This window comes from Deinococcus indicus, assembly GCF_002198095.1.
Classification (GTDB): Bacteria; Deinococcota; Deinococci; order Deinococcales; family Deinococcaceae; genus Deinococcus; species Deinococcus caeni.
In genome coordinates, this window is record NZ_NHMK01000007.1 from 1 (window position 1) to 43,073 (window position 43,073).

Consider the following 43,073-nt stretch of genomic DNA (forward strand, 5'->3'; position numbering starts at 1 on the left):
CACGCAGGTGGGGGCGCAGGGGGTGATCCCTGGGCAGCTGGGTGTACAGGTGCCCTTCAAGGTGCAGGGCGCGCGCACCGGGCAGATCGGCGGGTGTCAGGGCAGGGTCGGCTTGGACGAGGGACAGGGGGGAGCCGGGCACCGGCACAGCATACGGGGCGCCCGTTTATCCTTCGTGGATGACTGGAGTCCTTCTGAACGTCCTGGGTGTGGAGGTCCATGCTCAGGCGCCCGCCTCCCTGCTCGCCCCGCTGGCCCTGTACGGCCCTCACGCGGCCCTGATCCGGCCGGTGACGCATCGGGTGCAGGTGCAGGTGCGGCCCGGTCGACGGGCGCCGGGACCAGAGGCCTTTACGGTCCGGACGCACAGCGCCCAGGTACAGGTCACGCCGGTCGGCTCTACTGAGGTCTGGATTCATGGGGCGACGCAGGACGCGCACCTGAGCGTGGGGCGCGAGGGGAGTGTCATCACGGTGCACACCGACTCGGCCGGGCCGGACGAGGCGTTGATGGTGGCGTTCACGGAGGTGCTGCGCACCCAGGGGTTCTTACCGCTGCATGCGGCGGTGCTGGATCAGGAGGGGTGGGTGACGGCGCTGCTCGGTCCGAGCGGGACGGGCAAGAGCACGGCGCTGCTGGGTGCGTTGCTGTCGGGGGCGCGGCCTGTCACGGAAGATTACGGTCTGTTCGAACCGGCGACCGGGCTGCTACACGGGCTGGACGCGGGTCTGCGCTGCCTGCCGGACACGCTGGCGCGCGTACGGGCGGCCGTGCCGGACCTGCCGGAACCGCCAGTCGTTCGGGGCAAGGCGCTGGTGACGTGGGAGATGCTGGGCGCCGGGCAGCGCTGGCACGCCCCGCTGACGCACGTGGAGGTGCTGCGCCGCGACGGGAGTGAGGTGAGTGTGCGGCCCCTGCCGCTGGCGCAGCGGGTGATGAACCTGTGGGCAGCGACGGGCGTGCCGCTTCTGCCGGCCAACCGGGACTGGACGAATACCGCCATCGGCACGCTGGCGCGCGAGTTGGGCTGGTCTGAGCGGACGGTGGCACACCAGACGATGCCGTGAACGCCTGGACGATTTCGTCCAGGCGAACAGCGAGGATGCGGGTGACGTTCTGATCGGCCTGCATGCTGGCGACCAGAGGAACGAAGAGGATCTGTGCCAGTGCCCACGTGGCGTCACATTCGCCGTGGTGAAAGCGGCGGGCGCGTTTGGCCTACCGCACAGCGGTAGGTGACGGGACGCAGAGGGTTGAGTACACAGCAGTCGGTTGCAGGTCATACGCGTCCACGGGCGTGAGGGGCATTTGCAGGGGACATGCAGCGCCGCGAACGGCCCGAGCTCAACGGTTGCCTGGACGTTCAGGAGGCAGTACACATCACTGCCGATCATGTCAGCAACTGCGCGAGCGTCTTCCCGGCATTCACGAGCACGTCGGCCGGGAACGTGCCCTGCGCCTGCGCCGTGTCCAGTAATTCCTCGTAGCTGCGTCCCCAGTTCATGTACCGGTCGGTGCGACTCGGCCCGGTGAACTCCGACTGGAAGAACACCTCCTCCCAGTCGGCTTGCGTGTCCGGCGTGCAGGCCTGCGGGTACGTGGTGGACCCCCGGCACACCTGTCCGCTGGGGAAGATGTTCCAGAACGGCGCGTGGCACACGGGCGTCTCCAGGGTGGGGCGCGTGTTCTCCCGGAGGGCGTACACGCTCAGGCTCCCCGGCCCAGCAATGAACACCAGCGGTGGGTGGGGCACGGATTGCCCGGAGAAGCGAGCCACGCTGCCGGCCTGGGCGTACTTGGGGTTGAACAGGAGGGCTCGTTCCCCGGCGGGGATCCACCAGGCACACGCGGTGGGCGAGGTGGCCAGCGTGTTCTCTCGGGTAGGTGTGAGGGCACGGCCGCCCAGGGTCATCAGGAGATCACGGGCGTCCTCGCGGGTCAGCGCCTGCGCGGCGCCCAGCACGGCCCGGCCACAGCTGTCGTGCCGGATGCGGTGCTTGCGGGTGTACGCGCTGTTCAGGCCGTCCTGGCCGCCGGGCGCGTACAGGACCAGAGCGAGGACCGGTTCGTGCAGGGCGGGTGCAGCGCGCTGAGTGCGCTCAGTGGAGATGGTCATGGTGGCGCTCATGCGTGCGGCGTGGCCCCCAGGCGGGGGCCAGCGCTTCACGGGATGGAGACTGCGGCAGGCGACCAGGGGTACAGGTGCTTGTGATTGACGCGCACCCGCCCGCTCGCCCTGAAGTCGGTGAGCACGTCGGTGATGTTGCCTGGGTGGGCGTGCGGGAAGGCCTGCTGCACGTCCACGGCGGTGGCTCCTGGGTGGGTGCGCACGTAGTCCTCGATCAGGGCCCCAGGCGTGCCCTGTTCGAGTGCGGGGGCGTCCGGCGCATTCGGTGCCTGGTGCCGCTGGACGCGGAGGGTGCGCAGCGTCTCGTGATCCAGATCGTCGAGCAGGTGGATGAGCGCCTGGCGGGCCTGCCACGCCGGTTCAGCGGGAAAGTGAGTGCGGGCCATGTGGTCCAGAAGGCTGAATTCGCTCATACGCGTCCGTGGCCCCCAAGCAGGGGGCCAGGGCTGCGTCACGAGGTGGCGCCGCGGGTGAGTGCGTCCCACATGGCGCGCGTGCGGGCCTGCACGTCCGCGACCGCGCGCAGGTACCTCAGCGCGGCCTTGTGTGAGGCCCAGTCGCGGATTTCGAGCATGGCCAGGGATTCGACGGGGCTCTCCGTGTGCGGGATGCCCATCATATCGGTCACGTCCCGGTGGAATTCCAGCACGGGGTCCCGCTCCGGGGTGTCCTGGCAGATCACCACGTCGATCACCCCCGGGTGCAGGCCGTCCTCGGCCCAGGAGCGCGTGGTGCGCCACTCGAAGGGCAGCGTGGCGAGGTGCGCGAGCAGGTCGGCGGCCTCCGTCAGCCCTGGGACCACCCGGTGCGCGTGCAGGCGAGACTGAAGGGAGCGGGCCACGTCACCCGGTGCACTCCAGGTGTCCATGGGGTACGTGCGGCCCAGGTCGTAGGGCGTGGGCGCGCCCTGACGCTGCAGCCAGCGGCACAGGTCCCGCGCGCGGGGCTCCCGGGTGCGTTCCTCGTGCTCGGCCTCACTGAGGGCTTCGAGGTGGTCATCCCACCACATCTCCCCGAACCGCAGGGCTTCTTCGCCCTGGACGGCGTCCTGACCGGTGAAGACGGGCTGGTACGGGGCGAGGGCTGCGCGCAGGGCGTGCATCAGGGCGCCGAACAGGTACCGGTCCCGGGCACGCAGATCCGCGCGCAGGGCCCGCAGGTCCAGCACCCGGCCGGACTGGGGCAGGACCTCCACGCCGATGGTGGCCGTGTTGTGCTGCGAGTACCCGCACAGGAGGGTGACATCGAGGAGCACGTCCGGCGCGCTGAGATCTGTCCGCCAGGTCTCCACGTACGAATGGAGGATGTACGACTCCGGTGTCTCGCCCGGCCGGGGGGCGCGGCGGGGAATGAGGCCCGCCTGCGTGAGGTGTAGGGCGAGGGTGCACGCGGCGTCCATGACGCCCTCCTCAACGGGGCGGGTGACGTATCCGGTGGGGAGGCGGTGCGCGCGGGGCACATTCAGGGGGGCCAGCCCGGGCGTGCGGGGGGTGGTCAGGGCAACAGGGGCGGTGGGGGCAAGCGCGGATCGGGTGGCGTCCGCTCCTGCGTCCGTGTGAGTTTGACCAGGACGCGGGTGAGCGCCTCGGGGGCGCGCGTACGCTGGGCGAGCGTGCGGAGCGGGGGCTGCCGGGTGCGGTGCGAGTCGAGCCATATGGTGAACTCCTCCTCAGAGATGGTCGGGATGAGCGTCATGCGGCGGGACGGCGGGGACGGCGTTCCCGGCGGGGTTTCAGGAGCGGTTTGGGGCGACGCGCGCGCGGCACCTCGGGCTGTCCCTCGGGCACGGGGAGCGCGACGACGCGCAGCGGCTCGGCGAGGTTGATGAACGCCCCGCACGTGGGCGTTTTCGCGTTCAGGAGGAGTTCCCCGAGGAGCTGCGCCGCCTGGAGCGCGACGGCCGGGTTGATGAACAGGTGCTGACGGGTCAGGGCCTCAGCGGCCGAGCAGCTGGGGCGGTCATCGTCCACGCCCGTGTGCATGGTGGGGTCGCGGTCCAGGACGTGCGGGAGGCGCGCCGGGCTCTGGCGGACCTGCCCGAGGATGACCTGCCCGGTGGCCGCGTCGTTCCCGCAGTCCAGCCAGTACTGCGGGGGCTGGGAGCGGAAGGCGGCGTGGATGGCGCGGCGGCTCTGGGCGCTGTCCACGCAGCTGATCACGACGTGCGCGCCCTTCACGTCCCCGTCCTGGAGGGTGCGGGGGTACGCGTCCCAGCACAGGCCCGCGTACAGGTTGCAGCGTTCGACGAGCACCACGGCCTTGTGGCGGCCGATGTCGGCGGGGGCGAAGTTCTGCCGGGTGAGGTTCGTTTCGCTGACCACGTCCGGGTCGAAGGCCGTGACGTGCAGGCCGGCGCCGCCGAGGGCGCGGATGGCCTGGTCGAGTCGGACGAGGTGGGTGAGCATGAGGCTGCCGGTGCCGCCGACGCCCACGAGGATGAGGCGGACGGGCTCCTTGGGGTCGAAGGTCAGGGTGTGCATGATGGCCGCGTGGCCCCCGTCAGGGGGCCAGGACTCTCGGGGTTCAGCTCAGGGCCTGGGCGAGGGTCAGTCCGGCGGGCAGGAGCACCTGTTCGGGGAACGTCCCGGCAGCAAGGGCGGCGTCGAGGAGTTCCTCGTAGCTCTTGCCCCAGTTCATGTACCGGTCGGTGCGGCTGGGCCCGGTAAACACGGACTGGAAGAACGCGGTCTCCCAGTCGTCCTGCGCAGCAGGTGTGCACGAGTCGGGGTAGCGGGTGGTGCCGCGGCACAGCTGGCCGCCGGGGAACATGTTCCAGTACGGGGCGTGCAGCAGGGGCGTGTCGTCCGTAGGTGGGGCGTCCCCGGTGACGGCGTACACCTTGAGCGTGCCGGGCGTGGCGACGAAGACCAGACCTGGGTGAGGGACCGGAATGCCGGACAGGCGCGCGACGCTTTTGGACTGGGCGTACTTTGCGTCGAAGAGCATGGGGCGCAGGCCGGGCGGTCGCCACCAGGCGACGCACTGGAGGCCGACCGCGAGGGTCGTGGGGCGGGTGCGCTGCAGGCCCTGACCAGCGAGGAGGCGCGTGAGGTCGGTGACGTCGGCCCGGGTGAGCGCCTGGGCGGGTCCGAGCGTGCACGCCCCCTCGTCCTGCCGCACGGCGTGCTTGCGCAGGAGGATCTGGCTGCCGTGTTGAGTGGCGCGCTCGTAGATCAGCAGGGCCAGGGTGGGCAGGAGGGGCCGGGGCATGAGCTCAGCGGCGGTGGGCGGGTACGTGACCTGGAAGGACATGCGCGTGAACTGGCCCACCGCCAGGGTGGGCCAGTACTGGGATTGTGCTGCGACGCCAGAGTGGATTACTTTCGATGGACCTCGGCCGGTTCTGTACTGTCTGAAGATACAGGGGTAGCCTGGACTGTTTCCGCCCCATTACTTTCGTTGAGTGTATTTGAGGGGGCGTTGGCGGGCGATTGCTGTCCCACAGGCTCTCCGGAGTTTTCTGGAACCCTTCCGCTCTGAGGCGATACATCGGAGCTGCCGGATTGAGGCCGATGCTTCAGGCCAACCATTGCTCGTGATGATGGGTCAAAGAAGGAGACAATACCGAGAAGAAGTGTCCATTGAGTCCATCGAGCGACTTCCTCAGGGAGTATGAAATACTGACTTATTGCTGCGCCTGCTGACAATAGAATCGTGCTTAACCAAGGATATTCAGTGCTGAAAAACTCTCTGTTTGGGATATTTCTTCCTTTTAACTCTAGCTCTACACGTTTTGCGAGACCAATGCCAATGGCGGTGAAAATGGCCGCAAATAAGGCACCTATCCACTTGCTGGTCAGTAGACTGACATCGGGAAAGTAGCGAGGCTGCAAAAGCGTGAACACTGGAAAAAATATAGCTAGCGCAAGCGCAAGCCATGCGCGGGCTATCACATTATTTTCAAAGATCTTTCCCAGTACTGTCTTCAGTAATAAGTTCGCGAGCCATGTGGAAACCGCAAGGATCGAACCCAGGATGAGTAACGTTATCAGCCAGCCCGAAAGATCATTCGTATTCATACTGAACCGCCACTGTAGTCGAAGTAGTTGATAGATTGAGCCAAATTTGAACACCCCCCCTTAGGGGGTGGATTGGCCGACGGTTTACTCGAGCCAGGCCTCGTCCGCTGCGATGAGCGCGTCGTGGATGCGGTTTAGGGCCGCGTCGACGCGCGGGGCGTGCGTGAGCAGGTCCGCGAGCCGCGCACGGTCCGCGTCGCAGTCGTGCAGGATCAGGTGAAGGGCCGCGCCGGTCTCCCCGCCCTGCCAGTGCAGGTCCATCACCTCGTCGAGCACGTCCACCATCGCGCTTGCCCCTTCCTTCAGGGGGCTGTATGCCCGACTGGGCAGGTGGTCGAGCAGACCGCTGCCGCGCTCCTCGTCCGTCATGGCCGGCAGGGCGTCGTGCGCCTCTCGCAACTCCGGCAGGGCACGCAGCAGGGGCGCGAGGGCCGGGAAGTCCGGCAGGAGCGGGATCAGGCGCGCCACGGTTTCGTCCAGGCCTGGCACGTCCCGCAGGTACGGCCAGGGCATCTCGTCACGCACCACCCAGGGGTGCGGGATGCCGCTGCGCCGCGCGAGGCGGATCACGTCACGCTTCGTCAGGGCCTCCCAGTCCGGGTGCTCCTGGAGGAGGTCCTCGATGACGCGGTCCTCGTGGTGCCACTGCTCGGCCAACCCATGCGCTTCACGCGGGCCGAACTGCGGGGTGAGGCGCGCGGAGTGAGTTTCGAGCGCAGCAAGGATCCCGGGGAGGACGTGTGGGTCACGCCGGGCGAGGGCCGCATGCAGGGCGGGCAGGTGCGTGAACCCGTCCGAGTTCGCTTCGACGGTGAGCGTGACCTGGTCCGTGCAGGCGTGCAAGGTCACCTCGGCGTGCTCCAGGGGTGCCAGCAGGTCGAGTTCTGCCTGAAGGGTCAGGGCGCTCCCTGGTTCGTCCGGGAGGAGATCCCGGAACAGGGCGCGGAGCACGTCCCTGGGGTCCTGATGCAGGGCGAGCTGCACGCGGGCGTCCAGGCCACGCAGGTCCGCGTCAAGGATCAGGGGAGTCACGCCGTCCAGGCGGGGAACGGCCGGGATCAGAGCAACAGGGGCACGAGTGGGCTGCTCTGCGCGGGACTGGCCCCGCTCTGCCTCAGGGTGACGGTCAGGCGTTTCAGGTCGGGGGATTGCAGGTCGGCTGCTTTGGGCGCGGGGATGACGCGCGTGCCGTTCGGCAGCAGGGCGCGCAGGGTCGGGGTGAAGTCGGGGCATGAGGGCTCCTCCATGCGCGCGTGGTGGCCCACCCGAAGGTGGGCCAGCCCTTCACGCAAGGTCCGCCAGGGTTCGTCCGGTTTCCAGCAGCACACGGTCCGGGAAGGTGCCCTGTACTCTGGCTTCGTCGAGCAACTCCTCGTAGCTCTTCCCCCAGTTCATGTACCGGTCCGTGCGGCTCGGCCCGGTGAACACCGACTGGAAGAAAGCGGTCTCCCAGTCGTCCTGTGCGGCGGGCGTGCAGGCCTCCGGGTAGCGGGTGGTGCCGCGGCACACCTGGGCGGAACTGAACATGTTCCAGTACGGCGCGTGGCACAGTGCCGTGGCCGGGGTGGGACGCTGATCGCCACGGACGGCGTACATTTGAAGGCCGTCACGGGAGGCGACGAACACCAGACCGGGGTGCGGGACGGGCACGCCGCTCAGCCGGGCGATGGAATGGGCGGCGGCGTACTTCGCGTCGAACAGCAGGGGCCGCTCGTGGGGCGGCACCCACCAGCACACGCGGTGGAGCCCGGTGGCCAGGGTGGTCGGCTGCGTGAACGTCAGGCCCGTCCCGGCGGTGAAGTCCACGAGGCGCTGGTGGTCCTCGCTGCTGAGCAGCTGCCCGGGCCCGAGCACGTACCCCTGCGGCGTGTCATGGACGGGGTGTTTCAGGATTGCGCTCCGCTGATGGGTGCCGTAGATCAGCAGGGCGAGTTCCGGAGCGAGCGGGGTCGGCGTGCGCCGCTGCGGGGCTGGGGTGAGGAACACGTTGACCATGTCCTTCCGGTGGCCCACCCTGGGTGGGCCACGCCTGTCAGGTCCGCTTCGGGGCGGGGAGGCTTCGGTTGGCAAGATTGAGCACGCCGACGCACTGCGCGGCCAGCTCGGCGATCCTGGGCGCGTGCTCAAGGTAGGCCGCGAGCCGGTCGTGCCCCTCACCGTCCCGGCCGACCTGCACGCACCACTGCGGGCTGACGTTCCCGCACTCCCAGTGGTTCTGGAGGAACTCGTTCACCGTGTCCAGGCTCAGGTCATCGTCCCCCCCTGTGACGGTCAGGAACGTGTGCGGGATGGGGTCGTGGAAGAGATCACTCCACTCGTCGTCCGTGGGGTGCAGGAACGCGTCGTCCGCGGCACGCAGCTCGGGCAGGAGGGTCAGGAGTGGACCAAGGGCGGGGACACGGGGCAGGACCTGCTCCAGGCGTGCCAGGGTGTCTTCCAGGCTCAGCAGCTCCCGGAAGTACGGCCAGGGCAGCGCGTCCTGCACCTGCTGCCCGTGTGGAATGCCAAGTCGCCGCGCGGCCCGAACAGCGTCCCGTTCCGTGAGGACCAGATCCGGCCGATCGAAGCGCTCTGGCAGGGTGTAGTCCGCCAGGGCCTCCGTGCTGAAGTACTGGTCGCAGATGACCGATGCTCCATGCGGGCCCACGACCGGCGTGACCCGACTGGACCCGACTTCCAGGGCGAACAGCAGGCCTGGGAGAAGGTGACGGTCCACGGGCCACAGGGCCGCGTGCAGGCGGTGCAGGTCGACCATGCCCGACACGTCCGTTTCCCCCCGGAAGTGGAGGTGACCGTCCTCGTTCTGCACGGTCAGCGTCCAGCCGTCCGTGCGCAGGGCGGCCGTCAGGGCACGCTGGAGGCGCTGGTCGAGCGGGCCGTCCGGTCCGGGGTCCGGGAGGACGGCACCCAGCAACGGCGTCACGAGCGGGTCGGGATCATTCCGCAGACCTTCCTCGTACATCCGCTCGGCAGCGTCCAGATCCGCTTGCAGGACAAGGGGCCGCACGCCGGCCAGGGAGGGCACGGCGCGCGGCACCACTGAAGGGTCGTCTACGGCAGCAGGGGCACCTGGGCCTGGCTGGACGCCGCCGCGCCCCGCGTAGTACTCATCACGCGGCGCAGAGCGTCCAGCGTGCCGGGCGGCCCCTGCCTTGGCACGTCCAGCACGAGGGGCGTGCGGGGTGGGCACGGCTCAGCCTTTCCGGCCATAGTTCTTGATGAATTCGGTGGTGACGGTCCCGGCTGGGAGGTCTGTGACGGGGCTGCCGATCCCGGCGGTGGTGAGTTCAGGGTGCTGCGGGGCGTAGAAGCCCTTGACCTGCTCGGGCGTCATGTTCGGGTTGGGGTCGTCGAGGACCTGCTCACCGAACTTGAAAACGCGCTTGAGGGCCTGGGGCTGACCGGGGGTGGGGTTCGTCATGCACGCCGCGTGGCCCCCGGGAGGGGGCCAGCACTGTCACTCGGTGGTCGTGAGGAACACGACGGGGAACCCGTCCTGCTGCGCGGGGTCCATCAGCGCGTCCAGCCAGTGCAGGATCCCGTCCGGCGCGTCCGCATGTTCCAGGGCGAGATCTGCGGCCAAGTCGCACTCGTGCGCGGCCAGGAGCGCCTTGGCGGACCGGAGGTTGGCCACCTCGTTCGCCAGGACCTCTTTCTGTTCGGCGAGGGCGGCCCAGTCGGTGCCCGTGAGGGCGGTGTGCAGGGAGGCTCATGAGGGCCGCGTGTCCCTCGGGCGGGGGCCAGGGCTATTCCCGGTGAGCTGGCGGATTCGGTCCAGGACGATGGCGGTCCGTTCGTCCGTCCGGCAAAAGCCCAGAAGGGTCTCTTCGAAGTCCGGATGTTGAAGCAGAGTGGTGAATTCAGTCTGAACGAACAGTTGAAGCGCTGTCGGAGCGCCGTCCAGTTCGTCCTTGAGTTCTTGACGACCATCGACGACGGTGAGAATGTCCTCAAGATCGTGGTGGAACATATCTCTCTGCCCTCGCGTGGTCCAGGCCACGAATTTGGTGGCTACGAGATGAGGTGCGTCCATCACGCGAACCCGGAGTCCGGAGGGCAGACGATGCGTTTGGGCTGTGTCAATGGCTGAGGCGTACCAGGGGTTGCTGAACCCCTGGATGTCTGCGTCATCGGACATCACATCAATGATCAGCGCTCCCTTCGTGTAACGGCAGATGGGGCCGTCCTGGTCTGGTGCAAAACCGAGTTCATACAGTCGCTGTTCAAGTTGATTGAAGGCCGCACGGGTGGGAACGCGGGTGGTGACGTCCACATCCAGCGTGGGGCGTGGGGCGTCCGCCGCCTGATCGGTCAGCAACAAACCCACCGTTGCGCCGCCTACGAAGACCAGTTCATCCAGCAGGGGGTGGAGCGCCTGAGCGGCCTGGTCCATGAGTTCAGTTGGTGTTGGCATCAACACCAACTGTAGAGCCGATCTTTCAGGAGTGCCTGTGCCATCTCGACTTCACGCGCGCGGCCACTGCGCAGGGCATCGAGAAGGATCAGGAGTTCGTGGGCACGCGGGTCGCTGACGGCATGCAGGGCACTCGGGTGAATCGGCAGCAGACCTGGGCCGCGGGTTGTGCCGTGGGCCGTCGGCCAGACGGGCGGCCCTTCCTCAGGCATGGAAAAATGTTCGTTGAGGGGTGCCGCTCCTATCGAGGTGGCGACGCCCCGTGTGGGAGACGTCAGTTGGGCCGGATACACGTATTTCAGGCCGTGTACCCAGAATTCCAGGAGGGCTTGGCGTTTCGGGTAGGGCACCTTCCGACCTTTGTCGCGGAAGAGTTGGGAAGTGATGAGGCGCTTGGCAGACGCGTGAGCTTCTGATGAGCTGATCTGCAGTGCTTCGCTCAGGCCCTGGTAGGTGATACCGGAGGTGGCAGAGCTGACCAGTTGAGTCGCCACAACCATATCGACCGGCTTCATGTCCTTACTCTATTCTAAATTCGCGAATCTAGAATACGAGGGAGAAGACCGCGCGAGGGCCATGCCAGAGGAACCGTGCTACCCCCTCAACATCTCCTCCAATCGACGAGGGCATCCGCCCTCCCGGTCAGAAGAGGCGCTGCTCCTCCTTGAGGGTCATTTCGATCACCTGGGGCTTGCCCGCCTTCACGCTGATCGTCTGATTCGCGGTGGCGTGTTCGGCCGCCTGCGCGTTCACGACCCACGTGCCGGAGGGCAGCAGGACCTCCACGCCGTGATGCAGGGCGATGACGGTGTCGCCCTTGGTGGCTTCGAGCGCGGCGCCCTGCGGGGTGACGTTCACGGTCACGCGCGCACCCTGCTGCTCGGTGAAGTCGTGCTCCTTATTCGCGTGTGTGGCGACGGTCTTCTTCACCTCGCCGAAGGTGGGATGAGCGGCCGTGATCTCCAGGGTGCCCTGCGGCACGTCATTCTTCCCGACGACCAAGGGCACGTCCTTGCCGCCCAGGGTGCCTTTCAGGGTGGTGCCCTCAGCGGCCTTCAGGGTCAGGGCGCTCGTTTTCGCCTTCGCGGGGGTGGGGGCGGGCTTGTCGGTCGCTTTCTTGTTCGCGTCCTGCTGACGCTGCGCGGCCTGCTGGGCGACGCTGAAGGCATCCCGGCGCGCCCCGGCGTAGCCCTGCATGGCGGTCACGAGGTTCGCGTCCATCCAGTCGGGCGTCTCAGTCAGCATGAACGGCACAGGGGCCGCCTCGCCGGGGTGCGGTTTGGGGAAGATGCCGATGGTGACGTCCGCGCGGACGCGGAGCAGCTGGAAGGTGAGTTCCCCGCCGTCGGCGAGCAGCCCGGCGAGCTGTGCAATCAGGCCGCTGTGCACCGGGGCGGCGAGCGTGGCGATGGGCACGGGGGCGTCCTGAGCGTCGCGGCTGGGTCCGGGTTCGGCGGCACCCTCTTCGGGGGTAGAGGCCTCGGGCGCGGGCTGCGGCTCGGGCTCTGGGGTGGGCTCGGGCTGCGGGGCGCTCAGGACAGGCTGGGCGACCGGGGCGGGCTGGGACGCCTCCCACGGGTCCGCTTCAGGCGCGGCGAACAGGCCCTCGATATCCGCGAGGAACGCCAGGTAGTGCATGCGGGTGGCGTCCTTGTCCGGGTGCTCGCGGCTGACACGGCGGAAGTCGTCCTCCAGGGCCGTGCCCTTGACGGATTCCCAGAGTTCGGCGGCGCGGGCCTTGTCGTCGGGGAGGATCGGGGCGTGCTGGGCGGTAGGGGCCGGAGCTGGTTGCGTGTAAGTCATGACGGCGACCTGGCCCACCCGGCTCCCGGGTGGGCCATCACTGATCATCTGGAGGGAGCGGGTGGAAGTGTTCGCGTTCAAGGGGCGTGAAGAAGCCCCGAATGTCCACCACGAATTCCGCTGGGGCGCCGCACTCGGGCCGCGCGAGGAACATGAAGTGAAGGTCGTGGGGGCCTCACTGGGCGGGTCCTGGCCGGGCACTCAGTTCAGTCCCAGGATGGCCCAGTCGCGCGCCTCGGCGAGCGCTTCGCTGGTGAGGTCACCTTCCAACTGCGCGCGCGCTCCGCCACTGAGGTCACTGGAGATTCCGCCCATCGTGCGGCATGCCAGGACCTCCCCGGCGGCGTTCGTGACGCGGCAGGTGACCCGCTGGACGTGCCAGGTCACGCCACACAGGGCCCGGCGGCGCGCGGCGCGCATCACGTCCGTACGCGCTTCCCGCAGGGCCTGTTCGGGGGTGAAGCCCAGGAACATGATGCGCACGCGGGTTTCGTCCGCTTCACTCCAGGCGGGCGTGAAGTGCAGGCCGCCTCTGATGGACACGCTGGAGGGCGTGGGGTGCGGGGTGAGCGTTCCCAGGCTGTGGTCGGCAATGTGGTCCTGCTGTGGGTCGGGCGTGCAGGTCAGGGTGGTGCTCAGGGGCGGCTGGGGCTGGTGGAAGGGGATCGTGGAGGTCTGCATGATGCCCGCGTGGCCCCCTGCTGGGGGCCAGAGCTTCTGATCAGATGGCCGCGAGGAGCAGCTGATCCATCCGGGCGCGGACTCGGGGATCCTGTCGCCGGAGGAGTGTACGAGTTTGCTCAGCGCGGGTGTGATCGGGCAGGACCAGCGTGACCATCCGCACGTCCCGCTCGGCGCGGTACTCGACGATCACGAGGGGGCAGCCGTCCACCGCGCCGGGAGTAAGGGTGTCGCCCTGGATGGCGTACACCTGCGCAGGGCGGGTCGGAAGCTGCTCGGTGACGGTCAGGCCGTACCGGAGGCGCAGCGGGGGGCGCTGGGCGGTGCGGACGGCGGGTGCGGGGCACGGGGTGGGCGTGGTCTCCCCCACCGGGTCTGCGGCCGCGACCATCGGCGCAGGCTGGATCTCCGGCACCGGGGCGAGCTGGATGGGGGCCGCAGGCTGAGCCGGTACCTGGGGTGCGACGTCGGCGCTCAGGATGCGCTCCCGGAGTTCGGCGCGTAGGCGGGTGAGGCCTTCCGCGCCGTACGCGCCTTCCGCGCGGGTGGGCTGCACGTGCCGGGCCCTGGCAAGGTCCACGGGCGCGATGACGTCCACGTTCCCGCCGACGTCCGTGACCCGGACGCCCGTGTCGGCACCGCGCAGGTCCCGCACGGTCACGGGGTTGCCCTGGTGCTCGAACGTCAGCCCGGCGTGGATGGGCAGGCCCTCTACCCACACGATCGGCTGCGTGAGGCGGGTCAGGGCGGCCATGGGGTTCGCCGCGGCGCGCAGGGCCTGCACCTGACCGTGCAGGCCGCGCAGGGCGGTCACCAAGCGGTTGATCCCGGCGACGTCCTGCGTACTCGGGCCGTGCTCGCGGCTCCGGGCCGTCCGGTCGCGCTTCTCCAGCAGGCTGAGCGCTTCGAGGTACTCGCGGATGACCGTGAGGTCCGCCAGCAGGCTCGCGGCGTGACTCTCCGCCTGCCGGGCTTCCCGCTTGGCGCGGATGGCGTGGCGGGTGGCGTCCGGGTCGCGGCTGAGCATCACGGCCAGTTCCTCCCCGTCGAAGCCCACGTCGGTGTTCTCGCAGCTGGTGAGGGTGGGGTCGAACACCTGCTGCGCCCAGCCCTTCTTGCCCATCATGTTCTGATATCGGATCACGTCGAAGCTGCCCCGGGCGAAGTACACGTGGTTGCGGATCTCCTTGACCCAGGTGCCCTGTCGGCGGCCGCGTCCGATGCGCTGCACGAACGCCATGTGGTGGTGCGGGTAGTCCAGGTGGTGGAGGTCGGTGGCACCCTGGTAATTGCCGCCCTGTTCGATCACGCTACTGCCGATGACGCAGGTCAGGACGCCACGGCGGAACCGGCGTTCGACCGTGAGGCGTTCACCGCCCTGGTGGGTACTGGCAGTGATGATCTCGATTTCACCGGCGGGGTACCCGGCCGCGATGAGCTGGTCGCGCAGGGCCGTGTACGTCATGCCGCCTTCGCCGCCGGTGTACATGAACACGACGTTCCGGCCGCCCTGTTCGCGCGCAGTGAGGCACGCCTGCACGCACGCCGCGAAGCGGGCATTTGGAGCCTGGACGTTCATCAGCGGGGGATGCAGGGTGAGCTTGCTCAGCCGGGAGAAGATCGAGAAGAGATGCTTCTCACCCTCACTCTCAGCCTCGCTGATGGTGGCCTGCTCCGCGTCGTACTCGTCCTGGACCACCGGGTGCAGGTCGAACAGGTGCTCGACGGTCGCCAGGGGCGGCAGCGGCATGCCCACCCGGTCGTGCATCTGGCAGGTGTCCTCCGTCTCCCGGATGACGTGCTGGCCGATGACGGCGCGCAGCTCGTCCAGGTTCCGGAAGCCCACGACGCACGAGCGGAATTCCACGTCCCCTTCCGGCAGGGTGATCAGGCGGGGCTCGATCACGCAGAAGCGGGCGGTGAAGGCCTGCACGTTCGTGATGCCGTACGCGGGAAGCGCGTCGGTCACGAGGGAGAGCATGTTCCAGATCTCCAGCGGGCTGTTCGTGAACCACGTGGCGCTCAGCGCGACTGTGCAGCCGCCACGTTCACGAACGAAGCGGGCCTTATGGTTGCCGTCCAACGCGCGGTTGCTCTCCCCTCCCCCACCCAGGAATTTGGGGCTGGAGTCCCCGTACACGGCGGGGGCGGCGTACGTGTTCTTCAGGGCGTGCGCCTCATCCCACAGGACCGCGTCGATGCCGAGCGCTTCGAAGGGCACGTCGGTGCTCGTGGCGACCTTCACGCGCCCCAGGTGCCGCTGCGTGAACTTCTCAGCGGCCGCGAGCGCCCGGTGCCCGCCCATCTTCCGGTGCCGCTCGTCGAACGTGGTCGTGGTCGCCAGTGCGCTCATGAGCGTCTCGTCCTCGCGCACGAAGCGCTTGCGGGTCTCTTCGAGCATGGGGATCATCTCGAAGGCCTCGTACGTCATGATCACGAGGTCCGGGGGGCTGGTCAGGAGCGCGGCGATCTTCGCGCGGCGGCGGTCCCCGGTATCTGTCAGGACCCTGGGCTCACCGTCCTCGTCCAGCGCGATGCTCCCGTCCGGCGCGCGGACGGGTTCCCCGCCGATCACGCTGACGCGCAGCCCCGGCAGGGCGGTGGCGGCGTTCATCACCCAGTCCCCCAGTCGGGAGAGCGGCACGACCACCGCGGGCAGGCGGGCGCGGCCGGACTGGAGGAGCAGTTCAGCCAGCATCAGCGCCGTCAGGGTGTTGTGCGTCACGATGAACTGCTCTGTCAGGAACAGGTGGTCGTCTGCATCCACACTAATGCAGGTCGCGGGTTGCGAGCCCAGCGGTTCGACCCGAGTGATGGCGCGCGACGGTGGGTATTTGGTCCGCGGGCGGTAGGCCGTGGCCTTCCGTTTCAGCCAGAACGGGTTAATGCCGACAGGAAGCGCGATGCTCTGGCGGTAGGCCCGCACGACCCCATCAATCCGTTTTTCCCTGATCGGTGCAGTGCCGCCCAGTGACTGAACGATGAACTGGACGTCCTCTGCGAGTTGCAAGCTCGTGGTGCAGAATTCGACGTTGTTGTCAGCCCTGACGTGACCGTCCGTATCCATGAGACCGTGCATCAACTCGATGCGTTCCTGAATGGACGAATACTTGTAACAGTCAGGAATGAACTTCGTCTTGGACGTACGCCCCGCCAACCCGAGCGCTCTCAAGGCGCCTTTCACAGGATTGGCCCGTCCAGGCGCCACGCAGAGACTATAGTCGTACTTCGCGTTTGGCCTTTCGGGCTTTTTCCGGACATGGATACCTACGGGTAAGGTAGCCCGGAGGCGCAGGATGATCTCCTCGTCGGCAGAGCTAAAACCTAATGCCATGTTCGGAAGGGCGCCCCGGGTCTTGCGTGAGTACGTTGTCAAGCATCCATCGCCGAGCAAGGCGCCCAAGACATAGGGGTCGAGGGGTAGACTGGGCTGCTCTGCAAATTCAACCGGCTGAGTCATAGGAATAAAGTGCTTCTTATGGCCTCGGTCACCCTTCCTGTACAGGCCTTCAGCCAGGATTTCTCTCAAGGTCAAGACCCTAAATGAAATGGTACCGTCGCCTTTGCTGGGTGGCCTGACCGACCAGAGATGATCCTCATCACAGATGACGGATGAATCGTCACTGAAATGCACCCGGTACGTTGGGCGAATCCCCTGGGGAAACACCCCCGTAATGATCGTCGGCTTGCCATTTGCTCCAGTGACCTGATCTCCTATTTTCAATTCTTCGATAGGTACGAAGCCGCGCGGCGTGCAGACGCGCATGCCATGGGCCAGCGCTTTGCCAAGCCCGACGCCGAAGTCCAGGATGACGCCGTCCATACGCGCGGCGGCGCGGACGTGCCCGGCCTGGAAGGGATGCGCGAGCGGCCCCTGGTACCGGGGCAACGTCAGGGGGCGCAGGTCGGGCGTGGCGGTCAGCAGCCCGTACCGGTGCTCGTTCAGGGTGAGTTCCACCGTGCCGACGTGCTCACTGCCGAGCAGCCAGGTGCGGAAGTGCGCGGCGAGCTGCCGTTCGAACTGCACCGCGCGGGCCTGATGCGCGTGGCGTTCGGCGGTGATCTGCTCGGGCGTCTTCACGTCCTGGTTCACGACCGGTTCGACCGGCGTGCGGAAGTTCAGGTACGCCTCCAGTTCCCGCACGCGCCCAGGACTGATGGCCTGCCGCTCCTTCAGGGCGAGCTCGTCGTCCAGGGCGTTGCGCAGGCGCAGGGTGACACCGTGTTCACCGCGCGTCGCCTGGATGAGGTTCACGGGCGCACCGTCGGCGTCCCACGAGTTGCGCTTGACGGCCACGCAGGTCCCGAGGTTGGCGTTCACCCAGTCGGCCAGGACGTGCTCGGGGATCAGGGGGTCCCGCGCCTCGAGGGTCATGTCGGTGATGTCCACCCAGAGGGCGCGTTCCCGGCAGGTCTGCGCCTGCTGCAGGAGGGCCTGGCGCTCGGTGCCGGTGTGATCGGCGGCCAGGGTCTCGGCGAGGCGGGCCTTCTCGTGGGCGCGGCCCCGGTAGTACGTGCTGGCCGCCTCCCAGGTGTGACCGGTGAAGGCGTACTGGGCGAGCAGGTGCGCGGCGGCGTCCCCATCCGTGACCTGAGCGTACCGGGCGAGGCTCGTGATGGTGAGCAGGCCGTACGCTTCGAGCTGCTGGGCGACCTCGCCGATCGTGCCGGGCGTGATGGGGGGCTCCCGGTCGGTGAGTTCGGTCAGGAGGGCCGGGACGTCCCCGTTCGCTTCGACGAGCGCGTGCAGCGCAGGCGCGGATTTCGCGGCGCGGCGCAGCAGGGTCAGGTCGTACGCGCCGTGCGTGCTCAGGTGGGTGTCGTGCAGGCGTAGGGCGGTGTCGCGCGCGGCGTGCTGCTGGCCACTGCGGGCCGCCGTGATGGCCTGCGCGACAGTCAGGGCGCTGAGCACGGTGGGGTTGCTCAGGTGCGAGCCGTACTGCCAGCGGCCGCCCTGGAAGCGGTACGTGCCGCACGCACTGGTCTCTCCGTCCGTGATGGGGTGCGCCTGGGGGCGGGCCTGCCGGGCACGGGCTTCGACGTCTGTGCCGAGCAGGGTCTGGATGGCCGCGAGCGCGCCGGGCAGCGTGAGGATGTCGTTCACGCGCGCACTGGCCTGCTTGGTGAGGGTCTCCAGGTCCACGCGCAGCCCACCGGGGTACACGGGGTCGCCGAAGCGGCCGTCCCCGATCTTGGCCTGGTGGCGGGGCGTGCCGAGGGGTTCCCCGGCGTACTGGAGCTTCCACTCGGTCCCGCTGCGGTAGAAGACGCCTTCCCCGTTCACGATCTGGCGGAGGTACCCGCTATGCGTCAGGCGCTGCTCGCGCAGCTGGGCCTGCTCCTCGTGGGTGAGGGCGTTCAGCGCTTCGGTCACGCCGGCATCGTGGCGGCGCAGGACCAGCAGGACGGTGGTGACGCCCGCCCCGGCCGCCCGGAAGGCCCCTTCGGGCACGGCGGACAGCATCAGGGGGTGCGCGAGGTCGATCAGCGCCTCGCGGTGCGGGCGGTCGCTGTCCACGCGGAGCATGCTCTCGGGCACGACGACGGTCATCAGGCCGCCGGGGGTGACGCGGCGCAGGCCTTCGAGGACGAAGTACCAGTGCGCCTGCCGGAGGTCGGGGCGGTGCAATCTCGCCTGGGCGCCGCGTGTGCCGAAGGGCGGGTTCCCGATCACGAGATCGAACGGGGCGTCCTCGCTCTGCGTGGTGTACGTCTCAAAGGAGGCGTTCCAGACGGTCACGTGAGGGTGCAGAGCCTGCGCGACGGCGGCGCTGGTCTCGTCGAGTTCCACGCCGACCACGTCACTGAACTTGGGTGCGCGCGCGAGGAAGGCGCCGCCACCGCAGCTGAATTCGAGGATGCGGCGGGTGCTGCCGAGCGCCTGGCTGAGGTCGTACGCGACCTGCACGAGTTCGCCGGGGGTGTAGAAGGCGCTGGTGCTGGCGCTGTGCTCGCCGAGGCCCCCCTCGCCACTCCAGGCGCGCAGGGCGGCGTGGTCGGCCGGGGTGACGCCGCGGGCGAGGATGTCGCGCACGGTCTGGTTGGCCTTCAGGCGCGCGTCCGTGCTGACCGTGGGCAGCGCTTCGACGCCGTGGGGATCGGCGCTGGGCTTCGGGGCCGCCTGAGGCATGGAGTGCAGGCGGTACGCGTCGAGAGCCGGGTCGGCCGGGGTGAACTGGGGGGCGGGCGCCGTGGTTTTGGGGGCGCGCTTGCCGGTGCGGGCGGGGGTGCCTCCGGCGGTGTCGAACAGGCTGATGGTGGACATGCGCCTGGCGGGGCCCGTGACGCCGTCACGGGCCACTCCTGCCCACGAACGTCAGGATGGGCGCGATGTGTCGGCCTGTCGACTACTTGATCGCCGGAACAACGTTGTTCCACAGCGGCGACAGTCCGAATGGTAGGAGGGAACACCGGTGTTCCCGCACTTCCTAGCCCGCCCTCGGGAGTGCGGAACAACGTTGTTCCCTGACGCCGGTGCGAGATTCGATCTCAGTTCAGCAGGTCGGAAACCTGTTGCAGCAGGGCTTTGAGCTTGTCTTTCTGCTGCGCGGTCAGGTGGTCCAGGCGTTTGGGTGAGGCGAGCCTCAGGACCCGCCGCGTCTCCTCAGCCAGTTCGCTCCGGGTCTGGGTGGGGCGTGGCGTGGCCTGAAGCGCCGCTTCGATGTCACGGACTCCCCACGTGCCGGATTCGATCAGGGGCAACCATTCCGCCTGCTGCTCGGCCGTCGCCCGGCGCAGGAGGCGGACCGCGTTGAACGATGCGCCGCGGCGGATGGCGTCACGCAGGTGTTCGGGAAGATCGAGCAGCGGCAGGTAGTGCTTGGTGAAGCTGAGTCGGGTGAGGTCGCGGCCGAGGATTCGCAGGGCGTCTTCAAGGGCCAGCTCCGCTTCCACGTCCTGTGACCCCCGGGCGACGAGTCGGGCGCGGGCGTCACCTGGGGTGGTGCTCAGCGCCAGGGCGACGAGGTCCAGGGCGACGCTCGCCACCTCGAACGCGTTCAGGTCCTGCCGCTCGAGGTTCTCCTTGAGGTTGTAGAGCCGGGCCTGTTCGTCGGTCGCTTCCCGAATGACCACGGGGACTTCGCCGAGGCCGGCGAGCTGCGCGGCACGCCAGCGGCGCTCACCGGCGATGAGTTCAAGTCCGGCCTTCGTCGTCCGCGCCAGCAGTGGCTGAAGAACGCCGTTGGCGCGGATATCCTGCGCGAGGCTGTCCAGTCCGGCGAAATCGAGGCGTGCCTGGAACGGCGAGGGCGTCAGGTTCACCACGGCGACGTACTGCACGGGCGGGCGGGCCTGCTGAATCTGCTTGATGTCCTGGGCGACGGACTGGGTGCGCTGCATGGCGGCCTGCATGGCGGGTGAGATGGTGCGGCTCATGCGTCGGCCTGACCGATGCGCTGGAGCAGGGTGGTGACCACCTGCTGGATTTCGCGGCGCGCGTCGGACGTGGGTGCGTTCACGCCGATGGGTTCACCTTCGGGTTGGCAGCGGTTGTACACCGCGGGCCGGTAGGTCAGGGGACCCGCGAGGTCGTCTCCGAGGATCTGCTGGAAGACCTCCTGGGTGTCCTTGCTGTGGGCCGTGTTTTCGACCTGGGTGACGAGGTACATCGCGACGCGCAGGCGTGGGTTGGTGCGCGTGTATTCCCGCAGCATCTCCCTCAGGCCTTCGAGGGCCACGAGGCCCTTGTACCGGGCGGGGACGGGCACGATGACCCAGTCGGCAGCGTTGGCGGCGTTGGCCGTGAGTTTCCCGAGGCTGGGGGGTGGGTCGATCAGTACGAAGTCGTAGGTGCCCTGCGCGCGGATCTCCTCGATGGCGGCGCGCAGGCGTCCCTCGGCGTTGGTGAATCCGGGCAGTCGGGCGTCGGTGCGGGCTAGGCTGAGGTGGCTGGGAATCAGGTCCAGGCCGTGGACGTGGTACGGCTCTGGCAGGGGCGCGTAGTCCTCGAGCACGGGCTGGAGGCTGCGGCTGCCGTCGGCGTCGTGAACGCCGAGCCAGGACGTGAGGTTGGCCTGGGGGTCGATGTCGATGAGGAGCACGCGGTACCCGAGCTGGGAGAGTTCGTAGCCGATGTCGCGGATGCTGCTGGTCTTGGCGGCGCCGCCAGCGTGGTTGAATGCCATGAGGACGGTCATGCTGGGTTGTTCCCGCTGGAGGGCGGCGAGGTCCTGCATGGTGACCAGACCGGCAACCGGTTTCCCGTGCCGTTCGAGAACGACGGGCTCGCCCGGGCGCAGCTTCTTGACCTGCTGTCCGAGTTGAGTGTGGGCGGTGCTGATGGGCACGCTTCGGTTCGTTTTTCTGGTCACGCTCTGATATTTGCTCAAAACGCGGTCGAATTGCAACCGTTTTGAACAAAACTCTGCGGCTGGTTCCAGCAGGGGTGGAGAGGGTGGGTTGCGGAACAACGTTGTTCCGCAACCCGACGTTCCGATGTTCCGCACCCAATTTGCCCGTTCGCCCCTCAGAGCCGCCCCTCGGTGCCGGACTGCATCTCACCCCACCGCGGCGCGGGGCGACAGCGCGCCAAGCGCGCCCGGTCCAGCGTCATGACCCGCAGGTCCGACGCGCCCAGCAGCTTCTCGTCCGACGCGCCCCGCTGCCACGACCTGATCTCCCGCGCGCCCCGCTCCACGCCCCGGAAGCCCACGTACGTGCCGTCCACGCTGTCGCAGTGGCAGAAACTCAGGTGTCGGACACGCCGCGCGCTATTCACACGACCCACATGGGTGCGGAGCCCCTGGTCCGCCGCGCGTTCCAGAAGCGCGGCGCCAACCGCCTCCCGCCAGGGGTCACTGCCGCCCAGGAAGGCCACGTCACAGGGCGGCAACTCCAGTTCCTCTGCACCGTCTTGCAGGCAGTACGCGAGGGGGAACCCCAGCTCGGCGAGTTCCGGCGCGGCCGCGTGGAATGCCGCGAGGGTGCTGCGTCCGCAACCGGGGACATCGGGGACCACCACGAACTGGCAGCGGGCGATCAACTCCGGGTCGTGCACGCGCCGCAGGTGCTCGACGAACTCGTCATAGTGGAAGCCGTGCTTGCTCAGGGCGTCGCAGTCCGACGCCCAGGGGCGCTGGGACGTCAGTATGCTGCCCAGTCCACCCACGCGCGGTCCGGTCATCACCTCAATGTCCGGGTGGGCGTCCAGGTCGTGCAAGTCACTGCTCGTGCTCGCGAAATACAACATGCGCGCTGGCGGGGCCGGGCCGCATCGCGGACAGGCCATCACTGACGACCCGCAGAGACAAGGGGCCGCACTTGCGGCCATTTCCTTGAGCTACACGTGCTGGATCACCAGCGGGGTGGGATGGTTCGTGGGGAGCGGCGCTCCAGCAGCGCTGCCGTGACGGCCTGGAGCGCGCGCGCGTGACTGAGCGCACTGGCCGGGTCGATCTGCGGCGTCTCGACCGTGTACCCCATGCCGGGCAGGCTCGGCAGGTACCGCGCGTACGGATTCAGTGTCCGGTCCTGCTCGTCCACGATCGCCTGGAGGTCCAGTGGCGTCAGGGGCGGTGTACCCGGTGGAAGGCTGGCGGCCACGGCCGCCGTGATGAAGCGCCCGGTCCACGCGATCAGGGTGACTGGACCGGCTGACTGCAGAACCTCCAGCACCTGCGGGTACACCTGGGTGAAGGGTGGCTCGCTCGCGAGGTCCAGGGTCGTGAGGCCATGCCGCCGGTACGCACCTCCCTCGATGGGCCCGAGTGGCTGGGCGCGCCAGACGTGCTCGGCACCTGGAGTGATCAGGGCCAGTTCGATGACCTCGCCGGGTAGGCCGGTGGTGAGGACACCCACGAACGCGAGGGGCGCGCCGGGCAACACGCCGTGGGTGTGGAGGGCGTCGGCGTACAGCGTCATGCGCTGGGCGGCCTGGTCTTCGAAGTTCTTCGGGATCTCGATCATGGGGGTCTCCTGGTGGAAGGTCGTTCCATGCAGGACGTGGCCGCACGCGGTTCGCGTGCGGCCTGTGGTGGGATCATCGGTGGAGGAGGCGTGGCTGGTGCGGGCTGGGCCGGTGGGGGAGACTGCGGGGGGCACGGTGCGGGGCGCTCTCGCGGCGGAGTCGGGTGGGGTGCATGACCCTGACCTGGCCTCCGCCAGGAGGCCACGCCTAGAGAGGCGGCAGGCCGAGCAGATCGCGCAGGTTCAGGTTCAGTTTCGGGACGGCCTCGTCGTACGTCTCCCGGGCGAGTCGCTCGGCTTCCTCCATGCTGGTCGCTTCGCCCGTGGCAGTGCCGTTGTGGAAGACCGCGCCCCGGCGGACGAGACCGCGCAGGGTGCGGCGGTGCAGGGCGCGCTCCACGCGCTCACCCTGGATAGCCACCCGGTACGCGTCGGCCCGTTCCGTGTCCTGCACGGTGGTCAGGACTTCCAGCCCGAGTTTCTCCACCTCGGCGGCGGTGCTGGGGACCATCCAGACGCGCTGCGCGGGGTACATGGCGCGCAAGGCGTCGACGATCGCCTCGCCGATCGGCCAGCGGTACGCGGCACACACGGGTCCATCCTTGCTGGTCATCACCTTGATCATGCTCAATGAAGAGCAACACGCCCCCCACCGTGTCAAGTGGGGGACGTGGGAGCGGGGTTCAGACCCGGTTCAGGAGCGGGCCATCAGGGGCCAGCTGCCGTAATCCTGCGTGACGCCGAGGAGGGGGGTGAGGCGTGCGGCGTGCTGCACTTCCAGCTGCGCCGGCCAGAGGGCGAGGGAGTCCAGTTCCACGTCCTGGTGCTGCTCAGCGTGCAGCACGTCAGCCAGGGCCAGCACCCCGGCGCGGCCGAGCACGTCGCAGAAGTCCCCCTCCGCGAGGGCGGGGATCTGCCGCACGCGAGGCGCGCCCACCCGGAACGCGAGGTCCTGGATCCGGGCGCGCATGCCCGCTCCGCTCTTGTCTGGGTCGGCATAGACCCACACCTCGCGGTCCAGGCCGTCGAGAAAGGGCGTGGTGTCGGTGCCGGGCAGGCCCTGCACGTCGAAGTCCAACCCCAACTCCCGGATGACTCGCCAGGCCGCGGCCGCGTTCAGTTCACCCTCGATGACCAGGAGGCGGCTGGCCTGTCCGTACTGTGGGTTGCACCAGGCGGGCGTCCCGTGGCCGGGCACCATGACGGAGTACTTGCTGCGCGCGGCGCCGTGCACACGACGCTTGAAGTTCACGACGCGCCCAGTCGGTCCCCGGACGGCGAAGACCAGGTCGTTCCCCAGGGCGGCGACGTCGAGTTCACTGGGGGGCCACAGGCCCCGCCGGGCGAGGTCCTTCGCGGCCGGGTGGTCCTCGTGCAGGGGGGTGAGCCGCCGGCGGAGTGCCTCGGCGTCCCGGTGCGTGACCGCGCGGAGGTCGGCCAGTGCCTCCTGCGCGAGTGCGAGGACGTCCACGGGGGGTTTCTCGGTCGCGGTGCTGGGCGTGAAGCCCTGATCGGGCGTGCCCGTGAAGCGGAGGAGTTCCGCCCGGGCGTCCGGGCCGCTGAAGCCGAGGCTGATCAGGAAGGTGTAGGCGGTACCGCTCCCGGCGTTGCGCCCGCGCTTCTTCCACATCCACGTTCCGGCGCGGTTGCGCCAGACGCTGAAGCTGGGGTCGGCTTCCTGCATGCCGGGGCGGGGATCATGGATGGTGCCGCCCTTGGTGCCGAGGCCCCGGGCGGCCGGTGCGCCGCAGTGCGTGGCAATCAGGGCGCGCAGGTCGCAGGCGTTGGTGGCTGTGGTGAGACTCATACGCCTCCCGTGGCCCAGCCCCCTGGCTGGGCCACTCCTGCCGGGTTCAGCGGAGCAGGGTGCGCAGGAATGTCAGGACGTGTGTGGTGAGCTGAGCCGGATCGCTCATCAGCACGCAGGGGCCGAACGCGCGCTCGTACGCGGCGGCCACGTCCGGCTGCACGTCGAGCAGGATCGGCACGACGAGGCCATCATGCCGCGCGCGTAGCTGGGCGCACTGGGTGTAATCACGCTCCATGAGGGCGCCGTCGCTGAGGATCACGGTGATACTCCGGCCGGGCAGGACGGGTGACCACAGACCCTGGAGTGCGGGGGCGAGGCGGGTGTTGCCGTACGCCTGCAGGTCCGCCACGGCATTCAGGGCGGCGGTGGGCAGCGTGCCCGTCTGAATGAGCGGCTGCGCATCATCGGCGAACGCTGTGGCCAGGATGGGCGTGCCGCTCTGCTGCGCGGCCAGCGTCAGGATGAACGCCATGCGCCGGGCGTGCGCGAGTCGATCCTGGTAATTCATGCTGCTGCTCACGTCGATCGCGAGCCGCAGGTGCGCCGGACCGGGACGCTTCACGCCGACCTTCAGGTCGAAGGGGCGCTCGCTGCCCGTTTCGTGCCGGTCGTACCGGTAGCGGCCGCGGTCGCGGCTGGGTTGCGTCCGGTCCGGCAGGGCCGGGGGGCACAGGGCTGCGGCGAGGCGGCGGGCCTCACCCTGCACCTGGGCCTGGAGGTGCTCGGCGCGGGGCGTCACCTGCGGATCCACCTCCGGTTTGATCGGGCGGGGCTCCGCACCGTGCAACTGGCCGGGCCCGTCTCCAGCGGCACTCCCCTGGAGGGATGGACCGGGTGTCTGCGGCAGCAGGGCCTGCCCACCTCCATCGAGGAAGAAACGGAACTCCTCGCGTTCGGGCGCCTGCTCGGGGAGATTCAGGATCTGCAGGATGCGCCGGGCGGCGTCGACGACCGCGTCGTACGTGGGGGCGACCCAGGCCTCCTCCACGATCGCCTTCACCTCGGGCCACAGGCCTGCGTCCGCCTGATCGGGCGTGAACGACCACGTGGGATGGTGGGCAGTGAAGCGGTGCAGGAGGCAACCACGCAGGACGTCCCCGCCCAGGCCGCCCTGCTCGATGGCGTGCGCGGCATCCACGTCGGCCGCCAGCTGGAACAGCGCCGTGAGGTGCGGGAAGTCCACGGCCGTGAGGCGCTCCATGCGTTCGTCCTCGAGCATGTTCACGAGCTGGCCGTGCAGCCCCGCGGGGAGTAGACCGGAGTGGTGCGTGTGCCCCGCCTCGTGCGCGATGAGGGATTCGAGGTAGGTCTGCTGGAACTCGTGCAGGTCCGCCGGTAGGCCACGCACGTGGCGGGCGAGGTGCAGGGGCGGGTACGGGTACTCGGGGTTGCACACGACGACGTGATTGACCATGTCGACGTAGGCGGACGGTTCGCTGGGGGTGAGGGTGAGGCGGTAGGTGGGCCGCCAGGAGTAGTACCGCCAGGCGTCCCACGCCCACTTCTGAATGCAGGGGGTCAGCCACCATTTCTGCTGGGTCATGCGTGCGAAGTGGCCCCCAGCGTCTGGGGGCCAGAACTCCCCACATGAAGAAAGCCCCCCGGAGGGGGCCACCGCCTCACGCGGCCTTGTGAAGCAGGCCCTTGCGGAGTTGCTCTTCCAGGCGGGCCTTCAGGGCATTCACGGCCGCCGGGTCGGGCAGGCCCTCGTCGGTCAACTCGCAGCAGAACGGCGTGACGGTGACGAGCAGCGCCTCGCGCAAGGCGTTGGTCTCGGAGAGGCCCGCCTGGACGAGGTCCTGCACTTCCGCGAGGAAGTTCAGAGTGACGCCGGTGTTCATGGGCCGGGCGAGCAGCTGCCCCTGGTCGACCGTCATGCTGCGCGTGGCCACTTCCAGGGCGTACGCGACGCGCGCCGTCCCAGGTGTGGCCGCCTTCGCGTAGACCGGCATGATGACCGCCTCGGCAGGGTACGAGACGAACATGACACGCTGGAAGCGCCGCAGGAGGGCGGGGTCGAGCTCGCCGCTCTGCGTGTACGAGCTGCCGGCGTTCGTGGTGCACAGGACGCTGAGTAGGCGCGTCGGGGCGTACAGGACTTCACCGGCGCCGGGGAGATCCAGGGTGTAGTACCGCCCGTCGGGCACGTCGACGCCCAGCGTGGCTTTGAGTTCCGTGGCGCTGACGTCGTCGAGCAGGCCGATCAGGGCGTTGCGGTGGTACGCGTCCAGGCGGAGCAGCTCGTCGATCAGGAGGGTGGTGCGTGTGCCCTGCTGCGCGAGGCGCATGGCCCGGGCGAGCGGGCCGTCCACCCAGCGGGCGCCCTGCAGGGTGGGGGAGATGAACCCGATCATGTCGCGGTCCTCCAGACCGGGGCGGCCCTTGAGGGACACGATCGTCGAACCGGTGGACAGGGCGACGCGCTTGCCGAGTTCGGTCTTCCCGCAGCCGGTGGGGCCGACGAGCAGGGCGCGGATGCCGTACGCGGCCCGCCGGGTGAGGCGGCCTTCCTCGCTGAGATCCGCACCGGGCTCGCCGGGCTGGCGGGGGGACTGCCCGAGGAGGACCGGGGAATGCGTCCACGCGGCGGGGGCGGAGAGGGGCCCGGTGATCCAGGAGCAGGTATCCGCGTAGAGCTTCCCAGTGTAGTACAGGGTGTCCAGGACGCGCTGGAGATCATCCTTGAATTCAGCGGTGTGGCTGAGGGTGACGAGGTGGTCCTCGGTGGTGGGGAGGGTGACCGCGTGTCGCTCGATGGTGTGCAGGAGGGCACCCCACCGTTCGGCGAGTTCGGTGTGCTTGGCTGCGAGCTGGGCTTCGGCGATCAGGAGGATGTACGGGCGCACGGTCTGCCCGGCATTCACCCACGTCGCCTGGGCGGGGTGGGAGGCCATGAGGACGGGCTGGCCTTCCTTGTCGATGGTCTGGACGGTGAGGCGGTTGGGGATGCGTTCAGCCTCCACGCGGCCCAGCAGGACCTGGGCGACTGCTTCAGCCGCAGCCCACGGGATGATGCGCATCCGGTTGGACGTGTCGAGCTGGCTGTGCAGATGCTGTGGGATCTGCACGCGGCCGCCCTTCCCGAGTCCAGGGAACTTCGCCGTCTTGAAGGAGAACACGCTGCTGGTGCTGATGGTCATGCTCGTCTCGTGGCCCACCCGCGGTGGGCCAGCGCTCAGTCCTGCAGTGCACTGAGCGGTTGATTGCAGGTCAGGCACGCCACGTTCAGGCCTGGTTTCCCCCACACCTGGACCTGGCACGTCTGGCACTGGTACTTCACCCGAGTGGGTCGCCTGGGCTGCACCGGGATCGGTTGGATGGACGCGCGGACGGGTGAGGGGGGTGCCGTCAGGGTGAACCACTCCACGCCCGGCACGGCGGTGGACTCTGGTTCCAGGTCAACCGTGGGGGCCTCCACGTGCAGTGCAGCTGCTGGCAGCAGCCGGTCGTACCACGTGACCACGAAACTGGTCGCCAGGAGCGCCCGGCACGCCGTGAGAAACGGGCCTTCCATGATGTAGTCCGACATGGACTCCCCGGTGGTGCGCCCGCCCGGCGCGCCCGTCGTGGAGGGATGCAGGCCCAGTTCGATCATGCGGGTGGCCCACTGCCGGTTGTGATACCCCCGGCGGCCCGGCTGCCCGTGTTCGAACTGCCAGAGGTGAACCATCTCGTGCACGAGGGTACCGAGGGTCGCTTCCAGTGGCTGCACCGCGAAGTACGCCGGGTTCAGGGCGATCTCGTGCACTTCCGCGCCACTGGCGGAGACGAACCGCCGTGGACTGAAGTACCCCGACGTCTTGTGCTTGCGTTGCAGGGTAATCAGTGCCGCGGGGAGTGTCCCCGCGAACAGGGCGGCATTGAAGTGATCGAACGCAGTCTGAAGTTCCGCGTAGGCCTGCGGGGTGGGATTGGATTGCACAATCCACACCCTGCGGGGCGTGGGGGTGACGACCTCAGAGGTCGAGGGAGACGTACCCCGGACCATGCCGGGCCGTCACTGCGTCGTGGAGTTCGGGCATCTCCTCCGGCCGGAGGGCCATGAGCGTCCGTCCCTGCGCGTCGAACGCGGCGAGCGTGACGTCGAGCACCGGACGGCGGTGGCGGCCGTGAGTGGTCAGCCGCTCGTGCCGCACGACTCGCGTCGCGGTGGGGTACATGCGGCGCACGGCCGGGTAGAGGGACTCGTGCAGGGTACCCTGCCGTGTCCGGGTCTTCCGTTTCGTGCGTGGTGTGGGGGCCATCAGTGCACCACGGTGCGGTGGACGTGCGCCGCCTGCACGGGGGTCACGGGCGGCACCGACCCGGTGAGCACCTGCGTCAGGGCCTGCACGCTCACGCCCCGCCGTTCGCAGAGCGCCCGGACTTCCTCGGCGAGGATCGTCTCTGGGGGTAGCAGCGTGGGTGGGGGCGGCGCCGCGGCCATGAGGCGAGCCCCGAGGCTGCTGGCACGGGCCACGGTGACCACCTTCAGCTGCGCAGCCGTGAAAGGCTTGCCCGCCTGTTCCGCCTCCCGGATCTCCCGCACGGCCCGCTCGGCGTGCACGCCCCGGAGTTTCGCGGCGCGCTCGGCGACACTCAGGCTCAGGGTGCGCGTCCCGATCAGGTCCAGGACGTCGCCCGGCAGACTGAGCAGGGACAGGCGGGCGCGGATGACTTGCACGGGAACGCCGGTGTTCGCGGCGATGCCCGCCTCGGTGAGCGTCTGGGTGAGCGTGCCGTACAGGCGGGCTTCCTCCACGGGGTTGGCACTGCGGTTGTGCACTCCGGCGACCACCAGGGCCCACTGCGCCTCGGTCAGTCCGGCGTACACGTCCGCCTGCACGTGCGTCCAGCCGAGCGACCGGGCGGCCGCGACGCGGCGATTCCCATCCCGGATGCGGTACTCGCCGCTGGGCAGGGATTCCAGCACGATGGGTTGGAGTTGCCCGGTGCAGCGCAGCGCGCCCTTGAGGTGGTTACTGGCGCCGTGCGTGTCCTCGGTGAGGTCGTCGAGGGGCACGGCGGTACTGAAGGGAGTGGGCACGGTCACGTTGAGCAGGGGTGGGGGGGCATCGGTCGGCATACGAATGTCATGGCCCCCGGGTGTCCGGGGGCCACCACTGCCGGAAGAGGTGGACCGCGCACCGTGCGTGGCCCGGCGTGAGCGGGAGCGGGTATCTCGCACTGGGCGTCCGGCGTGCGCCACCCCGGTCTGTTATTCCTGTGCGACGAAGACCGGGAGGCCGCTCTGTCCCGCCCGCTTCTCCCGGTCGGCCTGGACGGTGGGGTCGGGGTGGTGGATGACGGTGAGGGCCGTGATGGGCACGACCATGAACACGCCGAGCGCGTAGTCCGGGGCAGGGGAGAGGGGTGCCTTGACGGGGTAGGTGCCGTCCGCCAGTCGGCGCTGGCCGGGCCCGGCGTTCGGCGCGACGTGCCAGCCCAGACCGATGCAGCCCTCCTGCGCCGTGTGCCCCTTCCCGCATGGGCAGGCGAATCCGTCGGGGGTGGCCAGCGTGCTCGCGTTCTTGACGACGGCCCTGGGGTGCAGGAGGTACAGGCAACTCTGGGCGGTGAGATCCTTGAGGGGCGCGGTGCGACTGACCTTTCGACTGACGCCTTTGCGGCGGGCTTCCTCGATGAAGTCCGCCATCTCGGAATAGGAGTCCGCACCCACCCAGTCCAGGACATGCGTGACGCCGTGCTCGTCCATGAAGGTGCTGATACCGATGGCACTGACGCCCATCTCAACCGGGTCGACCTCAAGGGGCAGGTCCATCAGGCGGTCCTCGATGGGCGAGTCGCCCCTGACCATGCCGCACTCCAGGTACAGTTCCCCGGCGGTGCGTCCACTGCCGCACAGTCGGCGGCCCCCATCAGCTTGAATTCCGTTCATGCGTGCGAGGTGGCCCCCGGCGGGGGGCCAGCACTTTCTGCCTGCCGTGGCGGGGCAGGCGAGGGAAGCGTTCCTCGGTATTGTGCGTGATCCAACAAGATGCGCCGCAGGTGCATGCTCATGCCGGTTACATTGCCTTTCACAACAGCGTCGTTCGGATGCGCGTCCACCACTGGACCAAGAACTCAAGGGAGGTGTGCTCCTATTGGAGCCTGTAAACGGAACCCACCACATTCGGCAGGAGACAGTGCCGTGGATGACGACTTCACCAACTTTGCTTGGCGGGGGTGACTCATAAGCCTTCCACTGAGTTAGGGTACCGTCTGGGCGTACTATCGGAAACGGTGTGTTCGAGGCGTACTCAGGTACGTCTGTGACGTGCTTCACGCAGGAGTGAGGAACAAGGTTGGGTGGGGGTCATTCAGAACAGGTCGGCCGCAGCCATGTCAACAGTCAACAGGCTCACCCATAATGACTCTGCAGTGATGCGTAACGTTGCCGTACGAAGCCCCGATCCTGCTGGTATTATTAGACCTCCTGCGAAAATCCCTCTGCTTCTTGAAACTGCGTCGGGAAGACTGCTTGGCGGCAGCAAAGCCGAGAAGCGGGGGAGGCCAAAAACCCACTTTCGCAGGAGGTCTATTGATACTGCTGCAAGTTGACATTACTCATCACTCCCCTGTGTCGGAAAGATGCTGGCCAGGACGCCTTACATGTCAGCACAGGTGATACGGATTTACGCCGTTATCAATGGTTGATTCAATTTATGAGACCACCTGCTGATTGGCCTGCAATCTCTGAATGATGCGCTCCGAACCGAGAAAGGATTTCGATGCAAAATAATAGAAAGCTGGGTGTATCATTGGTTAAAATTGAATATAGCTATGTATGGTGTACCAAAAGATCTATTGGCGTATTGATATCCGATGTCAAAGTCAGACTGGAAGAGCTCATACTGGAAAAGCTCACTGAGATCGGCTGCAGTATCATTGTGCTGAAAGTGCATAGTGCGTACGTCGAGATGAAAGTGAATGCTCCAGAGAATATCTCGCCATTAGTCATCATACATAATGTTAAGAAACACTCCTCTCGCTTTTTGCGCAAAGAATTTCAACATGTCCGGAGAATGCCCTCCCTATGGACACGCATTCATATGGTCCAAACCGGGTCTACCCTTTCCAGTAGCGACCTCAAGAGCTTTCTGCGAAGCCAAAAACTGACTGATTGATCGCCGAACCGCAGGCAATTTCATCTTCAGTTCCGCCACCAGTCTTGACTGACATCTTTGTGTGTTGAGCAGAGCTGTGGGAAGCTTTGCCTGGCACACCCCCCCGGGCCATCAAGCCTGCTGACATGTTTGACCTCCCAAGGCTGACCGCCTGACGGATTTTATGAGATGAAGTGAAAACTGACGTGCCAGCCGTTCTTGAGTGCTTCCAACGAGGAGGGCTGGCCGCGTTTTCTGGGCTTCGGTGGCTCGGGGTCCGGGCCGCCCCGCAATCTCAGGGTTCTGAAGATTACCTCGACTCAGCGCGTAGCTCATCGCTTTGTGCCCAATCTTCAGGTAGCTCAATCCGCGCTGCCAGTGGGGATCGACGCGTCGTCGATCCCCACGCTCCACTACGTCCAGCCCCTCGGACACCAGCAGCAACATCGCCACCGAGATCACCATGACCAGCCATTCCAGGCTTTTCACATCCCGCAGCTTGGACGCTTCCAGCTCGAACAACCCGCTTTTCTCGTCCAGAAACCCTTCCTCGATCTGAAAACGCTCGCCGTACTCGCCAAAGGTTTCCACGCTGGTGGGCTCGTTGCCCACCACCTGCCATTGCTCTGGGTCGTCTGATGGACGACCCAGAACGACGTGCACCGGCCCGAATTGCCGTCCGGTCAGACGCACATGGTGGAAGCAGGCCGTTTCCCTCGGTTGGAGTTTCACGTCGCTGATCTTGCAGAGGCGCTGCCCGTCTGGCGTGCTGAGGATCAGGGTGGATTTGATACGGATGCGGTAAGTCCATCCGCAGCGCTGGAGCCATGCCATCAGGTCGGTATCGCAGAAACCCCGGTCCGCCTGCTGGCGGACCTGACGAATGCCCACAAAGTCTAGGAGACCTTTGGTCTCTGCGAGCACAGGGAGCAATTCGTCCGTATCGACCTGGGCACTGGAATGCTCGAGCATCCGGGACACCAGTGGAACGGCCCGCCCACGGAACAGGACGGATACCCGGATGAAGCAGAATTTCTCGAACAGGACGCTGGTATCCAGAGCGAGGACCAAGGTGTCCTGGCCCCACTCGCGGAGTGCGCGAGTGATGACCTCGCCGTAGAGCAGGCTCGGGTGAAGGTGCTTATTGTACAACCAGCGCTGAAAGCGGCGTTCGCTGCTCTGCGCGAACGCTGCGCGGGAGTGAACGTGAGGGAGCCAGAAAGAGGGTGTGATGCGCCTTAAGAGCAGCATTCCCGTGATCATCCAGGCGAGGGTATGGGCGTTGCGAACGTCGTTACACAGGGCACCCTGGAGATGAGGCAGGATGGCTTGGTAGAGTCGTGAGGCGTCCCCGGTGGCATTTTCGGTCTTCACGAACAGAAAGTGTCCCGTGCCGGGGACGCTTTCTCATAATTTCTGTCAGGCGGTCAGGACCTCCCTTTCCAGCAGGGAGGCTGGGAGTGAGTCGAGGTCTCTATTCAACACTGTCCAGATTCTGGGGAGCAGACCAGCTGCGCATCCGAGACCTGCCAAGACTATGCATGCTATTGGAACTGGAACGCAGCTGAATAGATTAAGGTAAAAGCCGATCAGGACATCGCTTTTATCACATTTTAGATCTTTGCCTGGTGCAGATGGAACCTCTTCCACTTTGACACCACCCGAGCGGAGGTATATCGTAAAGAGGCCATAACCAGTCTCAAAAAGTAGAGTCTGTTCCGCTGAGTGAACGGCCCTCGTGTTCATGGATTCTGTTCCTTGAATGCACACTGGCATGGTCCATTGCGAGCCCCTGGCACCCATTCGAGGAGATTCATATGCGTAAACTGCTTCATCTGACCGTCCTCACCACCGTCGCTGCCCTGGGCTCAGCTCAGGCCAAAGGCGTGACGCTGTCCTTCGCCTGCGACTCCGTGGGCCTCGGCTATGACCAGTGCAAGAAAGGGGCCGACGCCTGGGCTGCCAAGACTGGCAACACCGTCAAAGTCCTGCAGGTTCCCAAGGAAACTGGTGACCGCCTCGCCCTGTATCAGCAGCAGCTCGGCGCCCGCTCCGCTGACGTGGACGTCTACATGGTCGACGTCATCTGGCCCGGCCTGATCTCCCAGCACCTGCTCGACCTCAGCAAATCCGTGCCCAAGACCGTGCTCTCCCAGCACTTCCCCGCCATCGTTCAGGCCAACACCGTCAACGGCAAACTCGTCGGCGTTCCCTGGTTCACTGACGCCGGCGTTCTGTACTACCGTACCGACCTCATGAAGAAGTACGGCTACACCAGCGCCCCCAAAACCTGGGCTGAACTGGCCACGATGGCCAAGAAAATCCAGGATGGCGAGCGCAAAACGAACTCCAAATTCTACGGCTACGTCTTCCAGGGCAAGAACAACGAAAGCCTGACCTGCAACGCCCTCGAATGGGTGTCCAGCTTTGGCGGCGGCGACATCGTCGACACCAGCGGCAAAGTCACCATCAATAATCCCAAAGCGCTCGCCGCGCTGCAGGCCGCCCAGAGCTGGGTGGGTTCGATCACCCCCGAAGCCGTCACCACCTACGGCGAAGAGGAAGCACGCAACGTCTGGCAAGCCGGTAACGCCGCTTTCATGCGCAACTGGCCCTACGCCTACGCCGCCGGTCAGCAGAAAGGCAGCGTCATCGCCGGTAAGATCGGCGTCGCCGCCCTCCCCGGCGGCCCCGGCGGCAAGTCTGCCGCCACCCTGGGCGGCTGGCAGCTGGCCGTCAACGGCTACAGCAAGCACCCCAAAGAAGCCGTTGACCTGGTGCTGTACCTGACCAGCTCCGCCGAGCAGAAGCGCCGCGCCATTGAAGCCAGCTACAACCCCACCCTGCCCGCCCTGTACAAGGACGCCGCTGTTCTGAAGGCTGTGCCTTTCTTCGGTAGCCTCTACGACGTCTTTACCAATGCGGTCGCCCGTCCCGCCGCGACCACCAAATCCAAGTACAGCCAGGTCTCCAACGCGTTCGCCTCCTCGGTCTACAGCGTGCTCACCAAGAAAGCCAAGCCTGCGGACGCCCTCAAGAGCCTCGAAACCCAACTCGCCCGCGCCAAAGGCCGCGGCTGGTAAAGCAGGGACCAAGCGGTTCCTGCAGGAGGGTGCCAGCGGTCGCAGGCACCCTCCTTGTCCTCACCTCTCAACCCTGGGGAGTTTGCTATGACCCACAGTCCCACTGAGCCTCAACTCAGCGCCGCGCAGCCACCCCGGCGCACGCGCGGCCTGGAAGCGAGCCGGGCTCGCACGGCGTTCTGGCTGCTGCTCCCGACCCTCATCGTCTTGGCCCTGGTCGCCGGATACCCACTCCTTCGCACCATCTATCTGTCATTTACAGATTACAACATCAACACGGACGCCCACCCCGTCTGGGCGGGCCTGTCCAATTACTGGTACACCACCGACGAAGGCATCGGCCTGGGCGTGCTGCAAAGCCCTGATTGGTGGCGGGCGGTCGGCAACACCCTGCGCTTCACGGTCAGTTCCGTCGTTCTCGAAACGCTGCTCGGCCTCGCGCTCGCGCTGGTTATCAACAGTAAGATCCGGGGGAAAAGTATGCTCCGCACCGCGATCCTGGTGCCCTGGGCCATTCCGACGGTCGTGAGTGCCCAGATGTGGAACTGGATGTACAACGATTCGTTCGGCATCCTATCCGACTGGGGCCAGAAGCTGGGTATTCTCGGTCAGGGTCAGTCATTCATCTCCAACACCGACACCGCCCTCTGGGCGCTCGTGGCCGTCGACGTATGGAAGACAGCGCCCTTCATGGCCCTGTTGTTGCTGGCGGGCCTCCAGACCATCCCAAGTGACATGTACGAAGCGGCGGACGTGGACGGCGCGAGCAAAGTCACGCAGTTCTGGCGGCTCACACTTCCGCTGCTCACGCCCGCCCTGCTGGTCGCGCTGATCTTCCGCACCCTGGACGCTCTGCGCGTCTTTGACATGCCGTACGTGGTGAAGGGCAACTCTCCAGAAACCATGACCATGAGCATTTACGCGCGGCAGCAGATGTTCGACAACGCCCAATTCGGGTATGGCAGTGCCGTCAGCGTCCTGATCTTCCTGATCATCATGCTCTTTACGGTTGGATACATCACCAGCCTACGCGTGCGGTTCGACTGAGGCGACTATGCGAAAACACACCCCCCTGCAATTGCTCGGTCAAGTCCTCTTCTGGGTGATCGTCGTTGTCGTGCTGTTCTACGTCCTTTTCCCGTTCTACTGGGCCATCAAGACCAGTCTGACGCCGCCCGTTGATCTGTCCCGCACCGCGCTCGCCGCGTTCCCGGACAGCATCACCTTCCAGAACTACGTCGACGTGTTTCGCGGGCAACCGTTCGGGCGCAACCTGCTGAACTCCCTGGTGGTCGCCGTCGGTACGGTACTGATCAGCCTGGTCCTGGCTTCCCTCTCGGCATACGCCCTCGGGAAGTACCGCTTCCGCGGGAAGACGGCACTGATGTACATCATTCTCGCGGTGAGTGTCTTCCCGCAGATCGCAGTGCTCGGCGGCATGTACAGCAGCATCCGGGCCCTGAACCTGTACAACAGCACCCTCGGCCTGATGCTCAGCTACCTGATCTTCACGCTGCCGTTCACCGTGTGGGTGCTCACCAGCTTCGTCCGGGAAATCCCGAATGAGCTCGAAGAAGCCGCCGTGGTGGACGGCGCGACCCCGCTGCAGACGCTCGTGCAGGTGCTGTTCCCCGTGATGGGCCCGGCGCTCGTCACCACCGGCCTGCTGGCCTTCATCAACGCCTGGAACGAGTACCTGTTCGCCCTGACGCTCACCAGCGACGACCGCGCCCGCACGGTACCCGTGGCGATCGGTTCGTTCAGTGGCGCGTCCCAGTACGAGAATCCCTTCGCGCAGATCATGGCGGCCAGCGTCATCGTCACGATTCCGCTGATTATCCTCGTGCTGATCTTCCAGCGCCGGATCGTGTCCGGCCTGACCGCCGGCGCCGTCAAAGGCTGAAGTGTCACCCGGGGCCGGACTGCCAGGTAGACTGGCGGTCCGGCCCCCGTGCTGAAAGGATGCGCGTAGTGAATCTCCTGACTGCCCCCTGGATTCCTACCCCTGATGGGCCCGTGACGCTGACTGACGTCTGGGCCGAGGGAGCCGCAACGGGTCGCCTGACCAGCGGGCGGCCCCTCGCCGACGCGGCGCTCCTGCGCCTCTTGTGCGTCATGCACGCGCGGGCGCACGGCGAACCGCAACAGTACCTGCAGCAGCACGAAGCGGGCCTGCAACTGTACGACCTCACGCGGCCCTTCATGCAGGTGCCCGCCGCGTGGACGGACACGCTCCCCGAGACCCCCATTCACGCCCTGACCCTCTGCCACGCCACCGGCCGCGACGCCACCCTCCTCGGCGGCACCCTAGACGCCTCTCCCCGGGCCGTCTCTGCAGCGGATGCAGTCCTGGATCTGCTCACCTATCACGCATTCGCGCCAAGCCGCGGCGTGACCCGCTTCCACTACAGCAAGGACACGCCACTCGCCCGGGTACTGACGTTCCACGCGCACGGAGCCACCCTTCAGGACACCCTGGCCCTGAATGCGCCGCCCGTTGCCCCGACGCCTCCCACCTGGGAGCGCGCACCAGACTGGCAGGCGTGGCGCCAGGCCGATCCCATTCCACTCGACGCGACCACCGTGCACGCATGGCCCTGGCGGAGCGCCACCCTCGTCCCGGACAGCACCACGCAGGTCAGGGCGGTCAAACTGGCCAGTGGTCCCGTCCCGACCGCAGCGCCAGAACAACCAAGTCCGGACGCGCACGCCCTGCAGTCCACCGTGCCGGAAGCGGACCACGTGCGACTGGGCCGCGCGTACGAGCAGCGCCGCAATCCCCCGTCCCGGGAGGGCCGGAGAGCCTTAGTGGATGCTCTGCGCCAAACGCTGCTCAGAGACCCCCTGGCTCCGTTGGGGTTTCGGCATGCACTAACTCAGGGTGCCCAGCGCGTCAGCGTGACGGGTCTGAGTACGCGGCCAGGTCAGCCCGTCATCCTGGGCGTCATTCAGGCGGAGCTGCCTTGGCCCACCATCGCCCCTGGGGACGCCGCAGCGTTGCTAACTGTCGTGCAGGAACAGGCGGACGCCCTCGAGCGCGTGCTGTATGTCCGGGCCAAGACAGAGGGAAGGACCCGTCAGGATGTGCAGGCGGCCCCAGACCTGCGGGTGTACTGGGAGAACGTGTGGCCGTATCTGAGTGGCGCGCTGGTAGGCGCTGTGCTTGAAGAGGTGCTTGCTGAGGTGGCGCAAAGCTGCGCGGCCAGCGCCTTGAAAGGGGCGTCATCCTCCCTGTTGCGGTTTTCTTGAAACCAGCAGTACGCTGTGCATGCAGCCTGTAGCGCATCAGCCATTAGGCGGCCCGACGCCTGTCTCTATGGTTGGAGGAGAGACAATGCGGCCCGCACAGGTTCGACTGTAACTTTAAACTAGTGAGTGGGGTGACTGCGACAGGAAGCGGCAGTCAAGAAAGATAAGGACGGCCCATGCTCACCCTCCCGCTCTTCTTTTCGTTGTTGCTGCAAACTCTCATTCGCCGTGTTTCATACATTGATTGTGGCGTCGATTCTATCTATGTCGTAGCTTTTGATTTGATTAAGATACATAGAATAATATCTACCTTTCTTTTCCATAAGTTGGATATGGCCTCCTTGTTCTACTATTTCGCCATTTTCTAGATATAATATTCTATCGACATATTTTGTTAGTGCCAGTCTATGCGTTATGATTACTGTTATTTGATCTTTCAGTATTTCCTGAACTTTGCTCAGAAAGGCGGCTTCTGAGTTGGCGTCAAGCGAAGAAGTTGGCTCATCCATAACAATGAGATCCCATTTGTCATACAACAATCTAGTGAATGCAAGTTTTTGCCATTGACCGCCGGATAAGTCAATACCGCTAGGGTCGAATTCTCGACCGACAATCATGTTCGCAGCATCATTTTGAAAATTGTCAAAGAATTTAGTATCTTCCATTAACTTAATTATCTTTGAATCGCTTTCTTGAGAATAGGCGAGCAAAATATTCTCTTTAATTGTGAAATTATACCTGCCAAAATCTTGGAACATCACTCCCACTCTGAAATCATTCTCATACGCACTAGAGAGAGAAATAACACCACTGCTAGGTGCAAATAAGCCAGATAATAATTTACCTAATGTGGTCTTTCCTGACCCATTCTCCCCAACAATTGCAATACTTTCCCGGTCTCTAATACTGATTGACAAATTTCTTATTGCCCAAGCCTCGGCGTCTGGATAAGAAAATGAAATATCACGAACCTCTATTCCCTTCTGCTCGCTGAAATGAGACTGCCTGCACTGGATGGGGTGGCTTTCTTCTATATTTAAATACCGAATATAAAATTCAAAAAACTTACGGTCTTCTAGTATTGTACTCAATGAAGAATTTATTATAATAGCATTGCTATGCAAACCGCTGAACGCCGTGAGTATAAAAATTAGGTCTCCAGCGTTGACTTTTGCATGATTTTTCGTATATCCATAAATTAATGCGAACTCCACTAATATAACCAAAATAATACCAATATTTTGGTATAAGAAGCTAGCGATAGACAATTTTTTATTCAATTTTTCAGACTCGTCACGAGAATGCTTAACCTTGTTCTGAAAGTATTGTTCTGCCTTGTATGCTCTCAGCTCAGTCTTAGAATGTCGCGAGGTCAAAAGGGAATCTAAATAAGAGTTGAATCGAGCAAGATGCACGATTCTATCGTGCCACAGGAGATTAAATTTAACGGAGCGCTTAGAAAGATATATTGAAAAATAGATCGGTATCCCAATACTAATAATATAAATATCGAAATACTTGTATAATGAAACCAAAAATACAATAAATATCACTGTATTCTGCGATATGCTTAAAATGTTTGAAAAAATTGATAGTGGACGGCTGGACATCTCGCGCTGAGCCTTGAATAGATCATCTCTGCTTTTATTAGATTCAAAATATTCCAAGGAGAGGTGTATAGTCTTGTCTATCAGCAAATTGTTTAAATAGTTCGTAATTCTCAGTGAAAGTAAATCCTTTAAAAATCCACTAGCTGCAATAGCTAAAGCATATATTGTACCGAACACAAGAATCCTACTGATGAGGATCATTGCTTCTGCTGAGCTAGTTTGAGGCGAAGCAATGACCCTCATCGAATCAGCGACAAGGTAGGGTAGAATACCTGATATGATTACAATTATTAATATTGTAGAAAGAACATAAATATTCTTAGATAATATTTCCTGATATATTTTTATATTATTCATTCTTTGCACCGATTTGTGTTCCATTAGGCGCCAAGTATTCTTTTTGGAGGCTAATGCTGGTGATTTAGAAGGAGGTTCGTCATCGCTGGGGTCATACCGATTTCTGGACAATGGCACTCAACCCAGAGAAACTGACCATTGGGATTATTTTCTACAAAGTAGTATTTCCCATCGGTTGATTTAATGATATCAAGAGCACTATAATTTAGTTTATAAGATTTGACGAACTTTCGGCACAAATCGGCTAGGTCTTCGGGGATATAGTAGATACTATGAGGAATTTCTACTTGATAATTTCGCCAATCAATCATGGTCTCAGGATCCGACTGAGAATCAATTCTACAAGAGAATACATCATTCCCAATAACTGTTACTCGTAATTCATAGTCTTTTTCAATATACTCTTGCACTAAAATCGGTGCATTTTGAACACTCTCCATTTGATTAATAATATCTTTCGTTAGGATAGTCGTCTGGGTCGTCAAAAGATCCGGCTGGTCTATTTTAAATCCCATTCTGCGAAAGTAAGAAAGATCATTGATTGATGGACCGCATAAAGTTTTATAAATTATTCTTTTCTTAACACTATTTATAAAATCTATCACATCAGATTTTCTATTTGTTATTACTGTTCGTGGTACGTTAAATCCCATGCGATGCGCACGCCGCAGCTGGTCAATTTTTCTTTCTGCCCTATCAATATTATCTGGATGACTCACCCAGTGGGTATCAATTCCAAGAAGCAACCCTCTGATTGTTGATTTAGTTTCACGATCAGCAAACAGGTTTTCTTCAATTTGAGGGGATTGTAGATAAACGGATGTAGGCCTCCTCCACCATATAGACGACACTCGATCAAGGTCAATGCTCTTTTCATTATATACATTTGTTATAACAGTTCGAAAGTTATCGTGAGAAATGTGATACTTATCGTGAATTCTATCTGTATTCAATCTAAAAAAGTCAATACCGCTCTCGTTAAAATGCTCTGCAAAAAAATCAGCATGGGTATCTTCTTCACAAGTCACGATAACAATCTTTTTCATTGGATCCCCTTTATATAGGATATGCGGTCCCAAATATCACGCTGATATAGCGAATCGATTATAAGAGATGCTCTAAATCTTATAGAACACCTAATAGGATTACATACTATAATCACTGAAATTGATACGATAACGACCAGATCAAAAGGTCCAGTCGCTATCTTATCAATGATTAACTGTAATCTTGGTTGCTGTCGGTATACGAGCCGTCTGAAACCGTTTGGGCATCAGTAGTTTGGCCCACTCCTAAAAATCCTGGATTCGTTATATAATACTGGGTCGTCGTTTTGCTTGTTGTGTAGTAAGTATTATAACCTGGATTGTTTGCCGCGCTAATACGATTAGACTGAGATTCTTCATTGTATTCTAGGGGCGACATGTCTTCTACGTGAGGGGTTTTCGCTAAATTAAATCCCAACATAAATCCTCCTTAAATGTTTAAGCGTAGTCTTGCTTTGAATCAGTATAGCTATTTGAATCGTGATCAATTTTATTAAAACCGTAGGGATCGGTTCTAATAATCTCAGTTGGCTGGCTAGTGGTCCAATAAGTGTTATACCCCGTGCCTCCCGCCAGCAGAATGCGTCCACTCTGCTTAGAGTCGTCGTACGAAGGAAGCTCTCCCTGGACAATAAAAGGGGCTTTCGAAACTTGGAATCCTAACATATTAATTTCCTCCCTACGAATACACCAAGAGAACCTTCGCAACTTTTTCGCCGCGATAGGCTTCTCTGCATCATCACTTTGCAGAAAGACAACTCTTTTGGTGTAAGGGGATCCTACGTCCGATGACACCAAGCGCAAGCAATATTTGACCAGCTCAACACATCCTGTCTATACATGTCGCTCTACGTCACACTCATCCTGAAAGGCTCAGGAACCCATTTAAAGTGCGTCTGAAAAACGTGCTGGCGCAGGTTTTCTCAGAGGCATCGTGCGCGCACGGTAGAGGTCGGAGATGGGGCACCCATGACCCGAGCTGCGTATCCAAACGATCTGACCGACGCCGAGTGGAAGGTACTTTGTCTGTGATTAGCGGTCGCTTGGGTGCCCGGCTTCCGGCCGGGCACTCCTGCCGTTACCATGCTCTCCATGGGCACTGGGGCGACTGAGAAGGATCTCTTATAGATCATCCGTCGTCAGTCCGAGCAGATCGACCAGTTGATCGCCGAGAACAAAGCCCTCAAAGCGGAAATCGCCCGCCTGAAGAAGCGCATCGAGGAACTCGAACGGCGGGAACGCAAGTACGCCGCCCCCTTCAGCCGGGAGAAGCGCACCGCCGATCCCAAATCACCAGGACGGCGTCCTGGTGAAGGCACTTTCGCCCACAAGGCCCAACCCACGCCAGAGCAGATCACGGCAACCGTTGAGGTCGACACGCCCAATACCTGTCCTCGCTGTGGGTTCACGGGCCTGCTGATCTTCGTTAGGACATGGCCTGGGTCACGGAACTCGTCCCCCAGAACGCCATGCAGGTCGCCGAGTGAACTGGATAGAGTTTGGTGGAGGGTAAGTTCAGTGTGATCCACACTGGAGGACAGAATGTCCGTACCCAAGCAGAAATTCACCGCTGAGTTCAAACAAGAAGCCGTCCGGCTGGTCCGCACGACCGGAAAGAGTTGCGCCCAGATTGCCCGTGACCTTGGCGTTCCCCCTCACTACGTCGTCCGGTGGAAGCAGCAGCAGGACACCCAGACGGCCGCCGGCCGCCCAGCCTTCACCGGGCGGGGTATCCCCGCCCTTTCACCACAGGAGGCTCGGCTCAAGGAGTTGGAACGGGAACTGGAAATTGCGCGACAGGAGCGCGATATCTTGAAAAAAGCGCTGGCCTGTCTTGGCCAGAACAGCACCCGTATGGGGCTTGGCCGCTTTTTCGCGAAGC

The 43,073-nt window shown here is 64.5% G+C and carries 39 protein-coding genes; 7 read left to right on the forward strand and 32 right to left on the reverse strand.

Going from position 1 to position 43,073, the window contains the following annotated elements; genetic code table 11:
- Positions 1-179 precede the first annotated feature (179 nt).
- Entirely contained in the window at positions 180-1,067 is an 888-nt protein-coding gene (locus CBQ26_RS01830; protein WP_088246911.1) for a hypothetical protein, read from the forward strand.
- A gap of 323 nt (positions 1,068-1,390) precedes the next feature.
- Here the strand turns inward: CBQ26_RS01830 and CBQ26_RS01835 are convergent, their stop codons facing one another.
- From CBQ26_RS01835 to CBQ26_RS01965, 29 genes are all read right to left on the reverse strand, one after another.
- Entirely contained in the window at positions 1,391-2,116 is a 726-nt protein-coding gene (locus CBQ26_RS01835) for a PRTRC system protein B (RefSeq protein ID WP_088246941.1), read from the reverse strand.
- A 47-nt stretch (positions 2,117-2,163) separates the two neighbouring features.
- On the reverse strand, positions 2,164-2,541 hold the full coding sequence (locus CBQ26_RS01840; protein ID WP_088246912.1) for a hypothetical protein: 378 nt from the start codon (positions 2,539-2,541) through the stop codon (positions 2,164-2,166).
- Positions 2,542-2,579: 38 nt separating this feature from the next.
- Positions 2,580-3,527, reverse strand: coding sequence for a type 2 periplasmic-binding domain-containing protein (locus tag CBQ26_RS01845; protein ID WP_143341920.1), 948 nt, complete (start codon positions 3,525-3,527; stop codon positions 2,580-2,582).
- A gap of 292 nt (positions 3,528-3,819) precedes the next feature.
- Positions 3,820-4,608 (reverse strand): PRTRC system ThiF family protein, encoded by a 789-nt coding sequence (locus CBQ26_RS01855; protein ID WP_088246915.1) that lies wholly within the window; start codon positions 4,606-4,608, stop codon positions 3,820-3,822.
- Between the two features lie 43 nt (positions 4,609-4,651).
- Positions 4,652-5,380 (reverse strand): PRTRC system protein B, encoded by a 729-nt coding sequence (locus CBQ26_RS01860; RefSeq protein WP_088246942.1) that lies wholly within the window; start codon positions 5,378-5,380, stop codon positions 4,652-4,654.
- Between the two features lie 65 nt (positions 5,381-5,445).
- A complete protein-coding gene (locus CBQ26_RS21190; protein WP_143341922.1) occupies positions 5,446-6,147 on the reverse strand; it encodes a hypothetical protein in 702 nt (233 codons plus the stop codon).
- Between the two features lie 84 nt (positions 6,148-6,231).
- Complete coding sequence (locus CBQ26_RS01865; RefSeq protein ID WP_088246916.1) at positions 6,232-7,179, reverse strand: hypothetical protein; 948 nt, start codon at positions 7,177-7,179, stop codon at positions 6,232-6,234.
- A 26-nt stretch (positions 7,180-7,205) separates the two neighbouring features.
- Complete coding sequence (locus CBQ26_RS01870) at positions 7,206-7,394, reverse strand: hypothetical protein (protein ID WP_088246917.1); 189 nt, start codon at positions 7,392-7,394, stop codon at positions 7,206-7,208.
- Between the two features lie 37 nt (positions 7,395-7,431).
- On the reverse strand, positions 7,432-8,142 hold the full coding sequence (locus CBQ26_RS01875; RefSeq protein ID WP_088246918.1) for a PRTRC system protein B: 711 nt from the start codon (positions 8,140-8,142) through the stop codon (positions 7,432-7,434).
- Positions 8,143-8,179: 37 nt separating this feature from the next.
- Entirely contained in the window at positions 8,180-9,172 is a 993-nt protein-coding gene (locus CBQ26_RS01880; RefSeq protein ID WP_143341924.1) for a hypothetical protein, read from the reverse strand.
- Positions 9,173-9,340: 168 nt separating this feature from the next.
- Positions 9,341-9,568, reverse strand: a complete 228-nt coding sequence (locus CBQ26_RS01885) for a PRTRC system protein C (protein WP_088246920.1) — start codon at positions 9,566-9,568, stop codon at positions 9,341-9,343.
- A gap of 36 nt (positions 9,569-9,604) precedes the next feature.
- On the reverse strand, positions 9,605-9,781 hold the full coding sequence (locus CBQ26_RS21705; protein ID WP_172417877.1) for a hypothetical protein: 177 nt from the start codon (positions 9,779-9,781) through the stop codon (positions 9,605-9,607).
- Positions 9,782-9,856: 75 nt separating this feature from the next.
- Positions 9,857-10,561 (reverse strand): nucleotidyl transferase AbiEii/AbiGii toxin family protein, encoded by a 705-nt coding sequence (locus CBQ26_RS01890; RefSeq protein ID WP_143341925.1) that lies wholly within the window; start codon positions 10,559-10,561, stop codon positions 9,857-9,859.
- Positions 10,561-11,076, reverse strand: coding sequence for a MarR family transcriptional regulator (locus CBQ26_RS21195; RefSeq protein ID WP_143341926.1), 516 nt, complete (start codon positions 11,074-11,076; stop codon positions 10,561-10,563). The genes CBQ26_RS01890 and CBQ26_RS21195 overlap by 1 nt, the downstream gene beginning before the upstream one ends.
- Before the next feature lie 127 nt (positions 11,077-11,203).
- A complete protein-coding gene (locus tag CBQ26_RS01895; RefSeq protein WP_143341927.1) occupies positions 11,204-12,364 on the reverse strand; it encodes a hypothetical protein in 1,161 nt (386 codons plus the stop codon).
- Between the two features lie 201 nt (positions 12,365-12,565).
- Positions 12,566-13,045 (reverse strand): hypothetical protein, encoded by a 480-nt coding sequence (locus CBQ26_RS01900; protein ID WP_088246923.1) that lies wholly within the window; start codon positions 13,043-13,045, stop codon positions 12,566-12,568.
- 40 nt (positions 13,046-13,085) lie between these two features.
- The gene (locus CBQ26_RS01905) at positions 13,086-19,310 is read right to left on the reverse strand and encodes an LAGLIDADG family homing endonuclease (protein WP_143341929.1); all 6,225 of its coding nucleotides are present in this window, start codon (positions 19,308-19,310) and stop codon (positions 13,086-13,088) included.
- Positions 19,311-19,534: 224 nt separating this feature from the next.
- Positions 19,535-20,422, reverse strand: coding sequence for a ParB/RepB/Spo0J family partition protein (locus CBQ26_RS01910; RefSeq protein ID WP_088246925.1), 888 nt, complete (start codon positions 20,420-20,422; stop codon positions 19,535-19,537).
- Positions 20,419-21,357: an AAA family ATPase gene (locus tag CBQ26_RS01915; RefSeq protein ID WP_143341931.1), complete on the reverse strand. Its 939-nt coding sequence runs from the start codon at positions 21,355-21,357 to the stop codon at positions 20,419-20,421. The genes CBQ26_RS01910 and CBQ26_RS01915 overlap by 4 nt, the downstream gene beginning before the upstream one ends.
- Before the next feature lie 155 nt (positions 21,358-21,512).
- Positions 21,513-22,205: a hypothetical protein gene (locus CBQ26_RS01920; protein ID WP_172417875.1), complete on the reverse strand. Its 693-nt coding sequence runs from the start codon at positions 22,203-22,205 to the stop codon at positions 21,513-21,515.
- A 134-nt stretch (positions 22,206-22,339) separates the two neighbouring features.
- On the reverse strand, positions 22,340-22,951 hold the full coding sequence (locus CBQ26_RS01925) for a 3'-5' exonuclease family protein (protein WP_088246928.1): 612 nt from the start codon (positions 22,949-22,951) through the stop codon (positions 22,340-22,342).
- A gap of 208 nt (positions 22,952-23,159) precedes the next feature.
- A complete protein-coding gene (locus CBQ26_RS01930; protein ID WP_143341933.1) occupies positions 23,160-23,564 on the reverse strand; it encodes a hypothetical protein in 405 nt (134 codons plus the stop codon).
- Positions 23,565-23,645: 81 nt separating this feature from the next.
- On the reverse strand, positions 23,646-24,758 hold the full coding sequence (locus CBQ26_RS22370) for a hypothetical protein (protein WP_088246930.1): 1,113 nt from the start codon (positions 24,756-24,758) through the stop codon (positions 23,646-23,648).
- A 46-nt stretch (positions 24,759-24,804) separates the two neighbouring features.
- Positions 24,805-26,304 carry a vWA domain-containing protein gene (locus CBQ26_RS01940; protein WP_244897974.1) on the reverse strand — a complete coding sequence of 500 codons (1,500 nt, stop codon included), beginning with the start codon at positions 26,302-26,304 and terminating at the stop codon, positions 24,805-24,807.
- A 76-nt stretch (positions 26,305-26,380) separates the two neighbouring features.
- Positions 26,381-27,901 carry an AAA family ATPase gene (locus tag CBQ26_RS01945; protein ID WP_143341934.1) on the reverse strand — a complete coding sequence of 507 codons (1,521 nt, stop codon included), beginning with the start codon at positions 27,899-27,901 and terminating at the stop codon, positions 26,381-26,383.
- A gap of 35 nt (positions 27,902-27,936) precedes the next feature.
- Positions 27,937-28,683: a SprT-like domain-containing protein gene (locus CBQ26_RS01950; protein ID WP_216360334.1), complete on the reverse strand. Its 747-nt coding sequence runs from the start codon at positions 28,681-28,683 to the stop codon at positions 27,937-27,939.
- Positions 28,684-28,717: 34 nt separating this feature from the next.
- Positions 28,718-29,005, reverse strand: a complete 288-nt coding sequence (locus tag CBQ26_RS01955; protein ID WP_078305710.1) for a hypothetical protein — start codon at positions 29,003-29,005, stop codon at positions 28,718-28,720.
- A complete protein-coding gene (locus CBQ26_RS01960) occupies positions 29,005-29,826 on the reverse strand; it encodes a ParB/RepB/Spo0J family partition protein (RefSeq protein ID WP_088246933.1) in 822 nt (273 codons plus the stop codon). The genes CBQ26_RS01955 and CBQ26_RS01960 overlap by 1 nt, the downstream gene beginning before the upstream one ends.
- 132 nt (positions 29,827-29,958) lie before the next feature.
- Positions 29,959-30,639: a hypothetical protein gene (locus CBQ26_RS01965; protein WP_088246934.1), complete on the reverse strand. Its 681-nt coding sequence runs from the start codon at positions 30,637-30,639 to the stop codon at positions 29,959-29,961.
- An 832-nt stretch (positions 30,640-31,471) separates the two neighbouring features.
- Between CBQ26_RS01965 and tnpA the strand changes: the two genes are divergently transcribed.
- Positions 31,472-31,867, forward strand: a complete 396-nt coding sequence (gene tnpA / locus CBQ26_RS23095; protein ID WP_088246935.1) for an IS200/IS605 family transposase — start codon at positions 31,472-31,474, stop codon at positions 31,865-31,867.
- A gap of 111 nt (positions 31,868-31,978) precedes the next feature.
- On the opposite strand, the gene CBQ26_RS01975 is transcribed toward tnpA, so the two are convergent.
- Positions 31,979-33,220 carry a transposase gene (locus CBQ26_RS01975; protein WP_143341936.1) on the reverse strand — a complete coding sequence of 414 codons (1,242 nt, stop codon included), beginning with the start codon at positions 33,218-33,220 and terminating at the stop codon, positions 31,979-31,981.
- A gap of 443 nt (positions 33,221-33,663) precedes the next feature.
- On the opposite strand from CBQ26_RS01975, the gene CBQ26_RS01980 reads away from it, so the two are divergent.
- From CBQ26_RS01980 to CBQ26_RS01995, 4 genes are all read left to right on the forward strand, one after another.
- On the forward strand, positions 33,664-34,929 hold the full coding sequence (locus CBQ26_RS01980) for an ABC transporter substrate-binding protein (protein WP_088246937.1): 1,266 nt from the start codon (positions 33,664-33,666) through the stop codon (positions 34,927-34,929).
- Positions 34,930-35,016: 87 nt separating this feature from the next.
- Positions 35,017-35,976 (forward strand): carbohydrate ABC transporter permease, encoded by a 960-nt coding sequence (locus CBQ26_RS01985; protein ID WP_088246938.1) that lies wholly within the window; start codon positions 35,017-35,019, stop codon positions 35,974-35,976.
- A gap of 7 nt (positions 35,977-35,983) precedes the next feature.
- Positions 35,984-36,832, forward strand: coding sequence for a carbohydrate ABC transporter permease (locus CBQ26_RS01990; protein WP_088246939.1), 849 nt, complete (start codon positions 35,984-35,986; stop codon positions 36,830-36,832).
- 59 nt (positions 36,833-36,891) lie between these two features.
- Positions 36,892-38,178 (forward strand): type I-E CRISPR-associated protein Cse1/CasA, encoded by a 1,287-nt coding sequence (locus tag CBQ26_RS01995; RefSeq protein WP_088246940.1) that lies wholly within the window; start codon positions 36,892-36,894, stop codon positions 38,176-38,178.
- A 233-nt stretch (positions 38,179-38,411) separates the two neighbouring features.
- Here the strand turns inward: CBQ26_RS01995 and CBQ26_RS02000 are convergent, their stop codons facing one another.
- Together CBQ26_RS02000 and CBQ26_RS21205 are read right to left on the reverse strand one after the other, a co-directional pair.
- On the reverse strand, positions 38,412-40,169 hold the full coding sequence (locus CBQ26_RS02000; RefSeq protein ID WP_088246944.1) for an ATP-binding cassette domain-containing protein: 1,758 nt from the start codon (positions 40,167-40,169) through the stop codon (positions 38,412-38,414).
- 26 nt (positions 40,170-40,195) lie between these two features.
- On the reverse strand, positions 40,196-41,191 hold the full coding sequence (locus CBQ26_RS21205; protein WP_143341937.1) for an MvdC/MvdD family ATP grasp protein: 996 nt from the start codon (positions 41,189-41,191) through the stop codon (positions 40,196-40,198).
- 1,542 nt (positions 41,192-42,733) lie between these two features.
- On the opposite strand from CBQ26_RS21205, the gene CBQ26_RS02010 reads away from it, so the two are divergent.
- Positions 42,734-43,073: transposase (locus CBQ26_RS02010; RefSeq protein WP_143341938.1), on the forward strand; the 340-nt coding region annotated here is incomplete at its 3' end.

Bases quoted from the DNA above. Each gene is read 5' to 3' on its own strand.
- CBQ26_RS01830 (WP_088246911.1), top strand. From the start codon at position 180: ATGACTGGAGTCCTTCTGAACGTCCTGGGTGTGGAGGTCCATGCTCAG.
- CBQ26_RS01835 (WP_088246941.1), bottom strand. From the start codon at position 2,116: ATGACCATCTCCACTGAGCGCACTCAGCGCGCTGCACCCGCCCTGCAC.
- CBQ26_RS01840 (WP_088246912.1), bottom strand. From the start codon at position 2,541: ATGAGCGAATTCAGCCTTCTGGACCACATGGCCCGCACTCACTTTCCC.
- CBQ26_RS01845 (WP_143341920.1), bottom strand. From the start codon at position 3,527: ATGGACGCCGCGTGCACCCTCGCCCTACACCTCACGCAGGCGGGCCTC.
- CBQ26_RS01855 (WP_088246915.1), bottom strand. From the start codon at position 4,608: ATGCACACCCTGACCTTCGACCCCAAGGAGCCCGTCCGCCTCATCCTC.
- CBQ26_RS01860 (WP_088246942.1), bottom strand. From the start codon at position 5,380: ATGTCCTTCCAGGTCACGTACCCGCCCACCGCCGCTGAGCTCATGCCC.
- CBQ26_RS21190 (WP_143341922.1), bottom strand. From the start codon at position 6,147: ATGAATACGAATGATCTTTCGGGCTGGCTGATAACGTTACTCATCCTG.
- CBQ26_RS01870 (WP_088246917.1), bottom strand. From the start codon at position 7,394: ATGGAGGAGCCCTCATGCCCCGACTTCACCCCGACCCTGCGCGCCCTG.
- CBQ26_RS01875 (WP_088246918.1), bottom strand. From the start codon at position 8,142: ATGGTCAACGTGTTCCTCACCCCAGCCCCGCAGCGGCGCACGCCGACC.
- CBQ26_RS01885 (WP_088246920.1), bottom strand. From the start codon at position 9,568: ATGACGAACCCCACCCCCGGTCAGCCCCAGGCCCTCAAGCGCGTTTTC.
- CBQ26_RS01890 (WP_143341925.1), bottom strand. From the start codon at position 10,561: ATGCCAACACCAACTGAACTCATGGACCAGGCCGCTCAGGCGCTCCAC.
- CBQ26_RS21195 (WP_143341926.1), bottom strand. From the start codon at position 11,076: ATGAAGCCGGTCGATATGGTTGTGGCGACTCAACTGGTCAGCTCTGCC.
- CBQ26_RS01895 (WP_143341927.1), bottom strand. From the start codon at position 12,364: ATGACTTACACGCAACCAGCTCCGGCCCCTACCGCCCAGCACGCCCCG.
- CBQ26_RS01900 (WP_088246923.1), bottom strand. From the start codon at position 13,045: ATGCAGACCTCCACGATCCCCTTCCACCAGCCCCAGCCGCCCCTGAGC.
- CBQ26_RS01905 (WP_143341929.1), bottom strand. From the start codon at position 19,310: ATGTCCACCATCAGCCTGTTCGACACCGCCGGAGGCACCCCCGCCCGC.
- CBQ26_RS01910 (WP_088246925.1), bottom strand. From the start codon at position 20,422: ATGAGCCGCACCATCTCACCCGCCATGCAGGCCGCCATGCAGCGCACC.
- CBQ26_RS01925 (WP_088246928.1), bottom strand. From the start codon at position 22,951: ATGATCGAGATCCCGAAGAACTTCGAAGACCAGGCCGCCCAGCGCATG.
- CBQ26_RS01930 (WP_143341933.1), bottom strand. From the start codon at position 23,564: ATGACCAGCAAGGATGGACCCGTGTGTGCCGCGTACCGCTGGCCGATC.
- CBQ26_RS22370 (WP_088246930.1), bottom strand. From the start codon at position 24,758: ATGAGTCTCACCACAGCCACCAACGCCTGCGACCTGCGCGCCCTGATT.
- CBQ26_RS01940 (WP_244897974.1), bottom strand. From the start codon at position 26,304: ATGACCCAGCAGAAATGGTGGCTGACCCCCTGCATTCAGAAGTGGGCG.
- CBQ26_RS01945 (WP_143341934.1), bottom strand. From the start codon at position 27,901: ATGACCATCAGCACCAGCAGCGTGTTCTCCTTCAAGACGGCGAAGTTC.
- CBQ26_RS01955 (WP_078305710.1), bottom strand. From the start codon at position 29,005: ATGGCCCCCACACCACGCACGAAACGGAAGACCCGGACACGGCAGGGT.
- CBQ26_RS01960 (WP_088246933.1), bottom strand. From the start codon at position 29,826: ATGCCGACCGATGCCCCCCCACCCCTGCTCAACGTGACCGTGCCCACT.
- CBQ26_RS01965 (WP_088246934.1), bottom strand. From the start codon at position 30,639: ATGAACGGAATTCAAGCTGATGGGGGCCGCCGACTGTGCGGCAGTGGA.
- tnpA (WP_088246935.1), top strand. From the start codon at position 31,472: ATGCAAAATAATAGAAAGCTGGGTGTATCATTGGTTAAAATTGAATAT.
- CBQ26_RS01980 (WP_088246937.1), top strand. From the start codon at position 33,664: ATGCGTAAACTGCTTCATCTGACCGTCCTCACCACCGTCGCTGCCCTG.
- CBQ26_RS01985 (WP_088246938.1), top strand. From the start codon at position 35,017: ATGACCCACAGTCCCACTGAGCCTCAACTCAGCGCCGCGCAGCCACCC.
- CBQ26_RS01990 (WP_088246939.1), top strand. From the start codon at position 35,984: ATGCGAAAACACACCCCCCTGCAATTGCTCGGTCAAGTCCTCTTCTGG.
- CBQ26_RS01995 (WP_088246940.1), top strand. From the start codon at position 36,892: ATGCGCGTAGTGAATCTCCTGACTGCCCCCTGGATTCCTACCCCTGAT.
- CBQ26_RS02000 (WP_088246944.1), bottom strand. From the start codon at position 40,169: ATGGAACACAAATCGGTGCAAAGAATGAATAATATAAAAATATATCAG.
- CBQ26_RS21205 (WP_143341937.1), bottom strand. From the start codon at position 41,191: ATGAAAAAGATTGTTATCGTGACTTGTGAAGAAGATACCCATGCTGAT.